Raw genomic sequence first — 56,704 nt, forward strand, 5'->3', positions numbered from 1 at the left:
ACGTGGTCTACTGCGGAGGACTTGGGCTATAACCACACTTATTCCATCGTGGCCTCCGATGTAGATGGCAACAAGAAGAGCCTCAGTTTTTCCACCCCGCAAGCAGCGGGTGTTGCCGAAGTCTCGCTTTCCCCTATCCCGGATTCTGAAGTCGGCGTCGGTCAGGTTATTGGGGTGAATTTCGGTGTGCCAATTACGGACCGGAAGGCGGCTGAAAAGACCATTACTGTGAGCACTAGCCCCAAGGTGGAAGGCGCTTTCCACTGGGTCAATAACCAGGAGGTGCGCTGGCGTCCGAAGGATTACTGGGAGCCGGGCACTAAGGTTGAAGTAAAGGTGGACCAGTATGGCAAGGACCTAGGTGGGGGAATCTATGGCGGTGAAAACGCCAAGACGAATTTCACCATCGGTGACCGCACGGTGGCCATTATTGATAACGCCACCAAGACGATGAAGGTCTTTAAGAATAAGAAGTTCTTGCGTGCCATCCCGGTCTCGCTTGGCCGCGATTATCAGTACGATACGCCCAATGGCCGCTACGTTATCGGCGATGAGCACCCGCAGCTAGTCATGGACTCGGAGACCTTTGGCCTAGCCCATGACGCGGGCGGCTACCGCACGAACGTGGACTGGGCTACGCAAATGTCTTATTCCGGCATCTATGTCCACTCCGCTCCGTGGTCCGTGTGGGCGCAGGGCAATACCAATACGTCCCACGGTTGCGTCAACGTGACGCCGGAGGCTGCGCAGTGGTTCCAGGAGACGATGAAGCGTGGCGACGTGGTGCGGGTATTCAACACCTACGGCGAGACGCTCAACGCCTTGGATGGCCTCGGTGACTGGAATATGTCCTGGGACGAGTGGTCCAAAGGCAACGCGGACGCTAATCAGTAGCGCCTAACGGCCGCACAAGGCAAAAGCGCATGGCTACAGTGGTGGCCATGCGCTTTTCTGTTTTGGACCGCGGGGCAGCCGGCCCACTGGGTCAGGTGGCCGAGCACGCCCGGCACGTAGAGAAGTTAGGGTTCAGCGCTTTCTAGTGGCCGAACATCACGGTGTGCCGGGAATACCAGCGGGGCAGCCGGGGATGCTCGCGGCGCACGTTGCGGCACAGACGCAGCGCATTCGGGTGGGCACGGCCGGCATTATGTTGCTCAATCACCCGCCGTTTCTGGTGGCCGAGCAGATTAATCTCCTCGAGGCGCTGTATCCCGGGCGCATTGATATAGGGATTGGCTCCTCCGTCGGGTTTACCGCGCCGGTGCGAAAGGCGCTGCGCCAGGGGGAGCCGGCCGAGGTGAAGCAGCGCTTCGAGGCGGAGCTAGCCACGCTCTTGCGCTACCTGCGCGGCGAAGAGGCGGTGACGGTCCGGCCTGAGTATAGGGGCACCCCGCTCTATGTTTTGGCGGGCTTTCGCTCGGCAATGGTGGCGGCAAAGTTGGGACTTGGTGTCATTCTGGGCGGTCCTGTAGCCACGCAGGAGGCCGCTGCGCGAGTGTATCGCGAACATGCGCTTGCCGACGCCCCGCCTATTATCTCTTCGCTCAATATCGCCGTTGCCGAGACGTCCGCGGCCGCCCGTGATCTCTTGTTGCCGGAAGCCTATGCGAAGGTGCGAGCGCAATCGACCGGCGAGTTCGCGACCTTGCGGCCGGCGGGCGAGCTGGACATGGATGCCCTCACGGGGCAGCAGCGACGGCGCATTGAGGAGGCGTTGGCCCATGACGTTTGGGGAACGGTGGAGGAAGTGAGGGAGGAACTAAGGGGCGTCGGCAAGCGGCTAGGCGTTAGTGAGTTTGTGGTCACCGGAGATATGCCAGATGTTGCTGGCCGGGCTCGTTCGGAGGAGCTGCTGGCGAGCATGCAGGTAGAAAACTGAAAAAGCCCGAGCGCAAGGCTCGGGCACTTGGGGTGGCTGACGGGACTCGAACCCGCGACACCCAGGATCACAACCTGGTGCTCTACCAGCTGAACTACAGCCACCATCGCTGCTTTAAAGCAACGAGATATAGGTTAACTCACGCCGCCTAAATTACAAAAACGCCTGGTAATCTGCGGTGGTTTCCGCCTTTATCTGTTCCGCCTCGGGGGAGGTAGGGCCCTCATCGGTGCGGAAGACGCTGCGGCGGTAGAAGTCTAGCTCGCGGATGGATTCGATGATGTCCTGCAGTGCGCGGTGGACCATGCCTTTATCGGGCTGGTTGAAATAGGCGCGCGGGTGCCAGCGGCGGGCAAGCTCCTTGATGGTGGACACGTCGATCATGCGGTAGTGCAGGGCACTATCGAGCCGGGGCATATAGGTGCGGATGAAGGTGCGATCAGTGGCGATGGAATTGCCGGCCAGGGGAGCGGGGTGCTCCGGATCGCAGTACTCGTTGATGAGCGCAAGTACGGCATCTTCGGCCTCGCCGATGGAGGTGGTGGACTCGCGGATTTCTTTATCCAACCCGGAATTGGCATGCATCTCGGTGACGAAGGAATCCATCTGTGCCAGCTCCTCCTCGGTGGCGTGGACGACCAGATCGATGCCCTCTCCCAGGATGTTGAGATTGCCATCGGTGATGACGGCGGCGACTTCGACGATGACATGGCGCTCGGGGTCCAGGCCGGTCATTTCCAAATCGATCCAAACGAGGCGGTCGTGCTTTGCGGCAATGTCGGAATGTGGCATGCGGCCCATTCTACTCCCGCCTCCTTTTACCCCTAGATGGGGTACGGGCGGGGTTGTTCTGGAGGGGTGATTGCCACTGGGTAGGGCGGCTTTCCCGCGAGTGTGTTTCTGTTCTGCATAAAAATAATTGGTGATTTGACTCATATCGTAGTGTGAGTTAGGGCATACTCTGGGTTATCGCTCTTCATTCGGGAGGTGCGACAGACTTAGGAGAGACCAGATGGCAAACTTCCTCGATGCCCTCAATACCGTAATTTGGTCCCCTGTCTTGGTGTTTTTATGCCTCGGCGCGGGTATTTATTTCACCGTGGTGACACGCGGTTTGCAGGTGCGCTGCATTCCGGACATGCTCAAGCAGATCGTCAACGGAGAAAAATCCGCAGACGGCGTTTCTTCCTTCCAATCCTTGATGGTCTCGCTATCTGGCCGCGTGGGTGTGGGTAATATCGCCGGCGTGTCCACGGCCATTGCCTTCGGTGGACCTGGTGCCGTGTTCTGGATGTGGGCAGTGGCGCTTTTGGGCTCGTCCACCTCGTTCATCGAATGTACGTTGGCCCAGATCTACAAGGAAAAGGACCAGGACACCGGCGAATACCGCGGAGGGCCTGCGTACTACATCGAGAAGGCCTACAAGCACACTAAAGCTGCACCCTTCATGGTGGTCTACGGAATCGTCTTTGCCGTCGCCATGATCCTGGCAACCAGCTACTTCCTTCCCGCAATTCAGGCCAACGCGGTAGCTGCCGCGGCCGATACCGCGTGGGGCGTGAACTCTACCTGGGCGGCCGTTGTCCTGGCGGGCATTTTGGCCATCATCATTATCGGTGGCGTGAAGCGTATTGCGAACTTCGCCACCATCGTCGTGCCCTTTATGGCGGTTATCTACATTGTGATTTCTGTGGTGGTCATGTGCATGAACTTCTCGCAGATTCCAGAGGTCTTCGGGCTTATCTTCAAATCTGCTTTCAATATGGAAGCCGGCTTCTCCGGCATGCTCGGCGCGGCCATCATGTGGGGTGTAAAGCGCGGCATCTACTCCAATGAGGCCGGTCAAGGCACCGGTCCGCAGTCCGCTGCAGCCGCTGAGGTTTCCCACCCAGCTAAGCAGGGCTTCGTGCAGTCCTTTGCGGTCTACGTCGATACGCTCTTTGTCTGTTCGGCTACCGCGTTCATGATCATTTCTACGGATATGTACACCGTCTTCCGCGGTAGCTCCGAGGATGGTGAAGTGGTCTACCACGGTTCGCTGCCAGAAGGCGTTGAGGTGGGGCCTGGCTATGTGCAGTCCGGTCTCGATAGCGTCTTTGCAGGATGGGGACCCACCTTCATCGCGGTCTCCATTGCCTTTTTCGCCTTTACGACGGTCCTAGCGTACTACTACATGTCCGAGGTTAACCTGACCTATTTCAACCGGTGGGTACGCTCCCGCGCTGCTCGCCGTGGCCTGATTTGGGTGCTGCGCGCGCTGATTATTGTCTCCGTCATCGTCGGTGCTACCACCAGCCCGGGGGCGGCGTGGGCGCTCGGTGATATCGGCGTTGGCACGACGGCATGGCTTAATATCATTGCCATCCTCTTCCTCCAGGTTCCTGCCATCAAGGCACTCAAAGACTATGAGAAGCAGAAGAAGGCTGGCAAGGATCCGCAGTTCGACCCCGAGGCCTTGGGAATCAGGAATGCAGACTTCTGGGTAGAGCGCAAACGAGCACGCGGCGAGGACAGCGTGCTCAAAAACAAGGATCTAGAAGACGCCGGGGCTTAGCCCATCTTGGCGTAGAAGCTGCCCACCAGCGGTGCAATTACCGGGGTGGGCAGCACTTGGCTGAGGGTATTCATAGCCTTCGACAAGGGCCCTGGCACCACGCGGCGCTGGTTGCGGCGCATCGCTGCAATTGTTTCTTGGGAGCAAGACTCATAGGTGGTCCACAAGAAATCCGGAACTACCTTGTCCACGATTGATTGGTCTTCTTCGGCGATAGTGGCCTCGCGCACTGGGCCGGGGGCGAGCAGGGTGCAAGATACGCCGGAGCCCTTTAGCTCGTAGTGTAGGGCCTCTGTAAACGCATTAACGCCGGCCTTGGTGAAGACATAAGTGGCGTTATTGGGAATGGGGATATTGCCCGCGGCAGAGCCGACATTGCAAATGGCGCCGCTGCGGCGCGGCAGCATGTGTTCCAAGGCGGCCCGCGTGAGGTGATGGACAGCAGTGCCATTGAGCTCAAACTGGGTGGTCTCGTAGGACCAGTCCTGGTCCATGAAGGGGCCGAAGCTGGCGATGCCGGCGGAATTAACCAGGATCGACACCTCGTGGGTGGCGATGGTGTCGGTTACGCGGGCGACGTCGTCAGCCACGGCGAGATCCGCCGGTAGGGCGATGGCGTCAATATTGTGGCGCTGCTCGAGCTCCGCAGCAATGGACTCCAGTAACTCGCGGCGGCGGGCCACGAGGATGACGTTATAGCCCAGGGCAGCGAAATCCTGTGCCATGGCTTTGCCAATGCCTTGGCTGGCTCCCGTGACGAGGGCATAGGAGGTGCGGGAGGGGGCGGGAAGCGACATGGTTAATCCTTTCCGGGATGGGGCATGGTGAGACCTAGCGTAAACAAAAAGCCTTGAAGCGGCGAGAAACTCGGCGCCTCAAGGCTTCGCGCGGTGCCCCCAGCAGGATTCGAACCCGCGACACATGGGGTAGAAACCCACTGCTCTAATCCACTGAGCTATGGGGGCTTATGACCCACTCATAGTAGCCCACGACGGCGGGGAAACCTAAGCCAGGGTGCGCTGCGGGGCGCGCAGGATGTCTACCAAGTCTTGGGCGGCAGCGGTCAGCTCGCGATCCGTGCGGTAGGCCACGATGGCGTAGTAGTGCGGCAGCTCATCGGAAATTGGGCGGTTGATAATGCCCTGTGGCTGCACAGCAGGTGCGCAATTGGGCACGATACTTACGCCTAGGCCACTGGAGACCATGGGAATGGCGCTATTGAGGCTGGCTACCTCCTGGGTCCTTTCTGGCTTGAGGCCAGGGCGGCTATTCCACAGGTCGCTATAGAATTCTGCTAGCTCAGGAAGCTCGCGGCTGCGCGGCGGAATGAGCCAGGTTTCGCCGCGCAGGTCCGCGAGCGAGACGGGAGACTCAAGCCCTGCAAGGCGTTGGGGTAGGGCGACGGAGTAATCAAACGTGGCCACCTGGTGGATGGTGAGCTCGTGGGCGTAGCGGCGGAGGAAGGCTTTCGGGTCGGATGTCGGCAAAAGCGCTAGGTCTACCTGGCCATCCAGCAGGCGTTTGATGGCGGTGGCCGGCGCGGCGTCGTCCAGCGAGATAGTGGCAGTGGGGTAAATCCGCTTCAGTTCGGCCAGGGCGGAAGGGGTAAATTCCCAGTTCAAAATGGGGGCGGAGGCGAGGGAAACGGTGCTGGCCTTGTCGCCGGTGATTTCGCTGATATGGCGCTGGGTTTCGTTCAGTAAAGCGTCAACCTTGACGGCCGTTTCATAGACATAATCGCCGGCCTCCGTGGTGGAGACGCCGGAGCGCCCGCGCGAAAGGAGCTGGGCATTAAGTTCCTTTTCTAGCTTTCGTATGGAAAGGCTCAGGGACGGCTGGGTCATGTCGAGGGACTCGGCAGCGTGCGTGAAAGAGCCATTGTCTACAACGGCGCGAAAATAAAGAAGTTGACGGGTGTCCATAAGCTCCATCATGGCACATGTAAAGACAAAATGTGTGTTAGGTGGGGAACTAGGTTGCGCTATACAATGCGCACTATGGCAAATGAGCAGGTTAACAGTGTAAATAAAGCGGGGAAGAAACCTCGTTCTTCCTGGGGAATTTATGTCGCAGCGATGCTTATTGCCGGCTTGATCGCTGGTTTCATTTCCCTGTTTCTCCTCGCTGATTCCCTAGCGGCCCTGGGAATTCCAGACCCCGGCCGCATTACCACCTTTGGCCTGCCGCTCTTTCGCGGCTTGGCTTGGATACTCATGGCTTTGTCCATCGGCTCGTTCCTCGCCTCGTCGTTCCTCATTGCTCCGCGTGGAGACAACGCTGCGCTTATCGACGCCCCCTTGTCCGTCGACGGCCACATCGCCGCGCGCACAGGTACCTGGGCTTCCTTTGGTGTGGCGGCCGTGGGGCTAGTGGAAATTCCGCTCATTATGTCCGATCTCACCGGAGCGCCATTTTTTCAGGTATTTGAACCTTCCACTATGAAGATGGCGTTGACGGAAATTTCTACCACCATTGTGTGGGGAATCTCCGTACTCATCGCCCTTGTTGTGGGCGTTCTTGGCCTGTGCGGTCGCGGCTGGTCGATGCAGCCGGTGCTGCTTTTCTTGTCCATCTTGCAGGTTGTGCCCATCGGCATGGAAGGCCATTCCGCGGCTGGTGGTGACCACGACTATGGCACCAATTCGCTCCTGTGGCACTTGGTCTTTGTCATGCTGTGGGTAGGCGGGCTCATGGCGCTAATCGCCCATGGTCGGCGCCTTGGCCCCAATCTCGCCTTTGCGGTAAAGCGTTACTCCGGCATTGCCTTCATGGCCATTGTGGTGCTGGCAGTATCGGGCTTGATCAACACCCTCATCCGCATGAATATCTCCGATTTGGTGGATTCTGCCTACGGCATCATCTTGATCACTAAGTTCGTACTCACGATTTTGCTGGGAATCTTCGGCCTTGCTCACCGCGAGCTCACCATCCCGCAGCTGGGCAAGGATCCGCGCCTTTTTATCCGTATCGCCATTGTGGAAGTAGCGGTTATGGCCGGCACCATTGGCGTGGCCATTACGCTGGGTCGCACCGTGCCCCCAGCGCCGCGCGATCCGAATCTCAACTCGATGCAGATTTTGATGGGCTATGAGCTCTTTGAAAAGCCCACGGTGCTCAATGTGTGGACCATGTTCCGCTTTGACATCATGTTCGGCACCATTGGCCTGCTCTTGGCCGCGGCGTATGGCTACTGCGTCTACCGCGTGCATAAGCGTGGCCTGACGTGGAATAAGGGACGTACTGCATGGTTTATGAGCGGCGCGTTGGGTATGACCCTCGTGATGTCTACCGGCCTGGGACTTTATATGCCAGCGATGTACTCGATGCACATGTTGGTACATATGATTTTGTCGATGGCGGTACCGCTTCTGCTCGTCCTTGGTGCACCACTGACCCTGCTTATGGAGGCCTTTGAGCCTGGGCCAAAGGGTCAGCCGAGCCTGCATGACTATGCGCTGGCGGCCACCCAATCTAAGGTCGTCGCGTTTATTACCAATCCGTTTGTCAATCTCGTGCAGTACCTATTTTTCCTGTACGTGTTGTATTTGTTCCCGAGCCTGTATCAATTTGCCATCTCGGAACACGCAGGCCACCTCATTATGAACTTTGCGTTCATCGTTTCTGGCTGCTTCTACTTTTGGGAAATCATCGGGCCGGACCCGCTTCCCAATCGTCGATCTACCCCATTCCGCTTGGCCGTGCTATTCCTTTCCATGCCGTTCCACCTTTTTGCTGGTGTATATCTCATGCAGCTGCAAAGCGTGCTGGGTGCCGACTTCTATCAGTATTTGGACCTGCCGTGGGATCAGGATCTGCTCCAAGATCAGCGCGTGGGCGGCGGCATTGCGTGGGGCTTTGGCCAGTTCCCGCTGGTCATCGTCTTTGGCAAGCTCTTCCTGGATTGGCTGAGCGATGACCGGGCTACTGCCCGCCGCCATGACATGCAGGCGGATGCGGATGAGGATGCCGAATTGGAACGCTATAACGCGATGCTGCAGGATATGGGACACGGCGATGAATCGAGCTTCCGCGGGCGCTAGCCTGTGGATAACCGTCTAAAAATCCTCCCAAAAATCAATCTTTGTTGACGGTTCCAACAAGTTATTCACAGGGTTGGGGTTGCCGGCATGGTGCGGCTTGCGCGCCGGTATCAGGATGTGGAAACGAGCGAGGAAAACCAAACTCGCTTTCCCAACTATCCCAGCAAAGGATTTTCTAGCACCATGTCCCAATACCCAATTACCTTGACCGGTCGCCTCACCCGCGATCCAATCCTGACCAAAACCTCTACTGGCGCCTATAAAGCCAAGCTGCGCGTCGCGTCCTCTCGCCGGATTCCGGACCGCCAAGCCGATGCCGGTGTGGACAATATGGAAGGGCCAAACGCCAAGGCCCCGCAGTGGCGCGACGTGGACCACCTTTATATCGACGTCGAGATGTGGAATCAATTCGCCATCAACGTGCGCAAATCCCTGGCAAAAGGCATGCCTCTCGTCATTGTGGGTTCCCTCGTTACCGAACAATGGCGTGATGACCAGGGTGCCGATCATTTCCGCACGTATATTAAGGCGCAGTACGTGGGCCTGGACTTGAACCGTCACGTTATCGGTACAAAGCGCCTCGTCCCGCAGTACAACCAGGAAAATATCGCGGTCCCAGAGCTGGGGGACAATGCTATCGAACCAGACGTGGACCACAGCCTGCCGTCGCAGCAGGCGGGGCAGGGAGACACCGCTGCCGATACCGCAGCGGACCGCTACCTTGCCGAACGAGCCGCAGCTGCACGCGGTGGGGAAGAAGATGCCTTCGACGCCGAAGTGGAAGAGGAGGCTGCCGAGGCAGAATCCGCCCCAGTGAACGCTTAAGCGTTTCCTCCCTGGCTTGATCGCCTCGGGCGTACCTGACCCGAGGCACTCGAGCGGTGGTTCTGATGTAGTGTTTGTGTAGATAAATACGTCTCCCAAATTTTTGCAAAGGGGTAAAAGTGGGCGAATTCATCTACACGATGAAAAACGTGCGCAAGGCAATTGGCGATAAGGTCATCCTTGACGATGTAACAATGGCGTTCTACCCAGGTGCCAAGATTGGCGTGGTCGGCCCCAATGGTGCCGGTAAGTCCTCCATTTTGAAGATCATGGCCGGCTTGGACCAGCCTTCCAATGGCGAGGCCTTCCTAGATCCGGGCGCCACCGTGGGTATCCTGCAGCAGGAGCCGCCGCTCAACGACGAGAAGACCGTGCGCGGCAACGTCGAAGAGGGCTTGGGCGAAATCTTTGAAAAGAAGCAGCGCTTCGAGCAGATCGCCGAAGAGATGGCCACCAACTACAGCGATGAGCTCATGGAAGAAATGGGCAAGCTGCAAGAAGAGCTCGATGCCGCCGATGCATGGGAGGTTGACTCCAAGATCGAGCAGGCAATGGAAGCTTTGCGCTGCCCGCCTTCCGATGCCCCGGTGACCAACCTTTCTGGTGGTGAGCGCCGTCGCGTAGCGCTGGCTAAGCTCCTGCTTACCGAGCCGGACTTGTTGTTGCTCGATGAGCCTACGAACCACTTGGACGCCGAGTCTGTGCAGTGGCTGGAAAAGCACTTGGCTGATTATCCGGGCGCTGTCTTGGCCGTGACCCACGACCGCTACTTCCTCGACCACGTCGCGGGCTGGATTTGTGAGGTTGACCGCGGCAAGCTCTACCCATACGAGGGTAACTACTCCACCTACCTGGATAAGAAGCAGGAGCGTCTGGAGGTTGCCGGCAAGAAGGACGCGAAGCTGCGCAAGCGCTTGAAGGACGAGCTGGAGTGGGTACGCTCCGGTGCGAAGGCTCGCCAGGCCAAGAACAAGGCCCGTCTGGAGCGCTACGAGGAGATGGCTGCAGAAGCCGAGAAGTACAAGAAGCTCGACTTCGAAGAGATCCAGATTCCTACCCCGCCGCGCTTGGGTAATAAGGTCGTGGAGGTCAAGGACCTGCAGAAGGGCTTTGATGGCCGCACCTTGATTAAGGACCTCTCTTTCACCCTGCCGCGCAATGGCATCGTGGGCGTTATCGGCCCGAACGGCGTGGGTAAGACCACCCTGTTTAAGGCCATCGTTGGCCTGGAGCAGCCGGACGCCGGTTCCGTCGAGGTGGGCGATACCGTCAAGCTGTCTTACGTGGATCAGAACCGTGAGAATATCGACCCCGAGGCAACTGTCTGGGAGGTCGTCTCCGGCGGCCTGGATTATATTCACGTGGGCCAAAACGAGATGCCTTCGCGTGCCTACCTATCCGCTTTCGGTTTCAAGGGCCCGGATCAGCAAAAGCCGTCCAAGGTGCTCTCCGGTGGTGAGCGCAACCGTTTGAACTTGGCGCTGACCCTGAAAGAGGGCGGTAACCTGATCCTCCTTGACGAGCCGACCAACGACTTGGATGTGGAAACCCTCGGCTCGCTGGAAAACGCGCTCGAGAAGTTCCCGGGCTGTGCCGTGGTCATTTCCCACGACCGCTGGTTCTTGGACCGCACCTGTACCCACATCTTGGCCTGGGAAGGCAATGTGGAAGAAGGTCAGTGGTTCTGGTTTGAGGGTAACTTCGGCGATTATGAGAAGAATAAGGTCGACCGCCTTGGTGAAGAGGCAGCCCGTCCTTCTCGCGTGACCCACCGCAAGCTGACCCGCTAAGTAGCTGAAGCATTTACTGAGGAGAATGATGGCAACCCCAAGTGTGCACACGTATCGTATTCAAACCCGCTGGTCGGATTTTGATATGTACGGCCACATGATGAATGCAAACTACATCGAGCTCGCCCAGGAAGCGCGCTTGGCCTTTGCGAAGGCACATATCTATTCCAAAGGCCTTGACTTCATTGCGTTCGTGCGCCACCTCGATGTGGACTTCCTTCGCCCGATGGAGTTTAAGGACACCACTACGGTGGAGGTAGAAACTACCATTTCGCAGATTGGTACCACCTCGTTTACCACCACCCAGCAGGTCAAGGATGACCAGGGCGAGGTCGCGGCAACCGTGGAGTGCGTGCAGGTAGTCATTGATCGTCAGCAGCAGACTCCTCGTCCGCTGACGGAACAGGAAAAGGATATTCTGCAAAATACCGCGGCCAATTAACCGCGGAACGGAGCGAAGATGAGAAAGGCAGGGCCCGAAGGCATGGTCACCGAAACTCTAGAGATTGGAAGCGGTGGACCTGGCCTTCGGGCCCTTGTCACGCGCGCGGTTGGCTTGGATTCGGGTGCTTCGGTGCGGCTACGCCAGCTGACTGACGACGTCGTCGATGTCTTTGTCACCACACCTTTCGAGGTGGTTGCCTCCCGCCGCGTGCAGGGCGTCGTTTCCCGCGATGGGGCAGTGGTTTCTGCAGCTACCCTGGCCGAGCAGCTCAAGGAGCAAGAATCGAGCGGAACGCTAGATTTGGGACCTGCCCGCGATGCGTCCTGGCCGGGAGCGCTTCCGCCGGCCACTGGCTACAGTGTGGTCGATACCTTGCCGGTTACCGTGGTGCGCGAGCTCTCCGATAAGGGTCAACAACTGACCCGGCAATTTTCTGGCACCATGGGCCCGCCATCCAGCTTGCTGAATCAGACCGTTGTCACGGTCGAGGGGGAAGGTGCCACGGTGGAAATCCCCATGCGCATGATTTTTGCCTGCACCAATTTGGGTTTGATCCCGGGCTTTTCCGCGCCGATGGATGTGCCGCGGCACCTGCGGGTGGCTCAGCTAGGCAGGTGGGTGCGCCTCGACGCCCCCTTTGGCAGCATCTACTGTTCCACCCGCTTGTCGCTGTTCTAACTTCGCTCGCTCGCGAAAACCGGCCTGCCACGTAGCGGTTCTGTTCAATAGAATCGGCGCGCACGCGCCCTGCTTTGGAGATTTTGTCCGAAAAGCAGTCCGTCTTAGGGGGAGGGGGACTCTGGCCAAGTGGGGTCAATACTCTTTTGAACTGCACATTTACAAGATGGCTTGCTGCGTTGCTACCCCCCGCTTTGTGAATTCATGAACATAGTGCCGCACGCAAACGTGTCCTGCGTTACCCTTACGTGGTCGATGTAATTTACTCCACCTGCAAGGAGATTGTGTAATGCGTATTGCCGTGCCTAAAGAAATCATGAATAACGAGAATCGCGTGGCTCTTACCCCGGGCGGCGCGCAGACCCTCGTTCACGACGGCCATGAGGTCCTCATTGAGACCGGTGCTGGTGAAGGCGCATCCTTCCCGGATTCCGAGTACGAGGCCGCCGGTGCCAGCATCGTTGGCACCGCGGAGGATACTTGGGCACAGGCGGAACTGCTGCTGAAGGTCAAGGAGCCGCTCGAGTCTGAGTACCAGTACCTGCGTCCGGACCTTACCGTCTTTACCTACCTGCACCTTGCCGCGGACCGCCCTTTGACTGAGGCGCTTGTTGACGCCAATACCACGGCCATTGCATATGAGACGGTTACTGACCGCCACGGTACCTTGCCACTTCTTACCCCGATGTCCCAGGTGGCAGGCCGCCTTGCCGCAATCGAGGGCACCCACCACCTGCTGTCCACGCAGGGCGGCCGCGGTCTGCTGGTTTCTGGTGTTCCAGGTACCCAGCCAGCACGCGTCGTCGTGATCGGCGGTGGCCAGGTTGGTGCGTCCGCCGTTGCCATGGCCCACGGTCTGCGTGCCGAGGTCACCGTACTGGACCTTGATCCGCACGTTTTGCAGCGCTTCGATGACCAGTACGCCGGCAGCGTGCGCACCTTGATTTCGGATCCGGCCACCATCGATAAGGAACTGCAGGAAGCTGACCTCGTCATTGGCGCGGTACTCATCCCAGGCGCCGCTGCACCGAAGCTGGTGCGTGAGGAGACCGTAAAGAAGATGAAGAAGGGTGCCGTCCTTGTGGACGTCGCCATCGACCAGGGTGGTTGCTTCGAGAACTCCAAGAAGACCTCCCACGATGACCCAACCTTCCAGGTCCATGACACCTTGTTCTACTGCGTGGCGAATATGCCGGGTGCGGTGGCCAATACCTCCACCCGTGCCTTGTCCTCCGCAACTCTGCCCTACATTCGCGCGGTGGCCAATGACAGCCTGGATGCCGCCATCAAGCGCTTCCCGGGCCTAGAGGGTGGCGTAATGACTCGTGGTGGCCGTTTGGTCTCCGAGCCTGTACGTAAGGCCTTTGACTGGGAAGACTAAGCACCAGGTCCCCATAGTGTGGGCTAGATAAACCACAAGCCCGGTTCCTCGCTAAATAGCGGGAGCCGGGCTTTGTCTCTTGGGTGGGGCAAGACGGTGCGATTATGGTGCCTTGTTGATCATCATGGCGGCCACGCGCTGCATATGATCCCAGATCATCTCGCGGTAGGCCGGTGGAATGGTTTCCTCGTCGATTTCCGCGAGGGAGTTACCCATTAGCTCTAGCCACCGGTCATGCGCGGTTATATCGATGGGGTAGGGGGCGTGGCGCATACGAAGGCGCGGATGGCCGCGGTTTTCAGAGAAAAGCTGCGGGCCACCCCAATACTGCGCCAAGAACCAAGTGAGGCGCTGCTCGGCGCCTTCCCAGTCATTATCGGGGTACATGGGACCGATGACATTGTCCTCTTTGACCTGGGAATAAAAGCCGTGGACGAGGCGCTCAAAGGTCTCCATGCCGCCAATAGCCTCATAAACAGAATCCATTTACTCTTCTTCTTCCTTGCGGGGATCGGGAATGCCGATGCCGTGCGGGTAGGGGGTAGTAATGCCTTTAGTGTGCATGACATTGAGCACGCGGGACTGCAGGAAACGCTGGACGTCCCACTGCTTGCCCGGCAGGGTCTTTGTAGACACGCGGAAGGAAACATAGTCCGGTTCGAAACCGGACATGCCATCCACACGGGGCGTGCTGAGGATGAGCTTGCGTACCTTATCGTCCTGCGCGGCTTCCTTCACTGCGTCCTCGATGACCTCGCCGGCGAGCTCTGGGTCATTAGAAAGGCCCACAGGAATCTGGATGCGGGCAACGGAGTACTCATCGGAGTGGTTAGCTACCTGGAGGATTTCGCCATTGCGCACGTACCACAGAGCACCGTCGATATCGCGGACCGTGGTGATGCGTAAGGAGATGGACTCGACATCGCCAAAGACGCCGTTGCCAAGGTCAACCACGTCGCCAATGCCGTATTGATCCTCAATGAGCATGAAGATGCCGGAAAGGAAATCCTTCACCAGTGCCTGGGCGCCAAAACCAAGGGCGACGCCAATAACACCGGCGGAGGCTATAAGCGGTGCCACGTTAACGTCTAGCTCATCCAAGATGGCAATAACGGCCCATACCCACACGAAGATAGCGGCGGCGGAACGGGCCACTCCGGCTAGCGTCTTAATGCGGGAGGCGCGCCGGGTTTCGCGGGTATGGCGCATGGCCTCTTCTTGCTGGGTCGGTTCGGGGCGGTTGGCTCGACCCTTGAATTTTCCGCGGAAACGCTGCTTATCCAGCCCGGAAGATTTGATGCTGTTTTCGGCCACCTTGTTGATAATGCGGTGGAGGAGCCAGTGGGCAATGACGGCCAGGATAAGGATAACGGCGATGCGAATCGGGCGCTCGATAAGCCAGCTTTGCACCTTCTCGTCATTCCAAAAACTAGAGACGGACTCGACGGCCGAGTCCTTGGTGGAAGCGGCTGAGGCTAAGAATTGCGTATTCATCATTCTTTCTTAGTCGTGGACAATGGGAACCGCGCCCATTGTAAAGGCCGAGCCTGAAAACGCGATGAGTGGTGGGTGGCTAGGTGGGTGAAAATAAATACCTATCTTTCCTTAGCAAGTGAACAGCTTGGTCTAGACTGTGTGGCTATGACAGAACGCAGCACGCAGAACCTCGCTCAAGGCTTTACGTCCCGTTCCATCCATGGCGGCTACCACCCAGACCCGCACATGGGCTCTATCAATGTGCCGATCTATGCGTCAACCACGTTTGCGCAAGATGGCTTAGCGCAGCTGCGCGGCGGGTTCGAATACGGACGCGTGGCAAACCCCACCGTGCGCTCGCTCGAACGCACTCTAGCGGCGCTAGAGGGCGCTGAGTATGCCCGCGTGTTCTCTTCCGGCATGGCCGCCGCCGATACGCTGATTCGGATCTTGGTGCGCCCAGGGGATCACGTCATTTTGGGTAATGATGCCTATGGTGGTTCCTACCGGCTACTGAATGATTTCACTGAGTGGGGCGTGGAGATGTCCATCGTTAATACCAGTGATACCGCCGCAGTAGCCGCGGCGGTCCAGGACAATACCAGGCTCATCTGGTTGGAAACGCCCACCAATCCGGCGTTGAATATCACCGATATCGCCGCGGTGGCCAAGATTAAGGGCAACGCGCAGGTCCTAGTGGACAATACTTTTGCTACGCCTTACCTGCAGAACCCATTGGAGCTCGGCGCGGACCATGTGTTGCACTCGACCACCAAGTACCTGGGTGGGCATTCCGATGTACTGGGCGGTGCGGTGGTTACTAATGATGCCCACGTGGACGAGCGCCTGCTCTACTTCCAAGGCAATGTGGGTGCGGTGAGCTCGCCTTTCGACGCCTACCTTACGGCTCGCGGAATCAAGACTCTTTCGGTGCGGATGGATCGCCACTGCGCCAATGCGCAAAAGGTGGCAGAGTTCCTGCAGGGCCGCCCCGAGGTAAAGCAGGTGCTGTACCCAGGGCTGAAAGATCACCCAGGGCATAAGTTGGCAGCACAGCAGATGCGCGGATTTGGCGGCATGATGTCCGTGCGCTTTCATAGCGCGGAGCATGCCAAGCAGATCTGCCTCAATACGCGGCTTATCTGTCTAGCGGAATCGCTGGGTGGGGTGGAATCGCTCATCGAGCACCCGAAGAATATGACGCACGTATCCGCGGAAGGATCCGAGCTGGTGCCGCCAGATGATATGGTGCGCATCTCAATCGGAATCGAAGATAACGATGACCTGCTCGCGGACTTGAAGCAGGCCCTCGACGCGCTATAGGCCGCGGGACCGGGGCCAGGACCGGGACCGAGCCCTTAGCGCGGTGGTGGCTTAGGAGCGCACCACGGCGAGGAGGGAACCGGCGGTTTTATCGGTTTCCTGCAACATGAGTGGGTCGGTTCCCGGCATCGGAGAAATAGTGGTATCTGGCCACTGGGAATAGGTGGGGATGCCCACAATGTGCAGGCGCGCATCCAGCTCGCCGTTCGGGTGAACGGTGCGGCGGGTCGTCCCATCGGTTTCCGGCGAACCGGTGGGTTGTCCGTGATCGGGGAAGGGGCGAACGCGGCCGGAATCTACCAGGCAGCGGGTCATGGAATCGCCGGCGGTGCGGATATCGGGGCGGTGCATAAAGGCGTCGACAAGCGTGGGTGCAGAAGCCGAGCGTGGGCCGGAGGTTAGGGTGAAGTGATCTGCCTCGATGGCCAGGGTGGGGTGATCGCCTAGGAAGTGGGCCAAGCCGGCGTCAACAAGCGCGAGCAGCTGGCGCACGCGGAAGAGCGGCGGGCCGGAACCTATCATCTGGCCAAAGGACATTACTTGGGCATAGCGGCCGGTGCGGGACTCGCGGGTATAGCGGCCCTCCGCGCCAAGGATGGAGGCGGGCTTGCGCGATTGCGATAGCGACCATAGCGCGGCCTTGATGGGGGAGTCGTGGCCGGCGGAGGCCTCCCGGATATCGCTTTCCATGGACTGGGCAATATGCTCGGTGAGCTCATCTATGTCCCCGGTAAACCCGGCAATTTGGTACATGAGATCGTTCATGTCCCACGGCTCGGTAACCATGGGCGCAATAGCCGCGCCTAGCTCATCCGGGGCGGTGGCATCGATGACCTCGAGAATGTCTGCGCGCGGGCGCAGCAAGGAATCCGGGCGCACGCGCTCCAAAGTGGTGATATAGGCCTCGTAGCTATCGCGGGCGATAGCGGGCCAAACCTGGGCGTCAAAGTCGATGTTTTGGGTGCCGCTGAGCTCCGCAATGACATTCTTCAGACGGCGGCGTGGCATGGTAGGCGGCAGCTCACCGTATTCGGACTTGGGGTGGTAGGGATAGCCGCGGCCGGAGGAAATGATGAAGTTGGGCTCGTCGCCGCAGGGCTCATAGCGCAGGCCGGAACGTGTGGAAGAATCCACCACGAAGGTGCCGCCGCGCTCGATGGTGGTCAGCGCCATGATGTCATAAAAGCCCATGCCCAGCCCGCGTACCAGCACGTCTTCACCGCCGGGGATGGCGGCATAGTCCTGCTCCACTGGGTTATCGGGAGCGATCCAGTTCAGGCCCGAAGCCGCCAGCTGCTTTTCCTGCTCGTTGTACTCCGGAACCATCCAGCCATAGGCCAGCACGGTGGCATCGGCGCGCACCTCGGAGCCATCGGCCAAGCGGAGCACGTCTACGTGGCCATCTTCGCTGATGGTTTCCAATCGGCTGAAGTGGTTCACGGTGGAAATGCTCTTAGGCAGGCGAGCAATGACCACGTCATAGACCCACCGCAGGTACTCGCCATACAGCGCGCGCGAGGGGTTGGATTCGGGGCGGGTAGCGGCAAGTTCTTCGCGGTAGTCCTGCGCAATATGTGCGGCCGGAGGATACTTCTCAAAAAGCTCGCGCTTGGCGGCGGAGACATTGTCGCCATCGCCGCGCAGCAGCTGAATCCACTCGTATTGGATGGGGCCCTCGAGCACGGGGGCGTCCACAGTGGAGCCGGGCTCGGTGAAAAGGGTGACAGCGCCGGCGCGAGTATTCATGCACAGGGTCTTGGTTTGGTCCGTTTCCCAGATGCGGCCGGCACCATGTTGGGCATCATCGATGAGGTGGACGGTTATGGGGTCGCTGGAATCGTCCATGCGGGCGGAGAGGCGTTCCAAGATGGAAATGCCGCGTGGGCCCATGCCGACGATTGCGATTGCTGGAGTAGACATACTACCTATCGTGCCACATCCAGACCCTTCCAGGAGCATCGAACCCGGCGGTGGTATTTAAATAGACTAATCAGTCTATACAAAACTTTCTTTTCCCTTGTTATGGCAGGTAATAGGGTAGACTGTCCAGTCTTGTATTTGTGGGTATGGATATGCTCTAATGGGCGAGTACTACTTAAGAATTAAAGGAACTCGAGCTTTTATGAAGCAACTTTCTCGGCTCCTGAGACCAGTGGCCGCGGTCTTGGCCAGCGGTGCGCTAGCTCTCTCGCTAACCTCCTGCGCCTCTACTTCCCACGCCGCGGAAGATGGCATGGTCACCTACGTCGAGCCCAATATGTTCAATAACCTCTATCCCCCCTCCGGCGGCTATTACCCCAACGGTGGCGTGCTCAATAACATCACGGACCGCCTGCTGTGGCAGGACCCGGATACCCTCGAGCTGCACCCGTGGATTGCGGAGGAGATGCCTAAGTCGAACAAGGACAATACCGAGTTCACCTTCAAGATTCGCAAGGGCGTGACCTACTCTGATGGCTCTCGCCTAGATGCCGCGAACGTAAAGAAGAACTATGACCTCTACGCCCTAGGCGATGAGGACCGCATGCTCACCCCTTCGGAGCAGTTGCCCAACTATGAAAAATCCGAGGTCATCGATGACTACACGGTGAAGTTCTACTTCAGTGAGCCCTCCCCAGGCTTCCCGCAGTCCACCTCCGTGATGAACCAAGGGCTGCTTTCTAATGCCACTCTGGATCTGGATGACACCGGCTTCGCGCCGGGCAACGCTACTGCGATTTCTGGTTCGGGCCCCTTCGTCATCGAGGAAGAAGAGCTGGGAACCAAGCTGGTGCTCAAAAAGCGGGAAGACTATGACTGGGCACCGCCGGCCCGCAAGGACCACCAGGGGCCGGCCGATATTGAGGGCATCAATATTGTTCTCGCGGCCGAGGATTCCGTGCGCGTGGGATCGCTCGTGGCCGGACAGTCCGATATTGCTCGCCAGATCGAAGCCCCCGATGAGAAGCACCTCAAGGATCAAAACCTGGAGATTTTCGCCGCGCCCACCCGTGGCGTAAACAATAGCTTCCACTTCCACTTCCGCCACCCACTCTTGGCGGATAAACGCGTGCGTCAGGCCATCATTCACGCCATCGACCGCGATAATATTCTGAACACCCTCTTTTCTGACTCCTATCCCAAAGGAACATCGATCCTGGCCAAGACGGCTATTGGCTATAAGGATCAAGCAGCGAATTATGCCTTCGATCCAGAGGAATCTAAGCGCTTGCTCGATGCAGCCGGTTGGCGCGAAGGAGAAGATGGCATCCGCGAGAAAGACGGCAAGCGCCTGTCCGTGACCTTTAATGAGGCAGTCCCGCAGCCGCGCTCTAAAGAGATGTTCACCAAGGCCCAAGAGATGCTCAAGAACGTCGGCATCGAGGCCAACCTCAACCCAGGCGACCGCTCCGCGCAGCAGAAGGCCATGAAGGACCAAGACACCGTGCAGGTACGCCACACCATGACCGGCCGCGCCAATGTGGATACCTTGGCCACGTGGCTAGATGGCACGGGCCGCAATTCTTTCCTCAACTATGACGAAAAGACCGATAGCTTCGGCGATAAGAAGCTGCAGAAATTGGTGGACGAGTACTTCGACCTCAGCAGCGAAAAGGACCGCCTGGCCATGACTGGCCGCATGCAGGACTACCTCTCTGAACAGGCCTATATCCTGCCCATGTTCGAAGAGCCGCAGGTATATGGTTTCCAGCCTTATATCGAGGGCTTTAGCACCGAGGCTATCGGCCGTCCATCGTTTTATGCGGTAGACATCAACACCGCAGAAGGGGAGGACTAATCCATGAGCCTGAAATCTATCGCCCTACGCATCGGCCAAGCCGTGCTGGTTATCTGGGCAACCTTCACCCTCTCATTCATCCTCTTGGCGGCGCTGCCCGGTGACGCCGTCGCGACCCGCTATGACAACCCGACCCTAGGGCTCAACGCTGAGCAGTTGGCCGCTATTCGCGAGGTTTATGGTGCCGATGAACCGCTCTTAAGCCGCTACGTCAGTGCGCTTGGTGGATTCCTCACCGGTGATTTCGGCTTTTCCGTCGCTACTGGCACCGCCGTATCGGAGATGTTGGCGGACGCCCTTCCTTCCACGCTGGCGCTGGCCGTCCTCGCCTTTCTCGTAGGCGTAGTCTTGGCCTTCGCGGTGGCCATCGCCTCCACCTTTGGTCCATTTTCTTGGCTGCGTAGCTTCTTCCGTAGCCTGCCTTCCGTGATGGTTTCCCTGCCCACCTTCTGGATCGGCATCATTTTGATCCAGATATTTTCCTTTGGTTTGGGATGGGTGCCGGTTATCGGCGCGAGCGATGCCCAAAGCCTTATCCTGCCGGTGATTACCTTGGCCATCTTCGTGGCCGCACCGCTGGCACAGGTGCTCCTGCGCTCCATCGATGAGGTAATGGATATGTCCTTCGTGCAGGTAGTGCGTGCCAAGGGTGCTAGCGGTGCCTGGTTGCTGTGGCGCAATGTTTTGCGCAATGCGTTGCTGCCGGCGCTGACCATGGCCGGCCTTACCTTTGGTGAGCTCGTTGGCGGCTCCGTGGTGACGGAAGCGGTCTTTGCCCGCCACGGCATTGGCGCGCTGACCGTGGATGCGGTGGCCAACCGCGATACCTCCGTATTGCTCGCCATCGTGGTGCTGGCCGCGGCCGTCTTTGTTCTTATCAATCTCATCGTGGACCTGCTCTACCCAGTGCTTGACGTGCGCCTGCGCGAGGGCAACCACGATAGCGCGCACAGCAATGCCACCACCACCGCCACCGCTGATACTCCCGCAAAGAACGAGAAGAAGGTCCAAGCATGAAGCTTAAATCCACACGCCTGAAGCTCACCCCGGGCACCATCATCTCGCTTATTGTGCTGGGCCTGGCGGTGCTCTGCGCACTGTTCCCCCAACTATTTACCTCCCAGGATCCTAACCAGGGCGGTGACACCACAGCGCTGCTGCAGCCCAGTTTCCAACACTGGTTCGGCACCGATGCCGTGGGCCGTGATCTCTATACCCGCGTGGTCTATGGCGCGCGCCAATCCCTACTCGGCGCGCTATTGGCGGTACTTTTCGGCCTGATCGTTGGCACCGTCTTGGGCATTATCGCCGGAGTGCGCCGCGGCTGGGTAGATGCCATCATCATGCGCATCGTGGATGTGCTGTTGTCTATTCCTGGCCTCTTGCTTTCCCTGTCCGTCATCATCGTGCTCGGACACGGCATCTTTAATGCTGCCATCGCCGTGGGCATTACCTCCGTGGCAACCTTTGCGCGCCTCGCGCGCTCCCAGGTGCTCAGTGTGGCAGGCTCCGATTTCGTCGAGGCCGCCTACGGCTCCGGCGGCTCTGCCTTCCAGGTGCTCGTGCGCCATATTCTTCCCAATTCACTCACCGCAGTCTTCGCCGTAGCCGCCTTGCAATTCGGCCTGGCCATTTTGCAGCTAGCCACCCTTGGCTTCCTTGGTTACGGCGCTCCGCCCCCAACACCGGAATGGGGCCTGCTCATTTCTGAATCACGCGACTATATTGCCACCGCCGGCTGGCTGACCATCGCCCCCGGCATCGTTATCGTCGCCGTGGTTCTTGCGGCCAACCACCTCAGCCAGACACTGCGAAAGGCGGCCTAATGTCCCTGCTTAGCATTAGTGATTTATCCATTACGTACCGCACCGCCCACGGCGAGATGGAAGCGGTCAGCGGCATTGAGCTCGAAGTGAACCCCGGGGAAATGACCGCCATCGTGGGCGAGTCCGGCTCCGGCAAGTCCACCTCCGCCATGGCCGCCATTGGCCTGCTGCCAGACAATGCCTCGATTGTCTCCGGCACCATTACTTTCGACGGCCACGATGTCACCCATTTCTCCCAAAAGCAGTGGCGCACCCTGCGTGGCCGACGCATCGGGTTGATTCCGCAGGATCCCAATAACTCGCTCAATCCGCTCAAGACCATCGGAGCCTCGGTGGAAGAGGGCATGGCCATCCACCGGCAGGACGATAAGGAGTCCCGGAAGAAGCGTGCTCTGGAGTTGCTGGAGCGCGTGGGCATTGATGATCCACAGCGCCGTTATCATCAGTACCCGCATGAGCTTTCCGGCGGCATGAAGCAACGCGTGCTCATCGCTGCCGCTGTGGCACTGGAGCCAGAGCTCATCATCGCCGATGAGCCTACTTCCGCGCTGGATGTCACCGTGCAGAAAATCATCCTGGATCTCCTTGATGAAATGCGCGAAGAGCTCACCATGGGCATCCTTTTTATTACCCATGATCTGGCCGTGGCGGGTGACCGCGCCAATAATATTGTGGTGATGGAAAAGGGCGCCGTCCGCGAGTCGGGCGTAGCCGCCCGTGTCCTCACCGATCCCCAGCATGCCTACTCCAAGCGCCTGCTTGCCGACGCCCCCTCGCTCACCGCCCCTACTTCCTCCCAGACCGCATCTCCGGTGCGGAATAGTACGCCCGCCCAGCAGGAGACGTTGCTCGAAGTCGAGGGGCTCACCCAGCGCTTCGGGGATTTCACCGCGGTAGATGACATCAACTTTTCCGTAGCCCGTGGCACTACCCATGCCTTGGTGGGGGAGTCCGGTTCCGGAAAGACAACTACCGGCCGTGCCATATCTCTGTTGAGCACGCCTACCTCGGGAAGTATTCGCTTGGCGGGGGAAGATATCAGCACCGCCCGCGGTAAGCGCCGCCGGGAGCTGCGCCGCTCTATCCAGATGGTCTACCAAAATCCCTTTGGCTCGCTCGATCCACGATTGAGTATCGGCGATACCATCGCTGAGCCGGTGCGCAACTTTACCGGGGCCTCGAAACGCGATGCCCGCGCGAAAGCACAAAAGTTTCTTGATTTGGTGGCCTTGGACTCTTCCATGGCAGCCCGCCGTCCCCGTGAGCTCTCCGGCGGCCAGCGCCAGCGCGTGGCTATCGCCCGTGCCATGATCATTGAACCCGATCTTGTGGTGCTCGATGAGGCCGTTTCTGCGCTCGACGTCACCGTACAGGCACAGATCCTGCGCCTGCTCGATGAGCTGCAGCGCGAGTTGGAGCTTACCTATATCTTCATCTCTCACGACCTCGCGGTAGTCAACCAGATTTCCGATACCGTCTCCGTGCTCTCCCACGGCACACAAGTGGAATCCGGGCCCACGGCGCAGGTTTTTGCACACCCAGAAACCGAATACACCCGTCAGCTAATTGACGCCATCCCAGGCTCCCGCTACCGCGCTGGAGACCTAAACTTGGGGCTATAAACCGAGCCCTAGAAAGGTTGGACTGAGAATATGACCGACATTATTAACGAGCTCTCCCACGCCTCCGCCGAGGTGCAGCAACTGCGCCGCGCGCGCCAAGAGGCGCAGGACAATGCGCAGCTGAGCTTTAACGCTTTGCTTGAGCCTGCAGAGCCAGGTGAATTCACCTATGCAGAGCGCTATGCCGTCGCAGCTTTTAGCGCTGCGGTCTACCAGGTGGGCGAGGCAGCAGATTTCTACTTCGACCTGCTGGGTGATGAGGCCGATGCGGACCTTGTTGCCGCCGTGCGCGCCGCAAGCCAGCGTGGTGTGTCTACCGGCCCCTACTACCAGGGTGAATTCCTTATCTTCGGCGATACCGCCGCGGAAGCCGCCCTCGGCGAGCGCCTGGCCGCCGCCTTCGACTGGGCGCACGTTTTGGCCTTCCACCCCAAGGATGCCTCCCCGCAGGCCATCGGACACCTCGATGCCGCCGGGTGGTCGGCTACCGATATTGTCAGCCTGTCTCAGCTTGTGGCATTTTTGGCTTTCCAGCTGCGCGTGGTTCATGGTTTGCGTGTGCTCTCTGGCGAGGGTGGCGCCCCACGTCCCGCGGCCGAGCGTGCAACCGGGGTAGCTGACCCAGGCTGGCAGGCTACCGCGAATACCCTGCAACCCGATACCGTGCTGCCGGACCACTTTGTCAACCACTCCCTGGGCTGGAAGCCTTGGGTAGAGGCACTGGCGAAAGAGGATTTCACCGCAGCGCATACCGACGCCCTCATCAAACCAGAGCGCATTGATTCCGAGTACTTCCGGTTGCTCGCCCGCGATCCCGCGGCTTTGAAGGCGCGTACGCTAACTGACTTGGACATCTTCTATAACACCGAAGGCGGCCTCTCCCGTGCAGACCGCGAGCTCGCTGCCACTGTGGCCTCGCGGTACAACGGTTGCGAGTACTGCGCTTCCGTGCACCAGGCACGGTGCGTCCAGGAAGGCGGCGACCGTGACATCGTAGACCGCCTTTTGGACACAGGCATCGACGCCGACCTGGGTTCTAAAGAGTGGGACCTTATCCGTCGCGCAGCTGTGGCGTTGACCGAAACTCCCTTCGCCTTCGATGCGCAGCTATGCACCGACCTTCGCAACGCCGGTTTCGATGATCAGTCCATTCTGGACCTCATCTACGCATCGTCCTTCTTTAACTGGGCCAATCGCTTGATGCTTACCTTGGGGCAGCCGGATGTGCCCAAGCGCTTTCGACAATAGGTGGTGATCGGGTTGGTGCGGCAACCTCAGCGGAGGATCCCTATGATGGGGCGGCATGACTGATACTAAGAATCTCACCGCACCAGCACACTCAGAGGCCGCAGCCCCGCGCAAGGTGGCCGTCGTCACCGGCGCCACCGGTGGCATGGGCCGCGAAATCATCGCCGACTTGGCTGGTGACTACCACGTGTACGCACTGGGACGGAGCGCGGCGGACCTGCCTAAATCGGAATCCATCACGCCGATCGCCATCGACCTAGTAGCCGGCCTCGATGAAGGCATGGCGCTGCCGGAGCTGGATCGCGTAGATGTGCTCGTGCACGCCGCCGCACGGGCTACCAAGTACTCCGTGGAGGAAGCCACTCCAGAAAATTGGCGCGCGCACATGGACCTCAACGTGCACGCCCCCGCAGAGGTGACCCGCGTTTTGCTGCCGCAGCTGCGTAAAGCCGAAGGCACAGTGGTCTTTATTAACTCTGGTGCTGGCCGCCACAGCTATGGCGATAACGTCGTCTACGCGGCCACGAAGCACGCGTTGTATGCGCTGGCCGACGGGTTGCGTATCTCCGAGCCGGGAATCCGCGTTTCCACCGTAGCGCCCGGGCCTACCGATACTCCGATGCTGCAGGGCCTGCAGGACTATGATCCCTCCCAGGTCATTGCACCGGTTGAGGTGGCGCGTGCCATTCGTACCGTAGTAGAGGCGGGGCCGACCACTCAGTTGACAGAAATCCAAGTCAGGCCGCGAATCGAATTATCTCTGCGCAAGTAGTAAATCAAGTGTTATTAAGGTTCACCATGCAGTGATGGGGGGGGGTGGTTTCGGCCCGCCCGTTACACTCGAGGGCTGTGACTTCCCAAAGCCGAAAACGGCCCGCCTATCTCCTTATCTCAGATGCCCTACGCGACAAGATCGAGCGCAATGAATTAGAGCCTGGTCAGCGTTTTCCTACCGAACGCGAATTGGTCCGAGAATTTCATGTTGCGCGCATGACCGTGCGCCATGCATTAGACATTTTGGAAGATGAAGGCCTTATTGATCGCCGCCGTGGGCGCAGCGGCGGCACCTACGTGCGCACGGTTCCCCCTACACTGAGCCTGACCAAAAAGGACAGCATCGCCACTCAACTGCGCGAGCGTGGGCACGAAATCACCGTGCGGGTGGTCTCCGTGAATAAAACCCATGTGCCCAAACATGTGGCAGCGGCCCTGGGCGTGAACGATGCCACCTATGCGTGGGATATTAAATGCCTTTTTATCGTCGATGGTAAGCCCGTCATCGTCTCGCGCTACACCATCCCAGTGGACATGGCTCCCGAGCTCAATCAGCACGACCTGCGCGAGCCCATCCTAAACATACTGGCAGGCTATGACCTCCAGCCGGTCTTCAAACGCGAGAGTATGAGCGCCGCTACCGCTCGCACAGAAGAACAGAAACTCTTGGGCGTGAGCCGATCGCACCCGCTTTTGCGGTTCGTACGGCTGCTGAAGAATGAGACCGGCGTGGTCTTTGCCTATGTCGAAGAGTCGCTGCGCTCTGATATCGCCAATGTAGAAGTGGTCTTGGGCGAGGATCCTGCGCCACAACCCGTACAACCCCGGGACGGCGGCGCAGGAAAGCCGGCCTAGCCAGCGTCCACCTGGCGGTTGCGTAGCGCGCGGGCCACGCGGTCGCGCTGCTCGGTGACTGTACGACGCAGACCACCGGGCAGGTCCTTCTGCAAGAAGGCATCGGCGCGGTCCAAGCCCTTGCGGGTGATATCCCAGGAAGGGAAGAGGCCGGTAACTGTGGTCAGAGCCACCTCTGAGGATTGGGAAGCCCACACCTTTTCCGCGATATCGAAGAACTCCGCGGTGGGAAGGAACGTATCGCCATGCGGATAGAGCAATCCTTCAAGTTTGGAGGTCAGCTCGCGGTTGGTGAGGTTACCCGCCACGATTTCTTCCCATACCGCGCGCTTGTTTTCCGCAGTTGCCACCGCGGCGCGAGCGCGCAGCGAAGAGTAGTAGCCGGTGGCGGAATTATCCCGCTTCAGTTGCGCATCCGCGGCAGCGGGGACGTCCTCTATCGCGCCATCGGCGGCAAGTGCCGCGAGCGCGGACCAACGCTGCCCTGCATCCGCGGATGATTCGAGCACGCCGCGCAGGTAGTCACGCGCGCTATCGTGCAGGCGAATTTTCGCCAGCGCCTGGGTGCAGATGATGGAGCGCTGGGCATCGGAACTGCGGGCGCCGTCGAGGAGGGCGTCGGCAAGCAGGGTGCTCTGCGCGGCCCACCGTGGATCGGCATAGTTCTTCAGCGCGTTCGAGGCCTGCAAAACAATGCGCTCGAGGACGGCAAGCTCGGTCTCGGCCTGCATACCGCGGGCAACTAGCTGGATGAAATCGCGGGCCCGCATAGTGCCGGCGCGGGTCATCTCCCAGGCGGTGGACCAGCACAGGGTGCGGGCCATAGGATCAGCAAACTTATCGATATTATCCAGCAGGAATTGCAGGGAACCCGCGTCCAATTCGATGAGGCAGTAGGTCAGGTCATCGTCATTGGGTAGCAGGAAGTCAATGTCTGCCAGCTGGCGGCCTATGAGCTCTGGAATCTCGGTGGAGGAGCCATCAACATCCATCTCGATGCGATCGGTGCGCACCACCTGACCGTCCTGCAGGTTATACAGGCCCACCGCCACGCGGTGGGTGCGCAGCGTATCGCCGCGCTGGGAGAGGTAGGCATGGGTAATCGTGCCGGACTCATCTGCATTGAGCGCTATGCTCAGAGTGTTGATGCCGGAAGTCTTAAGCCACTGCTGCGCCCAGAAGGAAAGATCGCGGCCGGAGGCCTGTTCCAGGTGGCCAAGCAGATCATCAAAGGTGGCATTGCCCCAGGCATGGGCGGCGAAGTGACGGCGGACCCCGGCCAGGAAGTTTTCGCGGCCAACATAAGCTTGGAGCTGCTTCAGCACCGAAGCGCCCTTGGCGTAGGTGATGCCATCGAAGTTTTGCTCGACGGTTTCGATATCGCTTGCATCGGTAGAAATCGGGTGGGTGGTAGGCAGCTGATCCTGCTGGTAGGCCCAGGACTTTTCTACGTTGGCAAAGGTTACCCACGCGGTATCGTATTCGGTCTCTTCCGCTTGGGAAATGGCCGCCGACCAAGTGGCGAAGGACTCATTGAGCCACAGATCGTCCCACCACTGCATGGTGACCAGATCACCAAACCACATATGGGCCAATTCGTGCAGAATGGTATCGGCACGGCGTTCGTATTTATAGTGCGTGGCCTGGGAGGTAAAGACGTACTCATCGCGGATGGTGACGCACCCAGCATTTTCCATCGCACCCGCGTTGAATTCCGGCACGAAAATCTGGTCATACTTGCCAAAGGGGTAGGGGAAGCCGAAATTGCGGTGGTAGAAATCAAAGCCCTGCTTGGTCTCCGTAAATAAGCGCTCAGCATCTAAAGCGTGGGCGAGCGAAGCACGGCAGTAGATGCCCAGCGGTACCTCGAGCTTTTGGGCCGGCTTGCCCTCTGGGTGTGCGGTCAGCTCGCCGCGCCAGGTATCGGTGACCTCGTGGTAGGGACCGGCGCACAGGGCTACCAGGTAGGTCGATAGTGGGTAGTCGATAGCCGTGCTGGCCACGTCTCCTTCCCAGCTCACTGGCCCATTGCTAATGACGGTCCAATCCTCCGGCGCCTTGAAATGCAGCGCGTAGGTGGCCTTCATATCCGGCTGGTCAAAGCAAGCAAAGACCCGCTTGGCATCGGCGGTTTCAAATTGGGTATAGAGGTAGACCTTGTCATCGGCGGGATCGACAAAACGGTGCAGGCCCTCGCCGGTGCGCGAATACGGGATCTTCGCGGTGACTTCTAGCGTGTAGTCGGCCACTTGGAGGCCGGAAAGCGGAATGCCGTAGGTGGGGTTATAAGAATTCGTGGGCAGCGGATTGCCGTTGAGGCGCACCTCTTGGATTTCATCGGCGCGCAGATCGATGAAGGTGGAGCCAATCTCGCGCGAGGTGAAGCCCACCTTCGTAGTGGAAAGGAAATGGGTATCTGAATACTTGAGGTCTAAAGTGACATCATAATGGCCCACCTCAATCATTCGGGAGCGCTCAACCGCTTCCGTGCGAGTCAAGTTTACGGAGGTCATAGCCTATATTCTCCTTCTGTGCCGAAAATAGTTCTGCATCCACAGTAGTCGCGCGCCTAGGCTGGTGGGGCAAACTTTTATCAATCAAAGGAGCAATCATGGCTGACGCAGTAAAGTTCTGGTTCGACGTATCTTGTCCCTTCGCTTGGGCCACCTCGCGGTGGATCAAGGAAGTAGAAAAGGTACGCGATATTGAGGTCGAGTTCGAGCCGATGTCCCTGTCCGTGCTGAACGATGGCCGTGATCTAGACCCCACTTACATGGACATGATGAAGGCTAACTGGGGCCCGGCCCGCGTCTTTGCCAAGGTAAAGGCCGAGCGTCCAGAAAAGGTCGACGAGCTGTACACCGCTATGGGCACCCTGGTTCACACCAAGGGCAATGGCGGACGAACTGGCTTTGGTGCTTATGATGACATCATCGCTCAGGCGCTTGCAGAAGTGGAGCTTCCGGCCGAGTTCGCCGAGGTAGCCAATACCGAAGACTATGACGAGAAGCTGCGCGAATACCACCACAATGGCATCTCTTCCGTGGGTGATGAGGTGGGCACCCCGGTTATCAAGCTGGGGGAGACCGCGTTCTTCGGCCCGGTCATTACCCGCGTCCCTACCGGGGGAGAAGCAGGCGAGCTTTTCGACGCCTCCTTGCGCCTTGCCCAGTTCCCTTACTTCTTCGAACTCAAGCGCTCCCGCACCGAGATGCCGCAGGTAGAGGAGAACTAAGCGCTTTTCTGTCGGCGGCGCAGCTCAACTGCGGCGCCGACACACAGCGCGATGGTCAGCGGGGTCAAGATGAATGCCGGAAGACCTGCGATATTGATAGCGGGCAGCGCCATGCCGGCTCGAAAGTCGTCCCACGCAACAAGTACCCAGGAAGCCCATGAGGCGCCGGCAAGAAGCGCGATAATGCCGGCCGCAATAGCGCCCCCATTTGCCCGCGGATTCCCGCGCACCTTCTGGGCAATCCACCAGATGCCTAAGCCCACGTGAGCCAACGTTGCTAGGGTGCTGGCGATAAGCGGTAGGAGAAAGCCTCCGCCTCCGGAAACCTGAACGCCGAGCATAATGAACCAGGCTAGAAGGAGCCCACCGTATAGCGTGAGGACCGGTTTGGTTATAGGCATGGCTTTCCTCTCTTATCGCGAAAATGCTTGTCCGCGAGCCTATCAGGAATTTGTAATGCGAAACAGGGCGGGCGCTAAGCCTCCTCAAGGCGCGCCGGGCCGGTAGGATAAGGGCCATGCGCGTATATCTAGGAGCAGACCACGCAGGTTTTGAAACCAAGAACCTGATCGCTGAACACCTCACTAAACAGGGCCACGAAGTCATTGATTGCGGCGCCCACACCTATGATGCTGAGGACGACTACCCGGCATTTTGCATCGAAGCGGCACAACGCACCGTCAATGATCCGGGTTCCTTGGGCATTGTGCTTGGCGGCTCCGGCAATGGCGAGCAGATTGCCGCCAATAAAGTCAAGGGAGCCCGCTGTGCACTGGCCTGGTCCGCCGAGACCGCCCGCCTTGCCCGCGAGCACAACAACGCCCAGCTCATCGGCATCGGCGGCCGCATGCACACCGAGCAGCAGGCACTGGAAATCGTAGACGCCTTCCTGGATCAAGAATGGTCCCGTGCGGAGCGCCACCAGCGCCGTATCGACATCTTGGCGCAGTACGAGCGCACCGGCATCGCCCCAGAGCTGCCCGAGGCCTAAGCCTTGAGAAAATAAACGCCGCGGAACAAAGTTGGTTCCGCGGCGTTTCTTTGTGTTTCGGCCAGGCATAGCTAGGGCGCTAAGACTTAGGCATCATTCATGTCATTCGGGTGCGGGCCGCCGCGTCCCTCCTCGCCTTCGTCCAAGGCGGTGATGGCAGCCATCTCCTCCTCGGTTAGTTCAAAGCCGAAGACATCAAAGTTTTCCGCAATGCGCGAGGGCGTCGCAGACTTGGGGAAGAGGATGACGCCATTTTGTAGGTGCCAACGAATGATGACTTGCGCTGGGCTGACATCGTGCGCTGCAGCGGCGTCGGTGACCTCGGGGGCATCCAAGATATCGCTCTTTCCCTGCCCCAGCGGGCCCCATGCCTCGATAGCCACGGTGTGGGCGCGGAAGGCGTCCAGCTCCCTCCAGCGCTGCAGATAGGGATGAAGCTCGACTTGGTTGACCGCTGGCTTTATATCGGTCTTGAGCTCCAGCTGTTCCAGGTGCTCCAGCTCGAAATTGGAGACGCCGATGGACTTTGTCTTGCCCTGCTTCTGCAGATCAATGAGTTGCTGCCAAGCCTCAACATAGGTGCCCTTTGCTGGTGTAGGCCAGTGGATGAGGTAAAGATCCACATACTCCAAGCCGAGCTTTTCCAAGGACTCATCGAGCGCTGCAGCAGCATCGGTCTGGCGGTCATTCCACAGCTTGGTGGTGATAAAAAGCTCCTCGCGGGGAATGCCAGACTTGGCAATAGCCCGTCCTACGCCTTCCTCATTGCCGTAGATAGCGGCGGTATCAATATGGCGATAACCCACGCGCAGGGCTTCAGCTACCAGATCTTCGGTCTGCTCCGGATCCATCTGGAACACGCCAAAGCCCAGCTGCGGGATGGTATTGCCGTCATTAAGGGTGATTTTAGGTACGCTCATGCGCCCCAGACTACCTATCTATTGCAGCGGGCCGAGAGTGATGAATTTATTCCACGTCTCCCACTCATCCTGCAGGCGGGCACGCTCATGGGGCGGGGTAGCGGTGTCGTCGATAAGCGAGGCATCAATCATGCGCACTCCATTGTCAAAGAACAACGCTGCGTGCCCCGAGGCGCCGTGCCGCAGCACCGGCACCAAGTTCAATCCATCAAAGGACAGTTGCGCATTAGGGCGCACGTCGAGGCCGGCAATGGCAGCGAGCGTAGGCGCTAAGTCAATAGGGGAGACCAACTCATTATTCTCCCCGCTTTCGGCTACACCCGGCCACAACACCGACATAGGTGAATTTCCACCTAGTAGCGAGCAGACGGCGATGACGCCATTGACGTCGTTGAGTTCTTCTAGGCTGGGCTGCTCTAGCAAGCGAAAGACATCGCTACCGGCCGGCTGCGTATCCTCGCGCACCTCATAACCGACGCCCGCAAAAATCTCGCTAATGCGCGTGGTGGCTTGGCGTTGCGGATACTGCCCAGTCAGCGTGCCGCGGCGGGAATCAGCGTACGTCTCCGACGGCACCCACGTGTTATTGAAGCGTACGCCCCGCAGTGCAGTCTCAGGCGCATGGTCAAAGGTCGCAAGAGTGATATCCATAGCCATAATTCTAGGCTTGCCGAGGCGATTCAACGATTTCGTCCCCACAGATCGCCTGTCTCGTCGACGGTTGCGGTGGTTTAGATGGACGAAATCGTTGAAAGTAGCTTCCTGATGGGGCGGGGGCTAATCGAGGTCGAGGCCATCGATGCCGTGAACTGTCACGGTTTCCGAAAGTGGCGCGCGGCCTGGATTCGTTTTAAAGACCGGGCTCGATTCATCAGCTTTACCAAAGGTAATAGCGGTGACCAGCTTGTAGTCCTCGTCTACGCCGAGGAATTCACGCGCGGTTGGCGCAATCAAGGAAATCATCCCCTGTGGGATGCCGTGGTAGCCGTGTGCTTCCAAAGAAAGCAGGAAGTTTTCGGTATAGGTTCCTTGGTCAAAGGCGGCGCGAATGCGGTCACCCATCGGCGGGATAAAGAGAAGTACCGCATGGGGTGCGCCAAAGAAGCGCAAGTTGTCGCGGATGAATTCCACGCGACCTGCTTTGTCCTCGCGCTCAATGCCCAGGAGGCCGTACATTTTGGCGGCTAGCTCTTGGGAGCGCTTGGGATGGATACCCTCACCATAATCGGTGGTGAAGTCTGGGCTGAGCCCGTTGGTGTCGAATTCCTTAATAAGCGCGGCGCTTAGTTCCTTGAGCTTTTCTCCGCCCACCAAATGCACGTCCCACGGTTGGGTATTGGAGTTGGACGGTGCGGATTGAGCATCCAGCAAAACCTGCTTGATGTCTTCTACCGGCATGGGTTCTGGCAGGAACGCGCGGGGCGAATGGCGGCTGCGAATAAACTCGGAATACTTATTGGTTGAAGTCATGCGCGCCACCTTACACTTCGTCGCATGTTTTCGCCGTATACCGTGAACATCCGATGATGATGGGTGGAAAACGAAAAATCGCCCACCTAGAGGTGGGCGAAAACTGGAGGGAATGACGGGAATCGAACCCGCGTCTTCAGCTTGGAAGGCTGAGGTATTAGCCACTATACGACATTCCCACAACGCGCTATATCAACGCTGGGCCATACTTTAGCGCAACCGCGGCCAAAAAAGAAAATAGGGAACTAGGCTGGCGCCTGAGCCGTTGTTATAAGAGGAACGGATCTATCTATAGAAAGCGATGATCATAGTGGGAATTTTGCTCGTTGCGCTGGCAATTGGTGGAGGCGCCTGGTTTCTTTCCTCCCGTAGCTCTCACAAACGTCGGGAAGAACGCGAGGCACAGCAATTGGCCGATGCACAGGCTGATGCACGTCGGTGGATTGAACGCCTGGGTGGCCAAGTAATGCAGATTTCTGGCACGGATTCTGCCTCCCAGCAAGCGATGGCTGATGCTTCTGAACGGTTCACTGCAGCTAACGCGGCGATTTCGCGTGCTACTACCGCCAAGCAGGCGAATTTGGCGCGTGAGTCGGCCCTGGAAGGCATGCATTATGTGAATGCCGCGCGCGAAATTATGGGCATGAACCCAGGCCCAGAACTCCCGCCGCTGGAGGGGCAGCGTGCGGCTGGCAAGGTGACGGAAGAGCGTACAGTCGAAGCGAATGGCCAAGAGATTACGGCCTCACCATATGCTTCTGCGAATACTCCCAACTACTACCCGGGTGGAATCGTGGCAGGGCGTCCGGTTCCGGCAGGTTGGTACTCCCGTCCATGGTGGGCCGATGCGCTGCACACCGGCGTGTGGATGGTGGGCTACTCCATGATGTTTAATGCCCTCTTCTCCGGCATGTCGGGCATTGGCTACTCTGCGGCTGCTGCAGAAAGCGGCGATTGGGGCGGTCCCGATGGCATGGGTGACGCTGGCGACGTGGGTGGTGACGCCGGTGATGCTGGCGACGTTGGTGGCGGCGATGATGGCGGCGGTTTCTTCGATGGTCTAACTGACGGCGACGGTGAAGGCTTCTTTGATGGAATGTTTGATTTCGATTTCTAGCTGAAGCACTGTCAAAATTGGCCGCTGGGCTGCGTTTATATCTTTAAGTGGGGGTCCGTTTAGGAGATTTAAAACGGACACGGTACACTGTCTCAGGTATGCAACGCAGCCAAGGTTACTTGGTGGCCTACATACGGGGCGTGGCGCAGTTTGGTAGCGCACCTGCTTTGGGAGCAGGGGGTCGCAGGTTCAAATCCTGTCGCCCCGACGTATGGGGGTCTGGAAATGCCCTAATAAGGATTTCCGGACCCCCTTTAAGTTTATGTACGTAAAACAATGAAGCCAGGGAGATTCACTCGTGAAGACCACCGTAGACAAGCTGAGCGATACCCGCGTTAAGCTCACCGTCAACGTTCCGTTTGCGGAGCTGGACCAGGAAATCGATCAAGCTTACGCGGCAATCGCGCAGCAGGTTTCTATTCCAGGTTTCCGTAAGGGCAAGGCACCGCGCCAGCTTATTGATGCTCGCTTCGGCCGCGGCCCCATCCTGGAGCAGGTTGTCAATGACATGCTGCCTTCCCGTTACGAGCAGGCAGTCAAGGAAAACGATCTGAAGGTTATCGGCCAGCCGGACGTTGATATTTCCAAGATTGAGGATAAAGACTTCGTGGAATTCACCGCCGAGGTTGATATCCGCCCTGAGTTTGAGGTTCCAGACTTCTCCAAGATCTCCGTTACCGTCCCGGCCCTGAAGGCTGACGAAGAGGACGTCGACAAGGCGCTGGAGGAGCTGGCAGAGCGCTTCGGTGAGCTCAAGGACACCAAGCGCAAGATGAAGACCGGCGACTACGCAATCATCGACATCACCGCTGAGATTGACGGCGAGAAGATCGAGGACGCTTCCACCGAGGGCCTGTCCTACCGCATTGGTGACGATGACCTCATCAAGGGCTTGGACACCGCCCTGCGTGGTATGAAGACCGGTGAGGATAACGAGTTCACTTCCACCATCCAGTCTGGCGAGCACAAGGACGAAGAGGCCACCATCAAGGTTCACGTCCAGCAGTCCAAGGAGCGCAAGCTGCCGGCTATGGACGATGAGTTCGCTCAGATGGCTTCCGAGTTCGACACCATGGATGAACTGCGCGAATCCACCAAGACCCAGGTGGAGGAGACCAAGAAGGCTGAGCAGGCTGCCCAGATTCGCGATGAGGTCCTGAAGGCCGCGCTCTCCGAGGTCGAATTCGAACTGCCGCAGTCCGTAGTGGACGAGCAGGCTCACTCCCAACTGCACCAGATTCTGGGCCAGCTGGCTCACGATGAGAAGGCACTGGCTCAGTTGCTTGAGGCACAGGGCACTTCCCGCGAGGAGTTTGATAAGCAGACTCGTGAGCAGGCGGAAGAGTCTGTCCGCACTCAGCTGTTCCTTGATGCCGTAGCAGAAAAGGAAGAGCCGGAAGTTTCCCAGCAGGAGCTTACCGACCACATCCTGTTCACCGCTCAGTCTTACGGTATGGACCCGAACCAGTTCATCCAGCAGCTGCAGTCCAATGGTCAGATTGCTAACCTCTTCTCTGACGTGCGTCGTGGCAAGGCACTGGCTGCCGCTATCTGCCGCACCACCGTCAAGGATGAAGAGGGCAATAAGGTTGACGTTGACCAGTACTTCGGTGAAATCGAAGAAGAGGACGCTGCAGAAGCTTCCGAGGAGAAGTAATCTCCCGCTTGTAACGCGCTGCTGCCACATGTGTGGTGGCGAGCGCGCATGAAACCCCGGATTCAGGTAACTCAAGGATGAGCCTGAATCCGGGGTTTGTGTCATTGTGAACGCCCTCTAGGAGTCTTTGAGTACTTCGAAGAGGGCGTGATGTGTGTTGGCTGGGGATACCGCTAGCCGTTCTTGGCTCTAAAGGCCTCGTCGGTCAACTGCAGGAAGCGCATAACGTAATCCTTGACAAAGTCTGCGGTACGTTGATTGAGATGTCCGGACTCTTCGAAAAGGGTGGGGGATTGGCCCAGAAATACTTCGGGCTGACCAGGGAGCGGCATGTCGAAGTAGGACAGAGCGAGGCGAAGGTTCTTCTGTGAACTGTAGCCGCCCATGCGGCCTACAGAGTGGCTAATGATACCTACGGGAAGGTTCTTCCACGCCACATCTGAGTTGGGTTTAGAGCCGATGTCCACTGCGTTTTTGAGGCAGGCAGGGATAGTGCGGTTGTTCTCTGGCGTAATGAAGAGGATCCCGCTCGAGTTCTTGATGGTCTTGCGAAAGGTGGTGTACTCAGCCGGAGTGGGCTTGTCCGTGACGGCGGGGTCATCGTAGTCGAAGTCATAGAGCGGCAAGTCACGGATTTCCACGATGTTTGCCTCGTAGCCTTCAGGGATCATCGTGAGCACCTCGTGTGCAATCTTGCGTGCAAATGACTCTCGGCGCAGGCTGCCGACGATAACGCTGATACGTGGGGTGGTCATGGTAAACCTTCTTTCTTAGTTGGGTGTAGGGAGACGTGGTCAAGGGAGAAAAGGCTTGCAGCCAAAGGCCGGTGGTGGGCCGGCAGCGTGGGCGGCGGTGAGGAAGCCATCTACTTTGTCTCCTTCTTCATGGCGGAAGTACAGTTCGATGAGTCCTAGAAGCCCCCCGAGGACGGCCTCTCGTGCGGCGGATGTATTCAACAGCCGCATGGCTGCGGGTTGGTTTCCTTCGCGGATGGCTTCAAACAGCGCGATGGTCTCAAGCCAGCTTCCTTGGTCCGGTCGCGGAAAAGGTTTAGAAATCCCAGTCATCATCACTCGTTTCTTCAGCAGTACCAATGACATAGGAGGAACCAGATCCGGAGAAGAAGTCATGGTTCTCATCTGCTCCGGGGGCTAGGGCCGCGAGGATTTCTGGGTTCACTTCCGTTTCTTCGGGCGGGAAATAATCCGGGTAGCCCAAATTCATGAGTGCCTTATTGGCGTTATAGCGAACGAACACGGCTACATCATCCATGAGTCCCAAAGGCTCATATAGCTCGCCGGAATAGTCCAGCTCTAGTGCATAAAGCTCTTCGAGCAAAGAAATGGTGAAATCATGCATCTCCTTCTGCCGTAGCGGGGTCGTGGATTCCAGACCGCGCTGATATTTGTAACCCGAGTAGTAGCCGTGCACTGCCTTGTCACGCAGAATGAGGCGGATCATGTCTGCCGTATTTGTCAGGGTGGCGTGGACAGAAAAGTGCAAGGGAAGATAGAAACCCGCGTAGAGAAGCAGCGAGGAAAGCAACGTCGATGACACCTTGCGTTTGAGTGGATCCGGCCCAAAATAGTGCGCGAGAACTTTCTTGGCGCGTGCCTGGAGAAGGTCGTTATTCACCGCCCAGCGGTATGCTTCATCAATTTCCTTTGTACTGCTCAGGGTAGAAAACACTGAAGAGTATGAACGGGCATGGACTGACTGCATGAAGGCGATGTTGGTATACACGGCCTCCTCGTGTTCGGTGCGGGCATCTTGAATCTGACAGATTTCACCCACGGTGGCCTGGACAGTATCCAGGGTGGTGAGTCCCGTGAACACCCGCATGGTGAGGTTGCGTTCCTCGGGTGTCATCTTCTGCCACGCCGGGAGATCATTAGAAAGCGGGACCTTCTCTGGCAACCAAAAGTTGGCGGTTAGACGGTTCCACACTTCAAGATCCTTGTCATCGCTCACCCGGTTCCAATTGATGGCGCGGATGCGGGCTGAAGGATCATGCCGGTAGCTCGGCGGAGTAACTGAAATGCTGGTTAGTTCAGCACTATTCGATGTTGACGACATAGCTTCTTTCTTTCTGAGTGAATGGTTGTGGACAAGGGGGGAGGACCGTGCTCCTACAAAGCACAGGAGACGCAGCCTTCGACCTCGGTTCCTTGGAGCGCGGATTGGCGTAAACGGATGTAGTAGAGGGTCTTGATTCCGGCTTTCCAGGCATAGATTTGTGCCTTGTTGATGTCCCGCGTGGTGGTATCAGCGGTAAAGAACAAGGTCAGGGAAAGCCCTTGGTCCACGTGTTGGGTGGCCATGGCGTAGGTGTCGATGATTTTTTCGTATCCCACGGCGTAGGAGTCATCGAAATACTCCAGGTTGTCGTTGGTCATTTCCGGCGCGGGGTAGTACACGCGCCCCAAGCGGCCTTCCTTGCGTATTTCAATTTTGGAGGCAATTGGGTGGATGGACGCGGTGGAGTCATTGATGTAGGAAATTGATCCAGTGGGTGGAACTGCCTGCAAGTAGGCGTTGTAGATGCCGTCTTGCATCACTTGATTCTTGAGCCGTAGCCAATCCTCGCGTTGAGGGATCTGCACGCCTGCTTCGTGGAAGAGCTGTTTTACGTGTTCAGTGGCTGGCGCCCAGTCTTGGTCGATGTATTTGTCAAAGTAGGCGCCAGTGGCATAGGTGGATTCTTCGAAGCCTGTGAATCGTTGACCTTTTTCAACCGCGAGTGCATGGGATGCGCGGAGCGCATGGTAGGTCACCGTGAGGAAATAGATATTTGTAAAGTCCAGTGCCTCGGCGCAGCCATAAGGAATACGCTGTGAAGCAAGGAAGCCGTGGAGATTCATTTGGCCCAGACCAATGGCATGCATGGAAGCATTTCCGTGAGCGATGGAGGGAACAGCTTCGATATTCGTCAGGTCTGAAACCTTCGTGAGGGCACGCACTGCGGTTTCGACGGTCTCCCCGAAGTCCGGCGATTCAAAAGCCTTCGCAATGTTGAGCGAACCTAGATTGCAGGAAATATCCTGGCCAACGGTGGTGTAGTCACCCGAAGCTCCGTAGGTCGATGGCGTGTTGACCTGGAGGATTTCGCTACACAGGTTGGACATATTGATATGTCCTTTGAGGGGATTAGCGCGGTTGACCGTATCCTCAAAGAGGATGTAGGGGTATCCGGATTCAAACTGAAGCTCAGCCAGCGTGGTGAAAAACTCGCGGGCCTTAATGGTCGTGTGAGAGATTCGCGGATTGGCAACCAGCTCGTCGTAGTACTCGGTGATGGACATGTCAGACATGGCTACGCCGTACTCGCGAGCGATGTCATACGGGCTAAAAAGATGCATATCCTTGTTCTCTTTGGCCAGACGGAAGGTTATATCTGGAATAACAACCCCCAGCGAAAGAGTCTTGATACGGACTTTCTCATCGGCATTTTCCCGCTTGGTATCCAGGAAGCGAAGAATATCTGGATGGTGCGCATGCAGGTAGACGGCTCCAGCGCCCTGCCGGGAGCCCAATTGGTTGGCATAGCTGAAGCTATCTTCGAGAATCTTCATGACTGGGACTACGCCGGAAGCCTGGTTCTCAATCTTTTTGATCGGGGCTCCGGATTCGCGCAGATTGCTCAGCAACAGGGCCACTCCACCACCGCGCTTTGATAGTTGCAGTGCAGAGTTCACGCAGCGGCCAATGCTCTCCAAATTGTCTTCGATTCGCAGGAGGAAGCAGGAGACCATTTCGCCGCGCTGGGCTTTGCCTGCGTTGAGAAAAGTAGGGGTGGCGGGCTGGAAGCGTCCGGTCATGATGTCATCCACCAGCTTTTCTGCGAGCTCTTCGTCGCCCTGTGCAAGGTATAAAGCTGTGGTGGCGACGCGTTCTTCGTAGCCTTCTAGGAATCGGGAGCCATCAAAGGTTTTCAGTGCATATGAAGTGAAGAACTTAAATGCGCCGAGGAAGGTGCGGAACTGATGCTTAACTCGATGTGCTCTGTCGTACATGGCGCACAGAAAGGCGTCATCATAAAGCTCAAGGAAATCCCGCTCGTAGTACTCGTTATCAACCAACCATTCCAAGCGTTGCTTGGTGGAATCGAACTGATGCATGCGGGGAGCGACATGGTGCGTGACATAGTCTTGTGCTGCCTGAATATCCTTGTCAAACTGGATTTTTCCAGAAGCGTCGAACAAGTTCAGCTGCGCGTTGAGTGCGTGGTAGCTCTTGCGCTTGCCGACACCGCCGGCATTGTCTGCTGAAGCGGTGCGGGGCGTAGCGCCAATAGTCTGTGTGGGGGTGGCATCAAGAGGCCACATTGTGTTTTCCAATCTGTGTGATGCGGATGTGTTCTTCATCTTGTGGGGGATTAATGGGGTGTCATCGTTAGCTGCTTTTGCTGCTCCCAAAACTTCTGAAGGCCCTGCTTTACGGCGGCGATGTCCTTCTGGGTGCCGAGAAGCTCGAAGTGATACAGCTCCGGTACGTGGCACTTGGCGGAAATGATGCGTCCGGCGACGCAGTAAGCACTTCCGAAGTTGGTATTCCCTGAGGTAATAACGCCCCGGATAAAGGAGCGGTTGATTGGGTCATTGAGGAAGTCGATGACCTGTTTGGGGACTGCGCGTTTGAGCGAGCCGCCGCCGTAGGTGGGAACGATGAGTACGTACGGGTGTGAAACCTGGATCATCCCGGTTTTCTTGGGGCGCAGTGGAATGCGCACCGCGGGTCTATCTAAGCGTTCGACGAATCTTTTCGTGTTCTCTGAAACGCTGGAAAAGTACACCAAATCTGGTGAGTCTGACATGGCAATCCTGCTCATCCTGGCCTTAGCCATAAGTGGGGTAGGTGATATTCGAAAAGACTAACTACGCAATGCCGTAGTTGCAACTACGGTCTAACGTAGTTTTGAAAAGGGCAGGTGAGAGCAGGATTAATGCAAAGGGGAATGTCTAAAGGTTGTGGTGTGCTACAAACACTGCGTCGGTAGCTGGGCGTCCAAGTACTACCCACTGAGTGCCGCCGGCCACCTGTATTTCGAGAGAATCTGAAAAGGGCGCTCCCTCGCGCGTGCTAAGAACAGCCCCAGTGACAATGCCGCGCTCTTCAAGGAACTTCAGCAGTTGTGGGTCGGAATCAGAAATGCGTTCCACGGTCACCTGCGATTGTGCACCGCTGTCGGTGAGGCGATGCGCACTGGGGATGGTGATCTGTCCATCAACCGTAGGGATAGGATCGCCGTGCGGATCCCTAGTGGGGTAATCAAGGAACTTATCCACACGTTCTATGAGCATGTCAGACACCGCGTGTTCGAGATTTTCGGCTTCATTATGGACTTCGTCCCAGGTGTAGCCCAATGCTTGAACCAAAAAAGACTCAAGCAATCGGTGACGGCGCACCATGACCAATGCGTACTGCCTGCCAAGTTCGGTTAACTCCACAGAGCCATAGGGCGTGTGTGACACGAGCCCTTGCTTCGCCATTTTGCGCACTGCATCGGAAACCGAGGAGAGCTTGAGTCCCAGCTGTTTCGCTATAAGCGTGGCGGTAACGGGCTCGGATGACCATTCCTTTAGCCCCCAGATAGCTTTCAAATAGTTCTGGGTACTGGTGGACAGCTCGGAAACAGACATGAGTAAATGTTAACCCAGCTTCCGTGTGCGCCTTTGGCGCTGTGGCCCAACGCTCATAGCGAACAGAGGCCAAGTTTGAGAGGAATGCCGGTAAGGTGGGGCCAGTTAAAGCATTCTTCACTTGAAGGAGAACCACTAATGTCTGAGAAGATTTCAATGAACTCGTCGTCTACGGGTATGAATCTGAGCGATAGCGTGTACGAGCGCCTGTTGCGCGAGCGCATTATCTTCCTGGGAACCCAGGTCGATGATGAGATTGCGAACAAGCTGTGCGCCCAGATCCTCCTGCTGTCCGCCGAGGACCCCACTCGCGACATTTCGCTCTACATCAACTCCCCGGGTGGCTCTGTCACTGCGGGCATGGCTATTTATGACACCATGAAGTACTCGCCGTGCGATATTGCCACGTACGGCATGGGCCTGGCTGCCTCCATGGGTCAGTTCCTGCTTTCCGGCGGCACCAAGGGCAAGCGCTACGCTCTGCCGCACGCGCGCATTATGATGCACCAGCCTTCCGCTGGTGTCGGTGGTACCGCTGCGGACATCGCCATCCAGGCTGAGCAATTTGCTCAGACCAAGCGGGAGATGGCGGAGCTCATTGCCGAGCACACCGGCCAGACCTTTGAGCAGATCACCAAGGACTCCGACCGTGACCGTTGGATGACCGCCCAACAGGCCAAGGACTACGGCATTGTTGACCACGTCATTGAGTCCGTTAACGGCCCGCTGAGCAACTAGGGAATAAGGAGAAAATCACTATGAATCAGTCCCAGATGCCAAGTTCCCGCTACGTTCTGCCGTCCTTCATTGAGCAGTCCGCACAAGGCACTAAGGAAACCAACCCGTACTCCAAGCTGTTTGAGGAGCGCATCATCTTCCTGGGCACCCAGGTCGATGACACCTCCGCTAACGACATCATGGCGCAGCTGCTGGTCCTGGAGTCCCAGGACCCAGACCGCGATATCACGATGTACATCAACTCCCCGGGCGGCTCCTTTACCGCGCTGATGGCCATCTATGACACCATGCGCTACGTCCGCCCGGACGTGCAGACCGTGTGCTTGGGCCAGGCCGCTTCGGCGGCAGCTGTGCTGCTTGCCGCCGGTGCGCCGGGCAAGCGTGCAGCTTTGCCGAACTCCCGCGTGCTCATTCACCAGCCGGCAACTCAGGGTACTCAGGGTCAGGTTTCTGATCTAGAGATCCAGGCCGCCGAGATTGAGCGCATGCGCAAGCTGATGGAAACCACCCTGTCTGAGCACACCGGTCGTACCGCTGAGCAGATCCGCATTGATACGGATCGCGATAAGATTCTGACCGCTCAGGAAGCCGTTGAATACGGCATCATCGATACGGTCTTTGATTACCGCAAGCTCAACGCTTAATTTGGAATAACTCATTCTAGGTAGCCCCTGCCGCTCAACCGAGTTCCGGTTGTGAGGCAGGGGCTTTCAGCATTGTGGGGCAGGGAAGGGGCAATGCCCGGTAATTCTTGCTGCACCCGAATGGGGTAAGTCTCTCTCGCAATATCTGCAGGTCGTTAGGTTTATTTCTATCGTGCGACACTAAACCTATAATGGTCTATTTGTGATTTAGACCTCTAAGTGGTCATATATTTTTATGGAGAGACACACATCCGACGCGGCGGCTCAGGCCGCTGCGCCCACGCCGCAGAGCGGCGAGCGTACATTCTTTGGGCACCCTTGGGGTTTGGCCAACCTTTTTGGCGTGGAAATGTGGGAGCGCTTTAGCTTCTATGGCATGCAAGCCCTTGTCTTGCTGTACATGTATTACGCCACTACCGATGGTGGCCTCGGCCTAGACCGGGCGGACGCAACGTCTATCGTGGGAGCCTACGGTGGCTTGGTTTACATGGCCTGCTTGTTGGCTTCTCTTGTTGCTGACCGTGTCTTAGGTGCAGAACGCACACTGTTTTACTCGGCCAGCATGGTGATGCTTGGCCACATTGCTTTGGCGTTTATTCCCGCAATAACTGGTTTGGCCATTGGCCTCGTTCTTATCGCCATCGGCTCCGGCGGTGTTAAGACCACCGCGCAGGTCGTGCTTGGTGCCATGTACAGTCGCGATGATCCGCGCCGCGATGGTGGCTTCTCCATCTTTTATATGGGCGTTAATATCGGCGCTCTCGTTGGTCCACTGCTCACCACTGCCCTGTGGGGCTGGCAGGGTTTCCACTGGGGCTTTGGTATCGCAGCAATCGGCATGGCGCTCGGCCTGATTCAATATTCGCTCATGCGCAAGACCACTATCAAAGACGCGGGGCATGAGGTTCCAAACCCAGCGAGCTTCAAGCAATTGCTTATGGGTGTGTTGGCAGTAGCGGCCATCATTGTGGTTATGGTTGTGGCACTGGCAACCGGCGCTATTCAGGTTGATTGGCTTTCCAATATTGTTACCGCGGTGGCACTTCTGGCTGCAGTTTATCTGTGGGTTCAGATGTATACCTCGAAGTTGGTAACCCGCGAAGAAAAGAACCGCCTGCTGGGCTTTATTCCGATGTTCATTTCCGGTGTTTTGTTCTTTGGTATCTTCCAGCAGCAGTTCACCGTTATGACGATTTACTCGGATGTGCGCTTGGACCGCCACGTATTTGGTTGGGAAATTCCTCCATCGCTCGTCCAGTCCATTAATCCAGTCTTCATTGTTATTTTCTCCGCGGTCTTTGCAACGATGTGGACAAAGCTAGGGGATAGGCAGTGGTCCACCCCAGTAAAGTTTGGCGCTGCCAATATCGTCATCGGCATCTCCTTGTTTTTCTTCCTTCCTTTCTCGGGGGCGGAAGCGAACTCCACCCCGATGTATGTCATCATTTTCATTCTCTTCCTTTTCACCATGGCGGAACTCCTCCTTTCGCCGGTGGGCAATTCTCTAGCTACCAAGGTGGCGCCAGAGGCATTCCCATCCCGCATGATGGCGGTATGGATGATGGCCGTGGCAATGGGCACGTCCCTGGCTGGCTCTTTGGCTAGCTTCTACAACCCAGATGATGCAGGCGCGGAGAATACCTTCTTTATCTCCCTTGGCGTTGTATCTATCGTGTTGGGCGGTATATTGCTTGTCCTTAGCCGCTGGGTAGTAAGGAAGTTTTCTAGCTTCCGCTAAAGGGTGTTAAAAGAGCCCGAAATGGGAGGTGTGTCGATTCAAATGCGACATACCTCCCTTAGTGGTTTTTATCACTCAAGCTAAGCGGTGGGGGTAAAAGAATATAAGTATTCTAAGCAGGGCATTTCTAAGCCGGTGGAAACCCCAAAAGGCACGGTTCTATGCTGCGGTAGGTTAACTAAAGGTTAACCAAAGAAAACGTTAAAGAAAAGCAATTGTCTATGGTTCGGGGCTGGAGTATTCTGCATTTCGTCCGCGACGCGTGAAGGCGCCGTAGATACGTACCGTGTTCATCTTTTTCTTTCCAAGGGGCCAACGCTGTGACAGCGACTCTGATCATCCTCGGCATTGTGGTGGTTACCGCCCTTGCCTTTGACTTTACGAACGGATTTCATGACACTGCCAACGCGATGGCTACGTCCATTGCCACCGGTGCTTTGAAGCCATTTACTGCGGTGGCAATCTCCGCAGTCCTTAACCTGGTTGGTGCCTTCCTTTCGGTCAATGTTGCTGCGACCGTAGCGAAAGGCATTGTTAACCTCGATTCATATGATTTGTCCGGCGCCGCAGCAGACACTGACGGCCAGGCGCTGCTGATGGTGGTCTTTACTGGCCTTATCGGCGGCATTATTTGGAACCTTTTTACTTGGTTGCTGGGCATGCCATCGAGTTCTTCCCACGCGCTGTTTGGTGGCCTTATTGGTGCCGCCTTCGCCGCCATGGGTACGTCTGGCGTTGAGTGGTCTTCTATCGCTGGCAAGATCGTTATCCCGGCCGTTGCCTCTCCGATTATTGCGGCCCTAGTTTCCGCGTGTGCCACCTTCCTTATCTACTGGGTTACCAACACTATTCCGAATAAGGCTAAGAACGAGCACTTCCGCCATGGCCAGATTGTCACCGCTTGCTTGGTGTCGCTGGCGCACGGTGCTGGCGATGCGCAGAAGACCATGGGCGTTATCTTCTTAGCGCTGGTTGCCTCCGGGCATGCGGTTGCTGACTCCCGCATCCCCACCTGGGTCATCGTCTGTTGTGCCGCAGCAATCGCAGCCGGCACCATGTCCGGTGGCTGGCGCGTTATCCGCACCCTGGGCAAGGGGCTGGTGGAGATTGAGTCCCCGCAAGGTATGGCCGCTGAAGCTACCTCCGCGGCAATTATTTTGACCTCCGCTACCGGTGGTATGGCGCTATCCACCACTCACGTGTCCACCGGTTCCATCTTGGGCACCGGCCTGGGCCGTCGCGGTGCCGAGGTTCGCTGGGGTGTTGCGATGCGTATGGTTTCCGCGTGGCTTATCACCCTGCCCTGCGCTGCGTTTGTTGGCTTTGCTACGTGGTGGTTGGCACACGGTGTCTCCTCCTTTACTAACGTGGCAACTGGCGCCATCGTTGACTTTGTCTTGCTGCTGGCCATGGCCGGACTTATCGTCATCCGCTCCCGCATGAACCCAGTGGATGCCTCCAACGTGAACAACGATTGGGATCCAAACTCCGAGTCCGTGGATTCCTCCATGGGAGCTGAGTCCAACCGTCAGGAGCCGGTTGCTGCCGGCGCGGCCCCAGTTGCTGCAACCCAGGCGGAGGACACCTCCGCGCCGTCTACTGCTCAAGAGGAGCGCTAAACCATGACTGCTACAGAAATCTTCCAGTCTCTTCTCCATGTTGCCGGCCTGGCATTGGTATTTGGCGCTGGCATTCCGCTCCTTTTCTCCCTGGGTATGCGTTGTATGACCGGTGACCCCATTCGTGATGACAACGGTGTTGTCGTAGGGGATACTCCGGCAAGCACTCAGATGAAGGTGCTTGGTTGGACCGTTTACGCAGTGCTAGCCGTAGTTATCCTCGTGGCCATCATGTGGATTGCTCGCGATACGCTGGACCATTACTTCGGCTTCGCGCCGTTCGGTGACCTCTAAGTTATCTCTCCCTTCCTGAGGGGGAAGTCAACCTTCCAAGTGATGCGTGGCACATTCTCCGAAAGTTAACAAAAGGTTAACTTTAATCGACCTATGGGTTGCCTAACGGGGCTGTGTCACGTATATTCTTCTGTATCAGACAGAGAGAAAGCCACATGGAGGTGTGAGAAATGAACAAGATGCGTTCTTTGATGGACGGCATCGCTGATGCGTTCAAGGGCTCCACCACTGGTACCGGCCTGGACACCATTTCGGAAGCTCCGGTCCGTGCTTTGGTGGCAGAAACCCTGCTTGACGCTGATAAGACTCCTGCTACGGCTAAAGACGTAGCAGAAGCGCTAGAAGCCGTCACCGGTCATGCACCGGATGAAGTTGAGATGCTCGACGCAGAACTCTTCCTGCTCGACTTCGACTGGCTGCAGTAAGCAGCTACTGAATGAAATCCCCACGAGGCCCCTTGCCGCATACTGTGCAGCAAGGGGCCTCGTGCTTTGCCGGACTCGGTGGATTTCGGTAAGCGCGGCTAATCGCGCGGCGGCAAGATGGCCTCCGGGGTTTCGGGCAGGAGTTGGCCGCCATCAATAATTAGGGTCTGGCCGGTAATAAAGCCTGCCTCTTCTGAGGAAAGGAAAGCCGCCGCATTGCCGATATCGCGTGGAGTGCCGAGACGATGCAGTGGCACCGATCGCGTCATCTGATCGAGATACTCTTGGCCTTGGGCCTTGAGGCCCTCAGTGAGGATATTGCCGGGAAGAACACTGTTGATGGTGATGCCATCGCGAGCGACTTCGAGCGCAGCTGAGCGCATAAATCCTTGTTGGGCGGATTTGGAGGCGCCGTAGTGGGCCCAGCCAGGAAAGCCCGTGTGCGAGCCGGTGATGGACGTGGTAATTACGATGCGTCCATAGCGGCGTTCCTGGAGGTAGGGGAGTGCTTCCTGGACCACCTTAAAGGTGCCGTGGGTATTGATGGCAAACATGGCCTCCCACTGCTCATCGGTCATTTCTGCTAATGGGCAATTGGGAAAGACGCCGGCATTGGAACAGACGATGTCGAACCCGCCATGCGTGGCAACAACGTGGCGGTACATTTCCTGTACAGAAGTACGGTCGGTGACATCCACATGAATCGCACTGGCACCTAGCTCTTTTGCGGTAGCGGTGGCGTGCTCTAGATTGACATCGGCAATGATGACAGAGGCGCCGGCCTCGCTAAGTGAAGCGGCAATGCCGCGGCCAATGCCGGAAGCACCGCCGGTGACAATGGCTACGTGGTCTGTGAGATCGAACATAATTCTCCTGTTCCTAACGGGGCGGAATGAAGGTCGTTTCACCTTTTAGCTTAGGTCGCAGGAGCAAGGAAAGTCGGGGAAATTCGCCACGCGGAAGGGAATGAATGAAGGGCCTGTCGGGTTGATTTACTAAGGTAGAAATAGATGAAGATTAAGCCGCTCGGAAGGGTAGAATCATCCTTCCATTTGTGGATAGCGGTACGAAAAGCGAGTGTGAAAGAACTTAATGGCACGTATGCAAGAAAGCGCTGACCTGCTCAAGTGCTCCTTTTGTGGCAAGAGTCAGAAACAGGTGAAAAAACTCATCGCCGGCGGCGGTGTCTACATCTGTGACGAGTGCATCGAGCTATGCAATGAAATCATCGAAGAGGAACTGGGCCAAGAACAGGCGCAGGAATCCTCCGACGCGGAGGTGCGCCTGCCTCGGCCCTCGCAGATTTCTGCCTTCCTGGATAAATACGTCATTGGCCAAGACAAAGCCAAGCGCGTGCTATCTGTGGCGGTCTACAACCACTACAAGCGCATCAAGGCGGAAGAGTCTGCCGCGTTGGAAGCACGGCGCAAAAAGGCCGAGGGCGATGAGGTGGAGATCTCTAAGTCCAATATCTTGATGTTGGGACCTACTGGTTCCGGAAAGACCTACTTGGCACAGACCTTGGCCCGGCTTCTCGACGTCCCCTTTGCCATCGCCGATGCCACTAGCCTCACCGAGGCCGGCTACGTGGGTGAAGACGTGGAAAATATCCTGTTAAAGCTGCTGCAAGCCGCAGACTTTGATGTGGAGCGTGCCCAGCGCGGCATCATTTATGTCGACGAAGTGGACAAGATTTCCCGCAAGTCCGAGAATCCGTCCATCACCCGCGATGTCTCCGGTGAGGGTGTTCAGCAGGCCTTGCTGAAGATCCTGGAAGGTACCGTGGCGGCCATTCCACCGCAGGGTGGGCGCAAGCACCCGAATCAGGAGTTCATCCAGCTAGACACCTCGAATATCTTGTTCATCGTTGCCGGCGCATTCGCTGGGCTCGACCAGGTTATTGCGGATCGAGTGGGCAAAAAGGGCGTGGGCTTTGGCGCCAACTTGGATACCAAGGATGAGCGCGAAAAGGTCGACCTCTTTTCCCAGGTACGCCCTGAGGACCTTGTGAAGTTTGGCCTGATTCCAGAATTCATCGGGCGCCTGCCCGTCGTGGCCACGGTGGATAACTTGGACCGTGAATCCTTGGTCAAAGTGCTTACCGAGCCAAAGAACTCCTTGGTCAAGCAGTACAGTCGCCTATTTGAGATGGATGACTGCGAATTGGAATTCGAGCCGGCGGCGTTGGATGCCATCGCAGAGCTTGCCTTGGAGCGTAAGACAGGTGCACGTGGCCTGCGCGCCATCATGGAAGAGCTGCTGGTGCCAGTTATGTATGATCTGCCGGACCGCGAGGATATCGCCGCGGTACATATCACCCCAGAGTGCGTGACAGAGGGCGCGGAGCCGCAGTTTAGCTATAAGGACGAGGCGAAGGAATCTGCCTAAGCGCCTGCCGGCGCGACTACTCCTCGCTGTAAATATCCTGTGGTGAGGCCTCGTCTCCCTCTTTCGTATCGAACGAGGATGAGGTGAGGTAGGACTCGTGGCCCGAGTCCGGAATATTGGCGGTCAAAAACGCCAGCACAGCATCGACGGTAAGCCTATGCATACCATCGATATTTTCTTGGGTATTGAAGTTCACGCCCAGCATGTTTTCCACCATCACCTGGTTGGTTACGCGGTAGACGGTCAACGAGGAAATCAGGGTGAAAATGTCATTGGCGGAAATACCTGGGCGGAAAGCACCGGCGTCTTGGCCCAAGAGCAGCAGGCGGTCGAGGTGGAGGGCGACTCCGGCGACGTCGGCAATAGCTTGCTGAGCTGGATCCACAATCTGCTGATTGCTCTCCCATACCAGCATGCGAATAGCATCCGGGTTGGCCACGCGTTCGCGGAAGAGCCAATCCACCAACTTGCGCACGCCCTCGACCGGAACCGCGGTATCGATTTCCAGAGCGTCCTGCGGCGGATTAAGGCGCTGCGCGGCCGTGCTGAGTGCACGTAGGTACAAGCCCTTTTTATCGCCAAAGTGGTAGTGAATCATGCGCTTGGACATGCCCGATTCTTGGGCGATGGTCTCCAGCTTGGTTTCTGCGAAACCACTGCGGGAAAAGTGCTTGATCGCTACGTCCACCACGGAGTCAATGCTGACGGATTCCGCGTGGGCAGCGTGAGGAGAATCCGCCTGGCCTGCATCCTGCAGTGCATCAGTATTCTCAGTGCTCATGGCGTAAGTCCTTAATCCTTGCGGCGCAGCGGTGGCGCGGTCAACTGATATCTAATAGTGCGGGAGTAGATAGGCCCCATGCAATCTGTGTGCGTGGCGTGGGGAGAGCCCCGCTTTTCCTTTTTCCCATCATGCCCGATTAGACACCCGTTGCGGGAGCTTCTTACCCATTGGGGGCGTTAATTTGGAGGTAAATGGGGGTAATTTAGCGCAACCTCAGCGAATATCCCCTCCAAAAGAGGGGACCAGATTCACAGCGCGAGAGGCGGCGGTGGGGCTAAGCTCGGGGATGGGTACATTCCGTGGCGGTGCGAGCAGCCTGGCTCGCGTGTGCCGCCCTTGACGCAGCCATTGAGGAGGCTTTTAACCATGACTCAGCCCGTCAAAATCACTGTCACCGGTGCCGCTGGCAATATCGCTTATTCGCTGCTGTGGCGCATCGCTGCCGGCGATGTTTATGGCAAGGACACCCCGGTAGATCTGGCGCTGCTGGAAATCCCCGCCGCGGTGGGCAAGGCCCAGGGCGTGGCCATGGAGCTCAATGACTCCGCCCTGCCGTTGGTCAACTCGATTACGGTAACTGATGACCTAAAGGAGGCCTTTGAAAACACCTCTGCTGCCTTCCTCGTAGGCGCGCGCCCGCGCAGCAAGGGTATGGAGCGTGCGGATCTGCTGGAAGCCAATGGTGCCATCTTCACCAAGCAAGGCAAGGCCATCAATGACTATGCCGCGCGCGATGTCCGCGTGCTTGTGGTGGGCAACCCAGCAAATACCAATGCTCTCATCGCTGCGAAAAATGCCCCGGATGTGGACGATTCTCAGTTCAATGCTCTGATGCGCTTGGACCACAACCGCACCTTGAGCCAGCTAGCGCTGAAAAGCAGCAAGTCCACCAATGATTTCACCAAGGTGGCAGTCTGGGGCAATCACTCTGCAAGCCAGTTCCCGGACATCACCTTTTCCAATGCCGAGGTGGACCAGGATTGGTACCGCGAAGAGATGATCCCCAAGGTAGCGAAGCGCGGTGCCGAGATTATTGAGGTGCGTGGCAGCTCCTCGGCCGCATCGGCGGCGTCGGCAGCTGTGGACCACATGCATGACTGGATTCATGGCACTGAGGATTGGCGCACCGCGGCGGTGCCCTCGGACGGTTCCTACGGCGTCGACAAGGGCCTTATCTGTGGATTCCCCACCATCTGCCGTGATGGAAAGTGGGAAATCGTGCAGGGCCTGGAGCTCAGCGAGTTCCAAAAGGAGCGCATTGCAGCGTCTGTGGCCGAGCTGCGTGAGGAGCGCGAAGCCGTAGCAGACCTGCTCTAAAACCCACTCGGTGCGCACCACATGCTCGGTGCGCACCCTGCCTAGATGAGCCGGTTGACGTGCAAGGTAGAATCGGCCAGGTGACTGAGCAAAATAATGAGCAATTAGTTGGTACCAACCGCGCTGATGCGCTGCCTAAGTCTTGGGAGCCGCAGGCCGTAGAAAAGGACCTCTATGAGGGCTGGGTAGAAAAGGGCTACTTCACCCCGGATGCACATTCGGAGGCCGAGCCTTATTCCATCGTGCTGCCGCCGCCGAATGTGACCGGTCAGCTGCATATGGGCCACGCTTTGGACCACACGCTGATTGATTCCATTATCCGCCGCAAGCGTATGCAAGGCTACGCCACGCTGTGGTTGCCAGGAGCCGACCACGCTGGCATTGCTACCCAGACCAAGGTCGAAGCCAAACTCAAGGAAACCGAGGGCAAAAAGCGCTGGGACTACGAGCGCGAAGAGTTCATTGACAAGGTCTGGGAGTGGAAAGAACAGTACGGTGGCACCATCCAGAACCAGATGCGTGCCATCGGTGACTCCGTAGATTGGTCTCGCGAGCGTTTCACCTTGGACGATGGCCTCTCGCGCGCTGTGCAGACCATTTTTAAGAACCTTTATGATGAGGGCATGATTTACCAGGCTAACCGTCTGGTCAACTGGTCGCCGGTGCTGGAGACCGCCGTCTCTGATATCGAGGTTGTCTACAAGGACGTCGAGGGCGAGCTGGTTTCCATTCGCTATGGCTCGCTTAATGATGATGAACCGCACCTCATCGTGGCCACCACCCGTGTAGAGACCATGCTGGGTGACGTTGCCATTGCCGTTCACCCAGACGATGAGCGCTATGCTGATCTTGTGGGCAAGGAGCTGCCGCACCCATTCCGCGATGACCTCAAGCTCAAGATCATCGCTGACGATTACGTCGATATGGAGTTTGGTACCGGCGCGGTGAAAATCACCCCGGCACACGATCCGAATGACTACGCGATGGGCACCCGCCACAACTTGGACATGCCTACCGTCATGGATACCACTGGCCACATTGCCAATACCGGCACCCGCTTCGACGGCCTGACCCGCGAAGAAGCCCGTGTGGAAATCCGCGAGGCGCTGCGTGAGCAGGGCCGTATTGTCAAGGAAATCCGTCCTTATGTTCACTCCGTGGGACACTCCGAGCGCTCTGGGGAACCCATCGAGCCGCGCCTGTCCCTGCAGTGGTTCGTAGACGTATCAAAGATGGCCAAGGACTCTGGTGCTGCTGTGCGCGAGGGAGATACCACCTTACATCCGCAGTCGCTGGAGCCGCGCTACTTTGAGTGGGTCGATGATATGCACGATTGGTGCATCTCTCGGCAGCTGTGGTGGGGTCACCGCATTCCTATTTGGTACGGGCCGGAAGGCGAAGATGGCCAGCGAGACATCGTCTGCGTCGGCCCCGATGAAGAGCCCCCAGCAGGCTACGAGCAGGATCCTGATGTGCTGGATACGTGGTTCTCCTCCGCGCTGTGGCCATTTTCCACCCTCGGCTGGCCGGAAAAGACCCCGGATCTGGAGAAGTTCTATCCTACCAACGTGCTGGTCACCGCCTATGACATTTTGTTCTTCTGGGTAGCCCGCATGATGATGTTCGGTACTTTCGCTGGCGCTCATACCCCAGAGCTTTTGGGGGAGGGCACCGATGGTCGACCGCAGGTTCCATTTAAGGATCTTTACCTGCACGGCTTGGTTCGCGATGAGCAGGGCCGCAAGATGTCTAAGTCTTTGGGCAACGGCATTGACCCGATGGATTGGGTGCGTGACTACGGCGCAGACGCCCTGCGCTTTACCCTTGCTCGCGGTGCCAACCCGGGTGTGGACCTGCCTTTGGGCTCTGATGCTGCAGCGGCCGCCCGTAACTTCGCCACCAAGCTTTTCAACGCCACCAAGTTTGCCCTCATGAATGGCGCCGGCGTAGCAACGTTGCCCAACCGCGACGAGCTTAGCGACGCCGACCGGTGGATCCTCGACCGCGCCGAAGAGGTCCGCGCCAAGGTGGATGCATACCTGGATGATTACCAGTTCGCTAAGGCAAACGAGCTGCTCTACCACTTCACCTGGGACGAGCTGTGTGACTGGTACCTGGAGATTGCAAAGACCCAGATCCCGCGGGATGGTGTCAGTGAACAGGGCCGCAATACCCAGATTGTCCTGGGACGCGTCCTAGACGTTGTCCTGCGCCTGCTGCACCCAACCATGCCTTTCGTGACCGAGGTGCTTTGGAAGGCTTTGACCGGCGGCGAGTCTATCGTCGTGGCACCGTGGCCCACCGTTGCCGATACCAATGGTGGCGCTACCAAGGATGAGGTGGCCGCCCGTCGCATTGCAGACGCGGATAAGCTCATTACCGAGCTGCGCCGCTTCCGCTCTGACCAGGGTGTCAAGCCTTCTCAGAAGGTCCCGGGCCGCCTCGACTTTGCCGCTGCTGACTTGTCGAACCAGGAAGAGCTGGTGCGCAACCTGGCTAATACCACCGCTCCGGCCGAAGACTTCGATCCTTCCGCCTCCATTGAGGTACGCCTTTCCCAGGCCACCGTGGAGGTCACCCTAGATACCCACGGCGCTGTAGACGTGGAGGCTGAGCGCAAGCGCCTAGAGAAGGACTTGGCCAAAGCCAATAAGGAACTGGAGCAAACCGGCAAGAAGCTTGGCAATGAGAACTTCCTGTCCAAGGCGCCGGAAGAAGTGGTTAATAAAATTAAGCAGCGCCAGCAGATCGCTCGCGAAGAGGTTGAACGCATTACCAGCCGTTTGGAAGGCCTGAAGTAGTGGCGGAAAAGGACAAGGGCACAGAGGATTTTGAGATCGTCGATGCCCTCAAAGAAGGAACCGACGGCGGTCCGGTGGAAATCACCGAGTCCGGCCTGACGCTCAATCTGGGCATGGGCGGCGAGGATGAGTACAACGAGGCCGCCCCACAGGAGGTTTCCGCCGCGGAGCTACGCGCCCTCGCGGAGGTTGAAGAAGAACTCAATGAGCGGTGGCCCGAAACCAAGATTGAGCCTTCCCTCGATCGCATCGAGCTGCTTATGGATCTGCTCGGTCACCCGGAGCGTTCTTTTGATGTCATCCACATCGCTGGCACCAATGGTAAGTCCTCTACCGCACGCATGGTTGATTCGCTCCTGCGTGCCTTCCACCGCCGAGTGGGCTTGGTAACTAGCCCACACCTGCAGCGCGTTACTGAGCGCATCGGCATCGATGGCCAGCCCATTCACCCGCGCGATTATGTGCGTATTTGGCACGAGATCAAGCCGTTTGTGGAAATGGTCGATGCCCAATCGGACGTGCCTATGTCTAAGTTCGAGGTCCTTGTCGGCCTGTCCTATGCTGCGTTTGCCGACGCCCCCGTAGATGTCGCTGTCGTCGAAGTCGGACTCGGCGGACGTTGGGACGCCACCAATGTGGTCACTGCAGACGTCTCCGTCATCACCCCAGTGGGCATGGACCATACGGATTATTTGGGCGATACGATCACCGAAATCGCAGGTGAAAAAGCTGGCATTATTAAGCCGCGCGAGGATGCCGATGATCCGTTGACCCCGAATGAAAATATTGTGGTTATCGCGGAGCAGGACCCAGAAGCCATGCGCGTCATCTTGCAGCAGGCCGTCGATGTCGAGGCGGGCGTGGCCCGCTCCGGTTCCGAATTTGCGGCCCTCGAATCCCGCATTGCCGTTGGCGGCCAGCAGGTGAATATCCAAGGCCTCGGCGGCCTGTATGAGGACATTTTCCTTCCCCTCCATGGCGAGCACCAAGCCAAGAATGCTGCCGTGGCCCTTGCAGCGGTGGAGGCCTTCTTTGGGGCTTCGGCCGGCCACCCATTGGACGTTGCTACCGTGCGCAATGGCTTCGCCCAGGCGATTTCGCCCGGCCGCCTCGAGCGCGTACGTACCTCCCCCACGACGTTTATTGATGCCGCGCATAACCCCCACGGTGCCAAGGCTTTAGGCGCAGCGTTGGACCGCGATTTCGACTTCGCCCGCCTCATCGGTGTGTTGTCCATCTTTGCGGATAAGGACGCAACTGGCATTCTCACCGCGTTGGAGCCGTATCTGACCGAGGTAGTCATTACCCAAAACTCCTCGCCGCGGGCTCTCGACGCTTATGAATTGGCCGAGACTGCTCGCGATATTTACGGCGAGGAACGCGTCCACGTTGCCGAGGATCTTCCCGGCGCTTATGCCCAAGCCGTTGAACTTGCTGAAGACGCGGAGGTGCAATCCGGCTCCGGCATTATCATCACCGGCTCGGTCGTCACTGCCGGTGACGCCCGCGCGATGTTTGGAAAGGAACCTGCATGAGCCGCGACAATCACCACCCAGGCGGAGAGCGCCAACCCCGCCCGCCCCGCAGCAGCCGTGCCCGCGGCCGCGAGGAACATATCCCTGAAAGCGAGATCGGACCCCTAGGCATGGGCCAAGCCCCAGTCAAGGACCCACTTAAAAGCTTCAACGGGATGGTCATTGCCAGCTCCCTGACCATGGAGGCGCTCGCCCTATCCTTCGCACTGCCGATGCTGTACAAGCTGTATGACGGCACCCTGTGGACGCCTTTTAACTATTGCTTTGTCCTTGCCGCCATTGTCTTTCACCTAGTGATGATCGCGTTCATGAATAAGAAGTGGGCGCTAACCGTCATCGTGTGGGTGCAACTGCTGTGCGTCATCTTGGGCTTTATGGTCCACTGGGCCGTAGCCGCCATCTTCATCATCTTCGGCTTGGAGTGGCTCCTGGCCGTTTACCTGCGCAGTAACCTCATCGCCCGCATGAAGCGTGGCTACCTCACCACGCAGCACCTCAACGAGAAATAGCACGGTAGCCTTGACGGCCTTCGGCGAGTGGCCAAGACGCGATAGACTGGCGGCCATGCGCACTCTCTATCTCGTCCTTGCCGCACTCGCTTGTGTTGCCGCGGTGGTAGCCCGTGCCGCTACGGGAACGCCGTGGCTACCGCTAGTCGCCCTCATTATTGGCGGCGTTTTTCTGGTTTTGGCCCTGCGGAGCAACTTCGAACCGGCCAAAGAAGCCACCTTCGAGGATTTGGATAAGGAACAGCGAGCGGAGCTGCAACGCCTGTTGGCTAATGGACAGTTTGGCGCCGCAGTAGGCCAGGTACGCCTGTGGTTCAGGGGGACTTCGCAGGGGCGCGCCGAAGAGATAGTTAAACAACTCGCATAGCCCTGGACCCCACACTTTTACC

General features: G+C 57.8%; 51 protein-coding genes, 4 tRNA genes and 1 pseudogene (1 of these 56 only partly in view). 34 read left to right on the top strand and 22 right to left on the bottom strand.

Annotation, left to right across the window (positions count from 1 at the left end):
• Positions 1-894, top strand: the 3' portion of a protein-coding gene (locus tag WMP96_RS05230) for a L,D-transpeptidase (protein ID WP_445292943.1). It extends 381 nt beyond the left edge of the window; the window shows 894 of its 1,275 coding nt (coding positions 382-1,275); the start codon falls outside the window, past its left edge; it ends in the stop codon at positions 892-894.
• Between the two features lie 29 nt (positions 895-923).
• Positions 924-1,879, top strand: a pseudogene (locus WMP96_RS05235) (MsnO8 family LLM class oxidoreductase).
• A gap of 28 nt (positions 1,880-1,907) precedes the next feature.
• Here WMP96_RS05235 and WMP96_RS05240 read toward each other — a convergent pair.
• Together WMP96_RS05240 and orn are read right to left on the bottom strand one after the other, a co-directional pair.
• A tRNA-His gene (locus WMP96_RS05240) sits at positions 1,908-1,983 on the bottom strand.
• A 49-nt stretch (positions 1,984-2,032) separates the two neighbouring features.
• Positions 2,033-2,680: an oligoribonuclease gene (orn, locus tag WMP96_RS05245; RefSeq protein ID WP_023020887.1), complete on the bottom strand. Its 648-nt coding sequence runs from the start codon at positions 2,678-2,680 to the stop codon at positions 2,033-2,035.
• 211 nt (positions 2,681-2,891) lie between these two features.
• On the opposite strand from orn, the gene WMP96_RS05250 reads away from it, so the two are divergent.
• The gene (locus WMP96_RS05250; protein ID WP_023020888.1) at positions 2,892-4,433 is read left to right on the top strand and encodes an alanine/glycine:cation symporter family protein; all 1,542 of its coding nucleotides are present in this window, start codon (positions 2,892-2,894) and stop codon (positions 4,431-4,433) included.
• Here the strand turns inward: WMP96_RS05250 and cmrA are convergent.
• From cmrA to WMP96_RS05265, 3 genes are all read right to left on the bottom strand, one after another.
• Complete coding sequence (gene cmrA, locus WMP96_RS05255) at positions 4,430-5,230, bottom strand: mycolate reductase (protein WP_239207933.1); 801 nt, start codon at positions 5,228-5,230, stop codon at positions 4,430-4,432. The genes WMP96_RS05250 and cmrA overlap by 4 nt on opposite strands.
• A 94-nt stretch (positions 5,231-5,324) precedes the next feature.
• A tRNA-Arg gene (locus tag WMP96_RS05260) sits at positions 5,325-5,398 on the bottom strand.
• A 39-nt stretch (positions 5,399-5,437) separates the two neighbouring features.
• Complete coding sequence (locus WMP96_RS05265) at positions 5,438-6,355, bottom strand: LysR family transcriptional regulator (RefSeq protein ID WP_023020890.1); 918 nt, start codon at positions 6,353-6,355, stop codon at positions 5,438-5,440.
• Between the two features lie 66 nt (positions 6,356-6,421).
• On the opposite strand from WMP96_RS05265, the gene WMP96_RS05270 reads away from it, so the two are divergent.
• The 6 genes from WMP96_RS05270 (at position 6,422) to ald (ending at position 13,592) form a co-directional block, all read left to right on the top strand.
• Positions 6,422-8,473: a cytochrome c oxidase assembly protein gene (locus tag WMP96_RS05270; protein WP_239204947.1), complete on the top strand. Its 2,052-nt coding sequence runs from the start codon at positions 6,422-6,424 to the stop codon at positions 8,471-8,473.
• Between the two features lie 183 nt (positions 8,474-8,656).
• Entirely contained in the window at positions 8,657-9,298 is a 642-nt protein-coding gene (locus tag WMP96_RS05275; RefSeq protein ID WP_239204949.1) for a single-stranded DNA-binding protein, read from the top strand.
• Between the two features lie 119 nt (positions 9,299-9,417).
• Positions 9,418-11,088, top strand: a complete 1,671-nt coding sequence (gene ettA, locus WMP96_RS05280) for an energy-dependent translational throttle protein EttA (RefSeq protein WP_301716003.1) — start codon at positions 9,418-9,420, stop codon at positions 11,086-11,088.
• A gap of 25 nt (positions 11,089-11,113) precedes the next feature.
• Entirely contained in the window at positions 11,114-11,530 is a 417-nt protein-coding gene (locus WMP96_RS05285) for an acyl-CoA thioesterase (RefSeq protein ID WP_340432291.1), read from the top strand.
• Positions 11,531-11,572: 42 nt separating this feature from the next.
• Positions 11,573-12,211, top strand: coding sequence for a hypothetical protein (locus tag WMP96_RS05290; protein WP_340432293.1), 639 nt, complete (start codon positions 11,573-11,575; stop codon positions 12,209-12,211).
• 289 nt (positions 12,212-12,500) lie between these two features.
• Complete coding sequence (ald, locus tag WMP96_RS05295) at positions 12,501-13,592, top strand: alanine dehydrogenase (RefSeq protein WP_023020896.1); 1,092 nt, start codon at positions 12,501-12,503, stop codon at positions 13,590-13,592.
• Positions 13,593-13,694: 102 nt separating this feature from the next.
• Here the strand turns inward: ald and WMP96_RS05300 are convergent, their stop codons facing one another.
• Together WMP96_RS05300 and WMP96_RS05305 are read right to left on the bottom strand one after the other, a co-directional pair.
• Entirely contained in the window at positions 13,695-14,078 is a 384-nt protein-coding gene (locus WMP96_RS05300) for a globin (RefSeq protein WP_023020897.1), read from the bottom strand.
• Positions 14,079-15,089 carry a mechanosensitive ion channel family protein gene (locus tag WMP96_RS05305; RefSeq protein WP_200288713.1) on the bottom strand — a complete coding sequence of 337 codons (1,011 nt, stop codon included), beginning with the start codon at positions 15,087-15,089 and terminating at the stop codon, positions 14,079-14,081. It abuts the gene before it with no gap.
• A 144-nt stretch (positions 15,090-15,233) separates the two neighbouring features.
• Here WMP96_RS05305 and WMP96_RS05310 point away from each other — a divergent pair, with 144 nt between their 5' ends.
• Positions 15,234-16,391 carry a cystathionine gamma-synthase gene (locus WMP96_RS05310; protein ID WP_301716000.1) on the top strand — a complete coding sequence of 386 codons (1,158 nt, stop codon included), beginning with the start codon at positions 15,234-15,236 and terminating at the stop codon, positions 16,389-16,391.
• Between the two features lie 51 nt (positions 16,392-16,442).
• On the opposite strand, the gene WMP96_RS05315 is transcribed toward WMP96_RS05310, so the two are convergent.
• A complete protein-coding gene (locus tag WMP96_RS05315) occupies positions 16,443-18,311 on the bottom strand; it encodes an FAD/NAD(P)-binding protein (RefSeq protein WP_023020900.1) in 1,869 nt (622 codons plus the stop codon).
• A gap of 202 nt (positions 18,312-18,513) precedes the next feature.
• On the opposite strand from WMP96_RS05315, the gene WMP96_RS05320 reads away from it, so the two are divergent.
• The 7 genes from WMP96_RS05320 to WMP96_RS05350 all read left to right on the top strand — a co-directional run bounded on the left by WMP96_RS05320 (position 18,514) and on the right by WMP96_RS05350 (position 26,494).
• Positions 18,514-20,169: a TIGR04028 family ABC transporter substrate-binding protein gene (locus WMP96_RS05320; RefSeq protein WP_239204953.1), complete on the top strand. Its 1,656-nt coding sequence runs from the start codon at positions 18,514-18,516 to the stop codon at positions 20,167-20,169.
• A 3-nt stretch (positions 20,170-20,172) separates the two neighbouring features.
• Positions 20,173-21,186, top strand: a complete 1,014-nt coding sequence (locus WMP96_RS05325) for an ABC transporter permease (RefSeq protein ID WP_023020902.1) — start codon at positions 20,173-20,175, stop codon at positions 21,184-21,186.
• Entirely contained in the window at positions 21,183-21,995 is an 813-nt protein-coding gene (locus tag WMP96_RS05330) for an ABC transporter permease (RefSeq protein ID WP_023020903.1), read from the top strand. The genes WMP96_RS05325 and WMP96_RS05330 overlap by 4 nt, the downstream gene beginning before the upstream one ends.
• Positions 21,995-23,617, top strand: a complete 1,623-nt coding sequence (locus WMP96_RS05335; RefSeq protein ID WP_023020904.1) for a dipeptide ABC transporter ATP-binding protein — start codon at positions 21,995-21,997, stop codon at positions 23,615-23,617. The genes WMP96_RS05330 and WMP96_RS05335 overlap by 1 nt, the downstream gene beginning before the upstream one ends.
• Positions 23,618-23,647: 30 nt before the next feature.
• Positions 23,648-24,865 (top strand): alkylhydroperoxidase domain protein, encoded by a 1,218-nt coding sequence (locus WMP96_RS05340; protein WP_301715999.1) that lies wholly within the window; start codon positions 23,648-23,650, stop codon positions 24,863-24,865.
• Between the two features lie 55 nt (positions 24,866-24,920).
• Positions 24,921-25,637: an SDR family oxidoreductase gene (locus tag WMP96_RS05345; protein ID WP_239204959.1), complete on the top strand. Its 717-nt coding sequence runs from the start codon at positions 24,921-24,923 to the stop codon at positions 25,635-25,637.
• 77 nt (positions 25,638-25,714) lie between these two features.
• Positions 25,715-26,494: a GntR family transcriptional regulator gene (locus tag WMP96_RS05350; protein WP_301715998.1), complete on the top strand. Its 780-nt coding sequence runs from the start codon at positions 25,715-25,717 to the stop codon at positions 26,492-26,494.
• Here the strand turns inward: WMP96_RS05350 and pepN are convergent.
• The gene (gene pepN, locus WMP96_RS05355; RefSeq protein ID WP_340432295.1) at positions 26,491-29,007 is read right to left on the bottom strand and encodes an aminopeptidase N; all 2,517 of its coding nucleotides are present in this window, start codon (positions 29,005-29,007) and stop codon (positions 26,491-26,493) included. The two genes, WMP96_RS05350 and pepN, sit on opposite strands and share 4 nt — an antisense overlap.
• A 98-nt stretch (positions 29,008-29,105) precedes the next feature.
• On the opposite strand from pepN, the gene WMP96_RS05360 reads away from it, so the two are divergent.
• Entirely contained in the window at positions 29,106-29,729 is a 624-nt protein-coding gene (locus WMP96_RS05360) for a mycothiol-dependent nitroreductase Rv2466c family protein (protein WP_340432297.1), read from the top strand.
• On the opposite strand, the gene WMP96_RS05365 is transcribed toward WMP96_RS05360, so the two are convergent.
• Positions 29,726-30,130 carry a hypothetical protein gene (locus WMP96_RS05365; protein WP_023020910.1) on the bottom strand — a complete coding sequence of 135 codons (405 nt, stop codon included), beginning with the start codon at positions 30,128-30,130 and terminating at the stop codon, positions 29,726-29,728. The genes WMP96_RS05360 and WMP96_RS05365 overlap by 4 nt on opposite strands.
• A gap of 116 nt (positions 30,131-30,246) precedes the next feature.
• Between WMP96_RS05365 and WMP96_RS05370 the strand changes: the two genes are divergently transcribed.
• The gene (locus WMP96_RS05370) at positions 30,247-30,720 is read left to right on the top strand and encodes a ribose-5-phosphate isomerase (protein ID WP_023020911.1); all 474 of its coding nucleotides are present in this window, start codon (positions 30,247-30,249) and stop codon (positions 30,718-30,720) included.
• 86 nt (positions 30,721-30,806) lie between these two features.
• Here WMP96_RS05370 and WMP96_RS05375 read toward each other — a convergent pair whose 3' ends face one another.
• From WMP96_RS05375 to WMP96_RS05390, 4 genes are all read right to left on the bottom strand, one after another.
• Entirely contained in the window at positions 30,807-31,640 is an 834-nt protein-coding gene (locus WMP96_RS05375; RefSeq protein ID WP_023020912.1) for an aldo/keto reductase, read from the bottom strand.
• 18 nt (positions 31,641-31,658) lie between these two features.
• Positions 31,659-32,291, bottom strand: a complete 633-nt coding sequence (locus WMP96_RS05380) for a hypothetical protein (protein ID WP_034655494.1) — start codon at positions 32,289-32,291, stop codon at positions 31,659-31,661.
• Between the two features lie 126 nt (positions 32,292-32,417).
• A complete protein-coding gene (locus tag WMP96_RS05385) occupies positions 32,418-33,110 on the bottom strand; it encodes a nitroreductase (protein WP_340432299.1) in 693 nt (230 codons plus the stop codon).
• 104 nt (positions 33,111-33,214) lie between these two features.
• Positions 33,215-33,289: transfer RNA gene (locus WMP96_RS05390), tRNA-Gly, on the bottom strand.
• 122 nt (positions 33,290-33,411) lie between these two features.
• On the opposite strand from WMP96_RS05390, the gene WMP96_RS05395 reads away from it, so the two are divergent.
• From WMP96_RS05395 to tig, 3 genes are all read left to right on the top strand, one after another.
• Positions 33,412-34,227, top strand: coding sequence for a DUF1542 domain-containing protein (locus WMP96_RS05395; protein ID WP_239204977.1), 816 nt, complete (start codon positions 33,412-33,414; stop codon positions 34,225-34,227).
• Positions 34,228-34,361: 134 nt separating this feature from the next.
• Positions 34,362-34,435: transfer RNA gene (locus WMP96_RS05400), tRNA-Pro, on the top strand.
• Positions 34,436-34,525: 90 nt separating this feature from the next.
• The gene (gene tig, locus WMP96_RS05405) at positions 34,526-35,884 is read left to right on the top strand and encodes a trigger factor (RefSeq protein ID WP_239204979.1); all 1,359 of its coding nucleotides are present in this window, start codon (positions 34,526-34,528) and stop codon (positions 35,882-35,884) included.
• A gap of 173 nt (positions 35,885-36,057) precedes the next feature.
• Here the strand turns inward: tig and WMP96_RS05410 are convergent, their stop codons facing one another.
• The 6 genes from WMP96_RS05410 to WMP96_RS05435 form a co-directional block, all read right to left on the bottom strand.
• Positions 36,058-36,639: an NADPH-dependent FMN reductase gene (locus tag WMP96_RS05410; protein WP_301715995.1), complete on the bottom strand. Its 582-nt coding sequence runs from the start codon at positions 36,637-36,639 to the stop codon at positions 36,058-36,060.
• Between the two features lie 39 nt (positions 36,640-36,678).
• Positions 36,679-37,014, bottom strand: coding sequence for a hypothetical protein (locus WMP96_RS05415; protein WP_141740748.1), 336 nt, complete (start codon positions 37,012-37,014; stop codon positions 36,679-36,681).
• On the bottom strand, positions 36,935-37,960 hold the full coding sequence (gene nrdF, locus WMP96_RS05420) for a class 1b ribonucleoside-diphosphate reductase subunit beta (protein WP_023020918.1): 1,026 nt from the start codon (positions 37,958-37,960) through the stop codon (positions 36,935-36,937). Before nrdF ends, WMP96_RS05415 begins: the two co-directional genes overlap by 80 nt.
• Before the next feature lie 53 nt (positions 37,961-38,013).
• Positions 38,014-40,209 carry a class 1b ribonucleoside-diphosphate reductase subunit alpha gene (gene nrdE, locus WMP96_RS05425; RefSeq protein ID WP_005324048.1) on the bottom strand — a complete coding sequence of 732 codons (2,196 nt, stop codon included), beginning with the start codon at positions 40,207-40,209 and terminating at the stop codon, positions 38,014-38,016.
• 50 nt (positions 40,210-40,259) lie between these two features.
• Complete coding sequence (gene nrdI, locus WMP96_RS05430) at positions 40,260-40,727, bottom strand: class Ib ribonucleoside-diphosphate reductase assembly flavoprotein NrdI (protein ID WP_005324049.1); 468 nt, start codon at positions 40,725-40,727, stop codon at positions 40,260-40,262.
• Between the two features lie 115 nt (positions 40,728-40,842).
• The gene (locus WMP96_RS05435) at positions 40,843-41,523 is read right to left on the bottom strand and encodes a metal-dependent transcriptional regulator (protein ID WP_005324050.1); all 681 of its coding nucleotides are present in this window, start codon (positions 41,521-41,523) and stop codon (positions 40,843-40,845) included.
• 138 nt (positions 41,524-41,661) lie between these two features.
• Here WMP96_RS05435 and WMP96_RS05440 point away from each other — a divergent pair, with 138 nt between their 5' ends.
• The 6 genes from WMP96_RS05440 to WMP96_RS05465 all read left to right on the top strand — a co-directional run bounded on the left by WMP96_RS05440 (position 41,662) and on the right by WMP96_RS05465 (position 46,981).
• Positions 41,662-42,261, top strand: a complete 600-nt coding sequence (locus WMP96_RS05440; RefSeq protein ID WP_005324051.1) for an ATP-dependent Clp protease proteolytic subunit — start codon at positions 41,662-41,664, stop codon at positions 42,259-42,261.
• A gap of 20 nt (positions 42,262-42,281) precedes the next feature.
• The gene (locus WMP96_RS05445; RefSeq protein WP_005324052.1) at positions 42,282-42,905 is read left to right on the top strand and encodes an ATP-dependent Clp protease proteolytic subunit; all 624 of its coding nucleotides are present in this window, start codon (positions 42,282-42,284) and stop codon (positions 42,903-42,905) included.
• 235 nt (positions 42,906-43,140) lie between these two features.
• Entirely contained in the window at positions 43,141-44,643 is a 1,503-nt protein-coding gene (locus WMP96_RS05450) for a peptide MFS transporter (protein WP_301715993.1), read from the top strand.
• 320 nt (positions 44,644-44,963) lie between these two features.
• Positions 44,964-46,262, top strand: a complete 1,299-nt coding sequence (locus tag WMP96_RS05455) for an inorganic phosphate transporter (protein WP_301715992.1) — start codon at positions 44,964-44,966, stop codon at positions 46,260-46,262.
• A gap of 3 nt (positions 46,263-46,265) precedes the next feature.
• Positions 46,266-46,556 (top strand): hypothetical protein, encoded by a 291-nt coding sequence (locus tag WMP96_RS05460; RefSeq protein WP_239204990.1) that lies wholly within the window; start codon positions 46,266-46,268, stop codon positions 46,554-46,556.
• Between the two features lie 170 nt (positions 46,557-46,726).
• Entirely contained in the window at positions 46,727-46,981 is a 255-nt protein-coding gene (locus tag WMP96_RS05465) for a hypothetical protein (RefSeq protein ID WP_301715991.1), read from the top strand.
• A 98-nt stretch (positions 46,982-47,079) separates the two neighbouring features.
• Here WMP96_RS05465 and fabG read toward each other — a convergent pair whose 3' ends face one another.
• Positions 47,080-47,847 (bottom strand): 3-oxoacyl-ACP reductase FabG, encoded by a 768-nt coding sequence (fabG, locus tag WMP96_RS05470; protein ID WP_301715990.1) that lies wholly within the window; start codon positions 47,845-47,847, stop codon positions 47,080-47,082.
• 226 nt (positions 47,848-48,073) lie between these two features.
• On the opposite strand from fabG, the gene clpX reads away from it, so the two are divergent.
• Complete coding sequence (gene clpX / locus WMP96_RS05475) at positions 48,074-49,369, top strand: ATP-dependent Clp protease ATP-binding subunit ClpX (protein ID WP_023020925.1); 1,296 nt, start codon at positions 48,074-48,076, stop codon at positions 49,367-49,369.
• A gap of 16 nt (positions 49,370-49,385) precedes the next feature.
• Here the strand turns inward: clpX and WMP96_RS05480 are convergent, their stop codons facing one another.
• Positions 49,386-50,150: a TetR/AcrR family transcriptional regulator gene (locus WMP96_RS05480; protein WP_239204995.1), complete on the bottom strand. Its 765-nt coding sequence runs from the start codon at positions 50,148-50,150 to the stop codon at positions 49,386-49,388.
• Between the two features lie 369 nt (positions 50,151-50,519).
• Between WMP96_RS05480 and WMP96_RS05485 the strand changes: the two genes are divergently transcribed.
• The 5 genes from WMP96_RS05485 (at position 50,520) to WMP96_RS05505 (ending at position 56,682) form a co-directional block, all read left to right on the top strand.
• Positions 50,520-51,470: a malate dehydrogenase gene (locus WMP96_RS05485; RefSeq protein WP_239207920.1), complete on the top strand. Its 951-nt coding sequence runs from the start codon at positions 50,520-50,522 to the stop codon at positions 51,468-51,470.
• A gap of 80 nt (positions 51,471-51,550) precedes the next feature.
• Positions 51,551-54,271, top strand: coding sequence for a valine--tRNA ligase (locus tag WMP96_RS05490; RefSeq protein WP_239204999.1), 2,721 nt, complete (start codon positions 51,551-51,553; stop codon positions 54,269-54,271).
• Complete coding sequence (folC, locus tag WMP96_RS05495) at positions 54,271-55,806, top strand: bifunctional tetrahydrofolate synthase/dihydrofolate synthase (protein ID WP_239205001.1); 1,536 nt, start codon at positions 54,271-54,273, stop codon at positions 55,804-55,806. The genes WMP96_RS05490 and folC overlap by 1 nt, the downstream gene beginning before the upstream one ends.
• Entirely contained in the window at positions 55,803-56,315 is a 513-nt protein-coding gene (locus WMP96_RS05500; protein ID WP_023020930.1) for a DUF4233 domain-containing protein, read from the top strand. Before folC ends, WMP96_RS05500 begins: the two co-directional genes overlap by 4 nt.
• 55 nt (positions 56,316-56,370) lie before the next feature.
• Complete coding sequence (locus tag WMP96_RS05505) at positions 56,371-56,682, top strand: hypothetical protein (protein ID WP_023020931.1); 312 nt, start codon at positions 56,371-56,373, stop codon at positions 56,680-56,682.
• The last annotated feature ends 22 nt before the right edge of the window (positions 56,683-56,704 follow it).

Source organism: Corynebacterium sp. KPL4035, assembly GCF_037908325.1.
GTDB lineage: Bacteria > Actinomycetota > Actinomycetes > Mycobacteriales > Mycobacteriaceae > Corynebacterium > Corynebacterium kefirresidentii.

Excerpts from the sequence above, each read along its gene's own strand:
- WMP96_RS05450 (WP_301715993.1), top strand. The coding sequence starts at position 43,141 with ATGGAGAGACACACATCCGACGCGGCGGCTCAGGCCGCTGCGCCCACG.
- WMP96_RS05385 (WP_340432299.1), bottom strand. The coding sequence starts at position 33,110 with ATGACTTCAACCAATAAGTATTCCGAGTTTATTCGCAGCCGCCATTCG.
- WMP96_RS05320 (WP_239204953.1), top strand. The coding sequence starts at position 18,514 with ATGAAGCAACTTTCTCGGCTCCTGAGACCAGTGGCCGCGGTCTTGGCC.
- WMP96_RS05345 (WP_239204959.1), top strand. The coding sequence starts at position 24,921 with ATGACTGATACTAAGAATCTCACCGCACCAGCACACTCAGAGGCCGCA.
- WMP96_RS05480 (WP_239204995.1), bottom strand. The coding sequence starts at position 50,150 with ATGAGCACTGAGAATACTGATGCACTGCAGGATGCAGGCCAGGCGGAT.
- WMP96_RS05410 (WP_301715995.1), bottom strand. The coding sequence starts at position 36,639 with ATGACCACCCCACGTATCAGCGTTATCGTCGGCAGCCTGCGCCGAGAG.
- WMP96_RS05330 (WP_023020903.1), top strand. The coding sequence starts at position 21,183 with ATGAAGCTTAAATCCACACGCCTGAAGCTCACCCCGGGCACCATCATC.
- WMP96_RS05395 (WP_239204977.1), top strand. The coding sequence starts at position 33,412 with ATGATCATAGTGGGAATTTTGCTCGTTGCGCTGGCAATTGGTGGAGGC.
- WMP96_RS05360 (WP_340432297.1), top strand. The coding sequence starts at position 29,106 with ATGGCTGACGCAGTAAAGTTCTGGTTCGACGTATCTTGTCCCTTCGCT.
- WMP96_RS05435 (WP_005324050.1), bottom strand. The coding sequence starts at position 41,523 with ATGTCTGTTTCCGAGCTGTCCACCAGTACCCAGAACTATTTGAAAGCT.
- ald (WP_023020896.1), top strand. The coding sequence starts at position 12,501 with ATGCGTATTGCCGTGCCTAAAGAAATCATGAATAACGAGAATCGCGTG.
- cmrA (WP_239207933.1), bottom strand. The coding sequence starts at position 5,230 with ATGTCGCTTCCCGCCCCCTCCCGCACCTCCTATGCCCTCGTCACGGGA.
- WMP96_RS05325 (WP_023020902.1), top strand. The coding sequence starts at position 20,173 with ATGAGCCTGAAATCTATCGCCCTACGCATCGGCCAAGCCGTGCTGGTT.
- fabG (WP_301715990.1), bottom strand. The coding sequence starts at position 47,847 with ATGTTCGATCTCACAGACCACGTAGCCATTGTCACCGGCGGTGCTTCC.
- WMP96_RS05275 (WP_239204949.1), top strand. The coding sequence starts at position 8,657 with ATGTCCCAATACCCAATTACCTTGACCGGTCGCCTCACCCGCGATCCA.
- WMP96_RS05445 (WP_005324052.1), top strand. The coding sequence starts at position 42,282 with ATGAATCAGTCCCAGATGCCAAGTTCCCGCTACGTTCTGCCGTCCTTC.
- WMP96_RS05460 (WP_239204990.1), top strand. The coding sequence starts at position 46,266 with ATGACTGCTACAGAAATCTTCCAGTCTCTTCTCCATGTTGCCGGCCTG.
- WMP96_RS05505 (WP_023020931.1), top strand. The coding sequence starts at position 56,371 with ATGCGCACTCTCTATCTCGTCCTTGCCGCACTCGCTTGTGTTGCCGCG.
- pepN (WP_340432295.1), bottom strand. The coding sequence starts at position 29,007 with ATGACCTCCGTAAACTTGACTCGCACGGAAGCGGTTGAGCGCTCCCGA.
- nrdF (WP_023020918.1), bottom strand. The coding sequence starts at position 37,960 with ATGTCGTCAACATCGAATAGTGCTGAACTAACCAGCATTTCAGTTACT.
- WMP96_RS05485 (WP_239207920.1), top strand. The coding sequence starts at position 50,520 with ATGACTCAGCCCGTCAAAATCACTGTCACCGGTGCCGCTGGCAATATC.
- WMP96_RS05310 (WP_301716000.1), top strand. The coding sequence starts at position 15,234 with ATGACAGAACGCAGCACGCAGAACCTCGCTCAAGGCTTTACGTCCCGT.
- WMP96_RS05370 (WP_023020911.1), top strand. The coding sequence starts at position 30,247 with ATGCGCGTATATCTAGGAGCAGACCACGCAGGTTTTGAAACCAAGAAC.
- orn (WP_023020887.1), bottom strand. The coding sequence starts at position 2,680 with ATGGGCCGCATGCCACATTCCGACATTGCCGCAAAGCACGACCGCCTC.
- nrdE (WP_005324048.1), bottom strand. The coding sequence starts at position 40,209 with ATGTGGCCTCTTGATGCCACCCCCACACAGACTATTGGCGCTACGCCC.
- WMP96_RS05415 (WP_141740748.1), bottom strand. The coding sequence starts at position 37,014 with ATGACTTCTTCTCCGGATCTGGTTCCTCCTATGTCATTGGTACTGCTG.
- WMP96_RS05285 (WP_340432291.1), top strand. The coding sequence starts at position 11,114 with ATGATGGCAACCCCAAGTGTGCACACGTATCGTATTCAAACCCGCTGG.
- WMP96_RS05270 (WP_239204947.1), top strand. The coding sequence starts at position 6,422 with ATGCGCACTATGGCAAATGAGCAGGTTAACAGTGTAAATAAAGCGGGG.
- WMP96_RS05500 (WP_023020930.1), top strand. The coding sequence starts at position 55,803 with ATGAGCCGCGACAATCACCACCCAGGCGGAGAGCGCCAACCCCGCCCG.
- WMP96_RS05290 (WP_340432293.1), top strand. The coding sequence starts at position 11,573 with ATGGTCACCGAAACTCTAGAGATTGGAAGCGGTGGACCTGGCCTTCGG.
- WMP96_RS05365 (WP_023020910.1), bottom strand. The coding sequence starts at position 30,130 with ATGCCTATAACCAAACCGGTCCTCACGCTATACGGTGGGCTCCTTCTA.
- WMP96_RS05465 (WP_301715991.1), top strand. The coding sequence starts at position 46,727 with ATGAACAAGATGCGTTCTTTGATGGACGGCATCGCTGATGCGTTCAAG.
- WMP96_RS05375 (WP_023020912.1), bottom strand. The coding sequence starts at position 31,640 with ATGAGCGTACCTAAAATCACCCTTAATGACGGCAATACCATCCCGCAG.
- WMP96_RS05335 (WP_023020904.1), top strand. The coding sequence starts at position 21,995 with ATGTCCCTGCTTAGCATTAGTGATTTATCCATTACGTACCGCACCGCC.
- WMP96_RS05305 (WP_200288713.1), bottom strand. The coding sequence starts at position 15,089 with ATGATGAATACGCAATTCTTAGCCTCAGCCGCTTCCACCAAGGACTCG.
- WMP96_RS05300 (WP_023020897.1), bottom strand. The coding sequence starts at position 14,078 with ATGGATTCTGTTTATGAGGCTATTGGCGGCATGGAGACCTTTGAGCGC.
- WMP96_RS05340 (WP_301715999.1), top strand. The coding sequence starts at position 23,648 with ATGACCGACATTATTAACGAGCTCTCCCACGCCTCCGCCGAGGTGCAG.
- nrdI (WP_005324049.1), bottom strand. The coding sequence starts at position 40,727 with ATGGCTAAGGCCAGGATGAGCAGGATTGCCATGTCAGACTCACCAGAT.
- WMP96_RS05380 (WP_034655494.1), bottom strand. The coding sequence starts at position 32,291 with ATGGATATCACTCTTGCGACCTTTGACCATGCGCCTGAGACTGCACTG.
- WMP96_RS05265 (WP_023020890.1), bottom strand. The coding sequence starts at position 6,355 with ATGGACACCCGTCAACTTCTTTATTTTCGCGCCGTTGTAGACAATGGC.
- clpX (WP_023020925.1), top strand. The coding sequence starts at position 48,074 with ATGGCACGTATGCAAGAAAGCGCTGACCTGCTCAAGTGCTCCTTTTGT.
- WMP96_RS05440 (WP_005324051.1), top strand. The coding sequence starts at position 41,662 with ATGTCTGAGAAGATTTCAATGAACTCGTCGTCTACGGGTATGAATCTG.
- WMP96_RS05250 (WP_023020888.1), top strand. The coding sequence starts at position 2,892 with ATGGCAAACTTCCTCGATGCCCTCAATACCGTAATTTGGTCCCCTGTC.
- WMP96_RS05315 (WP_023020900.1), bottom strand. The coding sequence starts at position 18,311 with ATGTCTACTCCAGCAATCGCAATCGTCGGCATGGGCCCACGCGGCATT.